The 57,671-nt window shown below is 53.8% G+C and carries 51 protein-coding genes and 4 pseudogenes (2 of these 55 only partly in view); 21 read left to right on the forward strand and 34 right to left on the reverse strand.

What is annotated here, in order from left to right; genetic code table 11:
* The 3 genes in view from GTU79_RS10785 to GTU79_RS10795 are tightly spaced (at most 14 nt apart) and all read left to right on the forward strand, a layout consistent with a single transcriptional unit that may run on beyond the window.
* Nucleotides 1–722, forward strand: partial view of an ABC transporter permease gene (locus GTU79_RS10785; RefSeq protein WP_203521925.1) — the 3' portion only. It extends 223 nt beyond the left edge of the window; the window shows 722 of its 945 coding nt (coding positions 224–945); the start codon falls outside the window, past its left edge; the stop codon is at nucleotides 720–722.
* Between the two features lies 1 nt (nucleotide 723).
* Nucleotides 724–1,602: an ABC transporter permease gene (locus GTU79_RS10790; RefSeq protein WP_214513914.1), complete on the forward strand. Its 879-nt coding sequence runs from the start codon at nucleotides 724–726 to the stop codon at nucleotides 1,600–1,602.
* Between the two features lie 14 nt (nucleotides 1,603–1,616).
* The gene (locus GTU79_RS10795; protein ID WP_203521923.1) at nucleotides 1,617–3,215 is read left to right on the forward strand and encodes a gamma-glutamyltransferase family protein; all 1,599 of its coding nucleotides are present in this window, start codon (nucleotides 1,617–1,619) and stop codon (nucleotides 3,213–3,215) included.
* A 113-nt stretch (nucleotides 3,216–3,328) separates the two neighbouring features.
* Here GTU79_RS10795 and GTU79_RS10800 read toward each other — a convergent pair whose 3' ends face one another.
* Nucleotides 3,329–4,138 carry an SDR family NAD(P)-dependent oxidoreductase gene (locus GTU79_RS10800; RefSeq protein ID WP_253073531.1) on the reverse strand — a complete coding sequence of 270 codons (810 nt, stop codon included), beginning with the start codon at nucleotides 4,136–4,138 and terminating at the stop codon, nucleotides 3,329–3,331.
* A gap of 57 nt (nucleotides 4,139–4,195) precedes the next feature.
* Nucleotides 4,196–4,507 carry a Rossmann-fold NAD(P)-binding domain-containing protein gene (locus tag GTU79_RS10805; protein ID WP_203521922.1) on the reverse strand — a complete coding sequence of 104 codons (312 nt, stop codon included), beginning with the start codon at nucleotides 4,505–4,507 and terminating at the stop codon, nucleotides 4,196–4,198.
* A 505-nt stretch (nucleotides 4,508–5,012) separates the two neighbouring features.
* Here GTU79_RS10805 and GTU79_RS10810 point away from each other — a divergent pair.
* On the forward strand, nucleotides 5,013–6,251 hold the full coding sequence (locus GTU79_RS10810) for a leucine-rich repeat domain-containing protein (RefSeq protein WP_214513915.1): 1,239 nt from the start codon (nucleotides 5,013–5,015) through the stop codon (nucleotides 6,249–6,251).
* Between the two features lie 104 nt (nucleotides 6,252–6,355).
* On the opposite strand, the gene GTU79_RS10815 is transcribed toward GTU79_RS10810, so the two are convergent.
* From GTU79_RS10815 to GTU79_RS10855, 9 genes are all read right to left on the reverse strand, one after another.
* On the reverse strand, nucleotides 6,356–6,547 hold the full coding sequence (locus GTU79_RS10815; RefSeq protein ID WP_214513916.1) for a hypothetical protein: 192 nt from the start codon (nucleotides 6,545–6,547) through the stop codon (nucleotides 6,356–6,358).
* Nucleotides 6,548–6,573: 26 nt separating this feature from the next.
* Complete coding sequence (locus GTU79_RS10820) at nucleotides 6,574–7,053, reverse strand: hypothetical protein (protein ID WP_214513917.1); 480 nt, start codon at nucleotides 7,051–7,053, stop codon at nucleotides 6,574–6,576.
* A 261-nt stretch (nucleotides 7,054–7,314) separates the two neighbouring features.
* Complete coding sequence (locus tag GTU79_RS10825; protein ID WP_214513918.1) at nucleotides 7,315–7,719, reverse strand: hypothetical protein; 405 nt, start codon at nucleotides 7,717–7,719, stop codon at nucleotides 7,315–7,317.
* A 1,285-nt stretch (nucleotides 7,720–9,004) separates the two neighbouring features.
* Complete coding sequence (locus GTU79_RS10830) at nucleotides 9,005–9,304, reverse strand: hypothetical protein (RefSeq protein WP_214513919.1); 300 nt, start codon at nucleotides 9,302–9,304, stop codon at nucleotides 9,005–9,007.
* A 354-nt stretch (nucleotides 9,305–9,658) separates the two neighbouring features.
* On the reverse strand, nucleotides 9,659–9,907 hold the full coding sequence (locus tag GTU79_RS10835; protein WP_214513920.1) for a hypothetical protein: 249 nt from the start codon (nucleotides 9,905–9,907) through the stop codon (nucleotides 9,659–9,661).
* The gene (locus GTU79_RS10840) at nucleotides 9,874–10,512 is read right to left on the reverse strand and encodes a hypothetical protein (protein WP_214513921.1); all 639 of its coding nucleotides are present in this window, start codon (nucleotides 10,510–10,512) and stop codon (nucleotides 9,874–9,876) included. The genes GTU79_RS10835 and GTU79_RS10840 overlap by 34 nt, the downstream gene beginning before the upstream one ends.
* A 540-nt stretch (nucleotides 10,513–11,052) precedes the next feature.
* Nucleotides 11,053–12,153: a hypothetical protein gene (locus GTU79_RS10845; RefSeq protein ID WP_214513922.1), complete on the reverse strand. Its 1,101-nt coding sequence runs from the start codon at nucleotides 12,151–12,153 to the stop codon at nucleotides 11,053–11,055.
* A 432-nt stretch (nucleotides 12,154–12,585) separates the two neighbouring features.
* Nucleotides 12,586–13,587 (reverse strand): type I glyceraldehyde-3-phosphate dehydrogenase, encoded by a 1,002-nt coding sequence (gap, locus tag GTU79_RS10850; RefSeq protein ID WP_203521915.1) that lies wholly within the window; start codon nucleotides 13,585–13,587, stop codon nucleotides 12,586–12,588.
* Between the two features lie 583 nt (nucleotides 13,588–14,170).
* Nucleotides 14,171–14,761, reverse strand: coding sequence for a hypothetical protein (locus GTU79_RS10855; RefSeq protein WP_214513923.1), 591 nt, complete (start codon nucleotides 14,759–14,761; stop codon nucleotides 14,171–14,173).
* A 458-nt stretch (nucleotides 14,762–15,219) separates the two neighbouring features.
* Between GTU79_RS10855 and GTU79_RS10860 the strand changes: the two are divergent.
* Both GTU79_RS10860 and GTU79_RS10865 read left to right on the forward strand, forming a co-directional pair.
* Nucleotides 15,220–15,354, forward strand: a pseudogene (locus tag GTU79_RS10860) (alpha-ketoglutarate-dependent dioxygenase AlkB); the annotation flags it as partial.
* Nucleotides 15,355–15,713: 359 nt separating this feature from the next.
* Complete coding sequence (locus GTU79_RS10865) at nucleotides 15,714–16,505, forward strand: deaminated glutathione amidase (protein ID WP_203523103.1); 792 nt, start codon at nucleotides 15,714–15,716, stop codon at nucleotides 16,503–16,505.
* 230 nt (nucleotides 16,506–16,735) lie between these two features.
* Here GTU79_RS10865 and GTU79_RS10870 read toward each other — a convergent pair whose 3' ends face one another.
* The 6 genes from GTU79_RS10870 to GTU79_RS10895 form a co-directional block, all read right to left on the reverse strand.
* A complete protein-coding gene (locus GTU79_RS10870; protein ID WP_203521913.1) occupies nucleotides 16,736–17,995 on the reverse strand; it encodes a Dyp-type peroxidase in 1,260 nt (419 codons plus the stop codon).
* Nucleotides 17,992–19,236 carry an iron uptake system protein EfeO gene (gene efeO, locus GTU79_RS10875; protein WP_203521912.1) on the reverse strand — a complete coding sequence of 415 codons (1,245 nt, stop codon included), beginning with the start codon at nucleotides 19,234–19,236 and terminating at the stop codon, nucleotides 17,992–17,994. The genes GTU79_RS10870 and efeO overlap by 4 nt, the downstream gene beginning before the upstream one ends.
* A 14-nt stretch (nucleotides 19,237–19,250) precedes the next feature.
* Nucleotides 19,251–20,858, reverse strand: a complete 1,608-nt coding sequence (efeU, locus tag GTU79_RS10880; RefSeq protein WP_203521911.1) for an iron uptake transporter permease EfeU — start codon at nucleotides 20,856–20,858, stop codon at nucleotides 19,251–19,253.
* A gap of 244 nt (nucleotides 20,859–21,102) precedes the next feature.
* The gene (pdxK, locus tag GTU79_RS10885; RefSeq protein WP_253073532.1) at nucleotides 21,103–21,924 is read right to left on the reverse strand and encodes a pyridoxine/pyridoxal/pyridoxamine kinase; all 822 of its coding nucleotides are present in this window, start codon (nucleotides 21,922–21,924) and stop codon (nucleotides 21,103–21,105) included.
* Between the two features lie 191 nt (nucleotides 21,925–22,115).
* Nucleotides 22,116–23,279: a mandelate racemase/muconate lactonizing enzyme family protein gene (locus GTU79_RS10890; protein ID WP_203521909.1), complete on the reverse strand. Its 1,164-nt coding sequence runs from the start codon at nucleotides 23,277–23,279 to the stop codon at nucleotides 22,116–22,118.
* Nucleotides 23,280–23,318: 39 nt separating this feature from the next.
* Complete coding sequence (locus GTU79_RS10895; protein ID WP_165934130.1) at nucleotides 23,319–24,686, reverse strand: MFS transporter; 1,368 nt, start codon at nucleotides 24,684–24,686, stop codon at nucleotides 23,319–23,321.
* 214 nt (nucleotides 24,687–24,900) lie between these two features.
* Between GTU79_RS10895 and GTU79_RS10900 the strand changes: the two genes are divergently transcribed.
* Both GTU79_RS10900 and GTU79_RS10905 read left to right on the forward strand, forming a co-directional pair.
* On the forward strand, nucleotides 24,901–25,029 hold the full coding sequence (locus GTU79_RS10900; protein ID WP_214513924.1) for a LacI family DNA-binding transcriptional regulator: 129 nt from the start codon (nucleotides 24,901–24,903) through the stop codon (nucleotides 25,027–25,029).
* On the forward strand, nucleotides 25,026–25,955 hold the full coding sequence (locus GTU79_RS10905) for a LacI family DNA-binding transcriptional regulator (RefSeq protein ID WP_214514135.1): 930 nt from the start codon (nucleotides 25,026–25,028) through the stop codon (nucleotides 25,953–25,955). The genes GTU79_RS10900 and GTU79_RS10905 overlap by 4 nt, the downstream gene beginning before the upstream one ends.
* Before the next feature lie 47 nt (nucleotides 25,956–26,002).
* Here GTU79_RS10905 and GTU79_RS10910 read toward each other — a convergent pair whose 3' ends face one another.
* Both GTU79_RS10910 and GTU79_RS10915 read right to left on the reverse strand, forming a co-directional pair.
* Nucleotides 26,003–27,328, reverse strand: a complete 1,326-nt coding sequence (locus GTU79_RS10910) for an NTP/NDP exchange transporter (protein WP_253073533.1) — start codon at nucleotides 27,326–27,328, stop codon at nucleotides 26,003–26,005.
* A 30-nt stretch (nucleotides 27,329–27,358) separates the two neighbouring features.
* Nucleotides 27,359–28,249 (reverse strand): aldo/keto reductase, encoded by an 891-nt coding sequence (locus GTU79_RS10915; protein WP_253073534.1) that lies wholly within the window; start codon nucleotides 28,247–28,249, stop codon nucleotides 27,359–27,361.
* 205 nt (nucleotides 28,250–28,454) lie between these two features.
* On the opposite strand from GTU79_RS10915, the gene GTU79_RS10920 reads away from it, so the two are divergent.
* The gene (locus tag GTU79_RS10920) at nucleotides 28,455–29,543 is read left to right on the forward strand and encodes a serine hydrolase domain-containing protein (protein WP_253073535.1); all 1,089 of its coding nucleotides are present in this window, start codon (nucleotides 28,455–28,457) and stop codon (nucleotides 29,541–29,543) included.
* Nucleotides 29,544–29,740: 197 nt separating this feature from the next.
* Here the strand turns inward: GTU79_RS10920 and GTU79_RS10925 are convergent, their stop codons facing one another.
* The 3 genes from GTU79_RS10925 to GTU79_RS10935 form a co-directional block, all read right to left on the reverse strand.
* A complete protein-coding gene (locus tag GTU79_RS10925; protein ID WP_203521907.1) occupies nucleotides 29,741–30,310 on the reverse strand; it encodes a DJ-1/PfpI family protein in 570 nt (189 codons plus the stop codon).
* A gap of 191 nt (nucleotides 30,311–30,501) precedes the next feature.
* Nucleotides 30,502–31,338 (reverse strand): S8 family serine peptidase, encoded by an 837-nt coding sequence (locus GTU79_RS10930; RefSeq protein WP_214513925.1) that lies wholly within the window; start codon nucleotides 31,336–31,338, stop codon nucleotides 30,502–30,504.
* Between the two features lie 500 nt (nucleotides 31,339–31,838).
* Nucleotides 31,839–32,063 (reverse strand): hypothetical protein, encoded by a 225-nt coding sequence (locus GTU79_RS10935; RefSeq protein ID WP_214513926.1) that lies wholly within the window; start codon nucleotides 32,061–32,063, stop codon nucleotides 31,839–31,841.
* A gap of 786 nt (nucleotides 32,064–32,849) precedes the next feature.
* On the opposite strand from GTU79_RS10935, the gene GTU79_RS10940 reads away from it, so the two are divergent.
* From GTU79_RS10940 to tcuC, 5 genes are all read left to right on the forward strand, one after another.
* Complete coding sequence (locus GTU79_RS10940; protein ID WP_132922216.1) at nucleotides 32,850–33,425, forward strand: DedA family protein; 576 nt, start codon at nucleotides 32,850–32,852, stop codon at nucleotides 33,423–33,425.
* A 4-nt stretch (nucleotides 33,426–33,429) separates the two neighbouring features.
* Nucleotides 33,430–34,644 carry a glycosyltransferase gene (locus GTU79_RS10945; protein ID WP_203521904.1) on the forward strand — a complete coding sequence of 405 codons (1,215 nt, stop codon included), beginning with the start codon at nucleotides 33,430–33,432 and terminating at the stop codon, nucleotides 34,642–34,644.
* 2 nt (nucleotides 34,645–34,646) lie between these two features.
* Nucleotides 34,647–35,372 carry a glycosyltransferase family 2 protein gene (locus GTU79_RS10950; protein WP_214513927.1) on the forward strand — a complete coding sequence of 242 codons (726 nt, stop codon included), beginning with the start codon at nucleotides 34,647–34,649 and terminating at the stop codon, nucleotides 35,370–35,372.
* 82 nt (nucleotides 35,373–35,454) lie between these two features.
* On the forward strand, nucleotides 35,455–35,643 hold the full coding sequence (locus GTU79_RS10955) for a hypothetical protein (RefSeq protein ID WP_203521903.1): 189 nt from the start codon (nucleotides 35,455–35,457) through the stop codon (nucleotides 35,641–35,643).
* Nucleotides 35,644–35,884: 241 nt separating this feature from the next.
* Nucleotides 35,885–37,222: an MFS transporter gene (gene tcuC / locus GTU79_RS10960; protein ID WP_203521902.1), complete on the forward strand. Its 1,338-nt coding sequence runs from the start codon at nucleotides 35,885–35,887 to the stop codon at nucleotides 37,220–37,222.
* A 311-nt stretch (nucleotides 37,223–37,533) separates the two neighbouring features.
* On the opposite strand, the gene uxuA is transcribed toward tcuC, so the two are convergent.
* From uxuA to GTU79_RS11000, 8 genes are all read right to left on the reverse strand, one after another.
* Nucleotides 37,534–38,601, reverse strand: coding sequence for a mannonate dehydratase (gene uxuA / locus GTU79_RS10965; protein ID WP_132922211.1), 1,068 nt, complete (start codon nucleotides 38,599–38,601; stop codon nucleotides 37,534–37,536).
* Between the two features lie 311 nt (nucleotides 38,602–38,912).
* Nucleotides 38,913–40,472, reverse strand: a complete 1,560-nt coding sequence (locus GTU79_RS10970) for an FGGY-family carbohydrate kinase (protein WP_203521901.1) — start codon at nucleotides 40,470–40,472, stop codon at nucleotides 38,913–38,915.
* Between the two features lie 46 nt (nucleotides 40,473–40,518).
* On the reverse strand, nucleotides 40,519–41,616 hold the full coding sequence (locus GTU79_RS10975) for an ABC transporter ATP-binding protein (RefSeq protein ID WP_203521900.1): 1,098 nt from the start codon (nucleotides 41,614–41,616) through the stop codon (nucleotides 40,519–40,521).
* Nucleotides 41,617–41,676: 60 nt separating this feature from the next.
* A complete protein-coding gene (locus GTU79_RS10980; RefSeq protein ID WP_203521899.1) occupies nucleotides 41,677–43,158 on the reverse strand; it encodes a glycoside hydrolase family 32 protein in 1,482 nt (493 codons plus the stop codon).
* Between the two features lie 16 nt (nucleotides 43,159–43,174).
* On the reverse strand, nucleotides 43,175–43,822 hold the full coding sequence (locus GTU79_RS10985; RefSeq protein WP_214513928.1) for a carbohydrate ABC transporter permease: 648 nt from the start codon (nucleotides 43,820–43,822) through the stop codon (nucleotides 43,175–43,177).
* Nucleotides 43,816–44,043 (reverse strand): hypothetical protein, encoded by a 228-nt coding sequence (locus GTU79_RS10990; protein ID WP_214513929.1) that lies wholly within the window; start codon nucleotides 44,041–44,043, stop codon nucleotides 43,816–43,818. The genes GTU79_RS10985 and GTU79_RS10990 overlap by 7 nt, the downstream gene beginning before the upstream one ends.
* A gap of 3 nt (nucleotides 44,044–44,046) precedes the next feature.
* On the reverse strand, nucleotides 44,047–44,991 hold the full coding sequence (locus tag GTU79_RS10995) for a carbohydrate ABC transporter permease (RefSeq protein WP_203521897.1): 945 nt from the start codon (nucleotides 44,989–44,991) through the stop codon (nucleotides 44,047–44,049).
* A gap of 75 nt (nucleotides 44,992–45,066) precedes the next feature.
* Nucleotides 45,067–46,383, reverse strand: coding sequence for an ABC transporter substrate-binding protein (locus GTU79_RS11000; protein ID WP_203521896.1), 1,317 nt, complete (start codon nucleotides 46,381–46,383; stop codon nucleotides 45,067–45,069).
* 352 nt (nucleotides 46,384–46,735) lie between these two features.
* Here GTU79_RS11000 and GTU79_RS11005 point away from each other — a divergent pair, with 352 nt between their 5' ends.
* On the forward strand, nucleotides 46,736–47,956 hold the full coding sequence (locus GTU79_RS11005; RefSeq protein WP_132922205.1) for an ROK family transcriptional regulator: 1,221 nt from the start codon (nucleotides 46,736–46,738) through the stop codon (nucleotides 47,954–47,956).
* 35 nt (nucleotides 47,957–47,991) lie between these two features.
* On the opposite strand, the gene dcuR is transcribed toward GTU79_RS11005, so the two are convergent.
* The 3 genes from dcuR to GTU79_RS11020 form a co-directional block, all read right to left on the reverse strand.
* Complete coding sequence (gene dcuR, locus GTU79_RS11010; protein WP_132922204.1) at nucleotides 47,992–48,711, reverse strand: two-component system response regulator DcuR; 720 nt, start codon at nucleotides 48,709–48,711, stop codon at nucleotides 47,992–47,994.
* On the reverse strand, nucleotides 48,708–50,339 hold the full coding sequence (locus GTU79_RS11015) for a sensor histidine kinase (protein ID WP_203521895.1): 1,632 nt from the start codon (nucleotides 50,337–50,339) through the stop codon (nucleotides 48,708–48,710). The genes dcuR and GTU79_RS11015 overlap by 4 nt, the downstream gene beginning before the upstream one ends.
* Before the next feature lie 125 nt (nucleotides 50,340–50,464).
* Complete coding sequence (locus GTU79_RS11020; RefSeq protein WP_214513930.1) at nucleotides 50,465–52,150, reverse strand: NAD-dependent malic enzyme; 1,686 nt, start codon at nucleotides 52,148–52,150, stop codon at nucleotides 50,465–50,467.
* Nucleotides 52,151–52,538: 388 nt separating this feature from the next.
* Here GTU79_RS11020 and GTU79_RS11025 point away from each other — a divergent pair, with 388 nt between their 5' ends.
* The 3 genes and pseudogenes from GTU79_RS11025 to GTU79_RS11035 all read left to right on the forward strand — a co-directional run.
* Nucleotides 52,539–53,483 (forward strand): AEC family transporter, encoded by a 945-nt coding sequence (locus tag GTU79_RS11025; RefSeq protein WP_132922201.1) that lies wholly within the window; start codon nucleotides 52,539–52,541, stop codon nucleotides 53,481–53,483.
* Nucleotides 53,484–53,613: 130 nt separating this feature from the next.
* On the forward strand, nucleotides 53,614–54,027 hold the full coding sequence (locus GTU79_RS11030; RefSeq protein ID WP_253073536.1) for an RcnB family protein: 414 nt from the start codon (nucleotides 53,614–53,616) through the stop codon (nucleotides 54,025–54,027).
* A gap of 186 nt (nucleotides 54,028–54,213) precedes the next feature.
* Nucleotides 54,214–54,384, forward strand: a pseudogene (locus GTU79_RS11035) (arabinose operon transcriptional regulator AraC); the annotation flags it as partial.
* A gap of 50 nt (nucleotides 54,385–54,434) precedes the next feature.
* Here the strand turns inward: GTU79_RS11035 and GTU79_RS11040 are convergent.
* Nucleotides 54,435–55,010, reverse strand: coding sequence for a beta-galactosidase (locus tag GTU79_RS11040; RefSeq protein WP_203521893.1), 576 nt, complete (start codon nucleotides 55,008–55,010; stop codon nucleotides 54,435–54,437).
* Nucleotides 55,011–55,794: 784 nt separating this feature from the next.
* Between GTU79_RS11040 and GTU79_RS30205 the strand changes: the two genes are divergently transcribed.
* The 3 genes and pseudogenes from GTU79_RS30205 to GTU79_RS11050 all read left to right on the forward strand — a co-directional run.
* Nucleotides 55,795–56,133, forward strand: a complete 339-nt coding sequence (locus GTU79_RS30205) for a helix-turn-helix domain-containing protein (protein WP_253073537.1) — start codon at nucleotides 55,795–55,797, stop codon at nucleotides 56,131–56,133.
* A gap of 72 nt (nucleotides 56,134–56,205) precedes the next feature.
* A pseudogene (locus tag GTU79_RS30210) lies at nucleotides 56,206–56,558 on the forward strand (IclR family transcriptional regulator domain-containing protein).
* Nucleotides 56,559–56,793: 235 nt separating this feature from the next.
* Nucleotides 56,794–57,671 (forward strand): annotated as a pseudogene (locus GTU79_RS11050) (dihydrodipicolinate synthase family protein) (it continues 9 nt past the right edge of the window).

Below are 57,671 nucleotides of genomic sequence, written 5' to 3' on the forward strand. Positions count from 1 at the left end.
GAGATTTGGGCAGTTCTCTGCGTAATCAGGAGCCGGTGCTGAGCCTGATTGCCAGCAAATTGCCCGTCACGTTGGAGTTATCGGTGTTATCGCTGCTGATCGCGATGATTATCGGCATTTCCACCGGCATTTTGGCCGCGGTGCGCAAGGGGAGCTGGCTGGATCATGGGATGAACGCGCTCTCTCTCACCGGCATTTCCATTCCGCATTTCTGGCTGGGTATGCTGATGATCCTGCTGTTTGCCGTGAAGCTACGCTGGCTGCCCGCCTCAGGCTATGTCCCGCCGTCGGTGGATCTTGCGCAGAATCTCAGGACCCTGTTGATGCCCTCGCTGGTATTGGGTTCCGGACTGGGGGCGATTTTGATGCGCCACACCCGCGGGGCAATGCTTGGCGTGCTAAGGGCGGATTATATCCGCACCGCGAAAGCCAAGGGATTGCTGCCGCTGCGGATCGTACTGAAACATGCCTTGCGCAATGCATTGGTTCCCATCATCACCCTTTGTACCCTGCTGTTCGGGGAAATTCTGGGGGGCGCGGTACTGGCCGAACAGGTCTTTACTATTCCAGGATTCGGCAAACTCATCGTTGATGCGGTATTTAACCGGGATTACGCGGTCGTGCAGGGCGTGGTCATCGTGGTGGCGGTGGGCTTTATCCTGCTTAATTTATTGGCCGACCTGCTCAATATCGTCATCAATCCGCGCATGAGGAGGGCCTGACGTGAGCCAATTGACGACGGCCGTGGCTATTGGACTGGGCAAGAAAAGGCGCCGTGGGCGGGTAGTTGATAAATTTTTTGCCAACAAAGGAGCCATCGTTGGGGCGGTAATCATCATGTGTTTCGTGCTGATGGCATTACTGGCGCCGCTGATTGCCCCTTTCGATCCGGTGAAAGCCGATTTCATGGCGATACGCAAGGCGCCGTCCCTTATCCACTGGCTCGGTACCGACGAACTGGGCCGGGATATTCTCTCCAGGGTAATCTGGGGGGCGCGATCCTCCCTGCTTGCCGGCTGTCTCTCCATAGCCCTGGCAATTGCCATCGGCGTGCCGCTGGGATTGATAGCCGGCTATTGGCAGGGATTTTATGACAGCGTGATCTCAAGGATTATTGATGCCCTGATGTCATGCCCCTTTTTGGTATTGGCCATTGCCCTGGGCGCATTTCTCGGACCCAGCCTGGGAAATGTCATGATTGCCATCGGCGTGGCGGCAATGCCCATATTTGCCCGGCTGACACGCTCCCAGGTCATGGCTATCCGTAATGAGAAATATATCGAAGGCGCGAGGGCGATTGGCTTGCCGGATCGCTGGATCCTGGCGCGTTACGTTTTGCCGAACGTGTTGTCCCCCATACTGGTCCAGACCGCTCTGTCCATAGCCCACGCCATTATTACCGAAGCCAGCCTGTCGTTCCTGGGGCTGGGGCAACAACCGCCGCAGCCGTCCTGGGGCGCGATGCTCAATTCGTCAAAAAGCTTTCTTGAACAGGCGCCATGGATGTCCATCGTACCGGGGGTGGCTATTTTCCTCGCGGTACAGGGCTTTAATTTACTGGGCGAGGGGCTGCGCGATGCTCTCGATCCCCGATCTGAATAAATCAGGATAATACGATGAAAGAAATTGATTTCAATATTGCCTATCCCTCTTACCGGCCGGCCATGATGGGCCGTAACGCCGTGGCGACATCTCAGCCGTTGGCCGCGCAGGCCGGGATGAGAATGCTGATGCAGGGGGGGAACGCCGTGGATGCGGCCATTGCCACCGCCATGGCGTTAACGGTGGTGGAGCCTACCGGCTGCGGTATCGGCAGCGACGCATTCGCCATGGTCTGGGACGGTAAGCAGCTGCACGCCCTGAATGCCTCGGGACGCTCACCGGCGGCCTGGAACGAAGCCTATTTCGCCGGCCGAAGCGAGATGCCGATGCGGGGCTACGATTCGATAACCGTACCCGGCGTGGTGTCCGCCTGGGTGGAACTGGCGCGGCGCTTTGGTTCCCTGCCGCTGACCACGCTGGCCCAGCCGGCAATAGATTATGCGCAACAGGGGTTTCCCGTCTCGCCGCTGGTGAGTTTTCTATGGCACAAAAATCTGGCGGTGCTCAAAGACCAACCGGGATTCAGCGCCTGCTTCGCCCCTGATGGCCGTGCTCCCCGCGTCGGAGAATGCTTTAAAAATCCCGATCAGGCACGCTCGCTGTCGCTGATTGCCGAAAGTCAGGGTGAGGCCTTCTATCGTGGTGAACTGGCTGAAAAAACCGTCTCTTTTATCCGTCAGTACGGCGGGGCCATGACGCTCGAGGACCTGAACAGCCACCGGACCGATTGGGTCAAGCCGTTGTCCCGGGCCTTTGCCGGCGGTTCGGTACACGAACTGCCTCCCAACGGCCAGGGCATTGCCACGCTTATCGCCCTGGGTATCCTGGAGCAGTTGGATATCGGCCGGTACTCTCCCGATTCCATTGAGGTATTGCACCTCTCCATTGAAGCCATGAAGCTGGCGTTGGCGGATCTGGATAACCATATCGCCGATATCGACCATATGCGCTTTCCCGCCGACTTGCTATTGAGCGATGAATATCTCAGACAGCGGGCGGCGTTGATCGATCCCCATCAGGCGGGGGATTTCAGCTATGGCACCCCGCGCGAGGGCGGCACGGTATATCTTGCCAGCGCCGACAGCAAAGGCATGATGGTGTCCTATATTCAATCCAACTACAAAGGGTTCGGCTCGGGCCTGGTGGTGCCGGGAACCGGCATCAGCCTGCAGAACCGGGGCGCCGGGTTTGTGCTAAAACCCGGACATCCCAATTGCGTGGCGCCGGGCAAACGTCCGCTGCATACCATTATTCCGGCGTTTGCCCTGGACGGAAACGGCCAACCGCTGATGTCTTTCGGCCTGATGGGCGGACCGATGCAGGCGCAGGGCCATCTGCAGGTAGCCTTGAGGGTGATGCAATACAAACAGAATCCCCAGGCCGCCATCGACGCGCCTCGCTGGAGGATTATCGGCGGCCGCCGGGTGATGGTGGAGCATACCCTGGGCCGTAACCTGCTTACCGCGTTGCGCGCCCTCGGCCACCAGGTTGAAGTTGAGGACGCGCAGCTTAACCATCTGTTCGGCGGTTCGCAAATAATACAGCGACATCCCCAGGGGCATTACATCGCCGCCAGCGAATCCCGCAAGGACGGCCAGGCGCTGGTGTTCTGAACCGCGCTGGCCGAGGCCGCATCATAACCGGCCTAAGCTCCGGCCGATTGCCGCGCTGATACTGCGCCCTCGGGCATGACGGCTGTTCCAAGGCCCGATGTTACGGAAACGGATCACATAAAGCGATCCGCCCCGCCGGACGCTTCCACCGTGTGCCCGGTGACGAAATTATTGCGGGCCGACAGCAAAAAGGCGGCAATGTCGGCAATATCCTCCGGCTGGCCAAAATGGCCAACCGGGGTTCTCTCCCGGCCCAGCCGCGCTATGATTTCCTCATCGCTGCTCCCTTTGAGCTCCGGCCTGCGCGCCCGGACGCCGGGCAGCATATTATGCGCCCAGTTCTCGGTGGCCACCGCGCCCACGCCGATGGCATTCACCAGAATACCGTCGGCGGCGACATCCAGCGCCAGGCTGCGCGTCAGGTTATTGATGGCGGCGCTCAGCGCGTGAGACACCGTCAGCGGCGGATTGGGAAAAATGCCGCCGATGGAGGAAATATTCACGATACGGCCCCACCGGCGCTGCTGCATGCCGGGGATAACCTCGCGGCAAAATCGTCGCATCGCCGAAAATTTCACTTCCGTCATGCTGTGCCAATCCTCCTCCGAGGTGGTAAGCAAGGTGCCGGTGTGCGCACGCCCGGCATTGTTGACCAGTAAATCGATGCCGGCGAAATGGCGCAGTGCCTCGCTGACGACCGCGCGGGGAAATGCCGGCTCGGCCACGTCGCCGGCAATGGCCAAGGTTTTCACCCCATATTTATTTTCCAGCGTTTGGGCGGCGGACAGCAATCGCTGTGCGTTTCTCGCCACCATGACGAGATGCACGCCATTATCAGCCAGCTCGGCACAGATACTAAAACCGATACCGGTACTGGCGCCGCTCACCAAAGCCACCTTGCCCGCAATCTTCAAATCCATCATTTTTCCTTATTAAAATCCGTCCGCGGGCAGTAGCGCAGGCGATGCCAATCATCGCCTTTACCAGGGCCAGCGGTTGCCGAGATAGTCCAGATAATGGTGCCGCCCCGAATCGCGATAGCGTTCAATTACCCTGGCCATGCCGTTCACGCTGGCAGCAACGTCGATTTCCGCGTCAACAGCGCCGTCCAGGGTGCCCATTGTGGTGGCGACCCAGCCCGGATGAATGGACAAAACGCTATGGCTCAGTTCCCTGATATGGGCATAAATACCTCTTGCCGGAATTTTGAGAGCGGCTTTACTGGTCCTGTATAACTCCAGACCGAGCCCTGCTTCAACATTTTTTTCAATGCTGCCGCGATGTGAGGACATAAACGCCATGGCGCCCCGGGGTTTCAGGTAGGGCAATGAGGTGGGGATTCCCATTAATGGTATGGAAATCACTCCGATTTTTAAAGCGATAAATGTTTATTATCTCTTTCACTATAATGACTTAACTACTCCATAAATTTCTATCTACGCTTTGTGTGTTTAGCGACGCCTATGGCCGGAGAATGAGTCCCGAGGCCGGGTCGACAGACGGTGCAATATATATCCCCGCTGAATGGCTTCGGGTGAATCGCTAAATACAAACAGAGCTGAGAGTTCTTCAGTGCCAAACATTCGATGGACTTAAAAGAGGAAATATATGGATATCTCCCCAACCTCAACCTTTTCTCCAAACACAGTAAATACAATTGACCACGACAATAGACAAAATATAGACATTTTCAACCAGTGGGACACTTGGGCTAAGCAGGCTCCAGAAGGCGGCTCGGAACAGCGCGACACAGCGGTAAAACGCCTGCGCGATTGTAAGGAACGGGGCGCCACCTATTTGAATTTGAACTGTCTGCATCTTTCAAGCCTGCCGGATGAACTGCCCCCGAGCGTGCTGAATCTAAAAGCCAGCGGTAACGCTTTCACCTCCCTGCCGAAAGCACTGCCGCCGGGTCTCGAGGAATTGGATGTTGATAATACACCCTTGGAGGAACTGTCGGGCAATCTGCCGCCGACGTTGCATCACCTCCATTTAAGCGGTACCAAGCTGCAAACCATTCCTGGCGGCCTGCCGCCGGAATTGAAGTCGCTGCATCTGGATAACACCCCTATGGATAGCCTGCCCGCCATGCCGGATGGCCTGCAAGCGCTATTTGCCGGCGGGACCAAACTGACCGGCCTGACAGGCCCGCTGCCCCCCGGGCTGAAGGCGTTGCGCCTAGACGGTACCCAGATATCCAGCCTGTCGCCGAACGCTCTGCCTGCAGGATTGGAAGTTCTCAGCATGAGCGGCTCGCCATTGACCAGCCTGCCCACGCTGCCTTCATCATTAACAAACCTGAATGTGAACAACACTCAAGTGAGCGAACTACCGATGCCTTTGCCCGCGGGTCTTCAGATTTTGCAAGCCAACAATACCCAACTGGCGGCTTTGCCCGCCAATTTATCAGCCACGTTGAAGCTGTACATTGCCAATACTCCGCTGGCAGGCTTGATTGAGAAGCTGTACCCCGGCGTTTTGCAGGCCGGGGGAGCCTTGTCCTTGAGTATGCTACCGGGGGGCGTGCTGGCAATAGGGATTATCGGCGGGTTCATCGGCAACGGAACGGCGGGTGGAACAGCCGGCAGTACGATCATCGGCGCAGCTACCGGCGGCGCGCTGGCCGGGGCAGTACCCGGCAATCCGATCATCGGCGGAGTGGTTGACGGCGCGCTGGCCGGGGCAGTGCCCGGCAATCCGATCATCGGCGGAGTGGTTGACGGCGTGATGGCCGGGGCAGTACCCGGCAATCCGATCATCGGCGGAGTGGTTGACGGCGCGCTGGCCGGGGCAGTGCCCGGTAATCCGATAATCAGCAGAGTTGCTGACGACACGATACCAGCCGGCTTGCCGGAGGCTGTGGCGCCCGGCGGCGAGACCGGGGAGGGCGCCATTGATGGTGCAATAGACGGCGGCGTGCCGGCCGGCGTGGTAACCGGCAACGCAATGGGGGAGAGCTCTCCCGCAGACACAATAGTTAATGGCGCGGCAGAGGAGACTGTTCCCGAGGCCGAGGCGACCAGCGAGGTCGCGTAAAGCGCATATCCGTTGCTGCGAAAGTGTCGGGGGGCTTGCGCCCCCTTTTCCCATCTCAGCTGTCCTATACGCCAGGGTAAAAGAGGCGAGCCGGCTTGGGCCGGTCAGTCAGTGGTAAACCTTTGCCAGACGTTGCCGATATCTCTGAAGCGTTCAATGGTAAAAATGATATCAAAATAAACCTGGAAAAAAACGTCATCCGTTCTCTCTTCATCGAATTGGTATTCGGTTAACAATTCTCGCAGGGCCGATTCCGTTTCCCGGCCGATGTCAAAATCAATAATGAATTCATGCAAAGGCCGTTCCCCTAGGATCAATTTGGCTAAATCGGTCTGTATGCTGGGTATATAGGGTAAGCTAGCGGACGGCGGATCGCCTGCGCGTGAGCGTTTTTGCCGGAGAGCCCGGAATTTTCTTCGTAAGTGCGCCAAATAAGCGATAAAGTCATGGAGATGGGTGTGCATGGTGATAATGCTTTGCAACTGAGTATTGTGCCGGGCGTAAACGTAACGGTTTTATTGTCGGCGTCGTCGGCGCCCATAGGCCGGTAGGTGGTAAACCAGGAAGGATGCCTTCGTTCGATGGTTTGACTGATATAATAGGGATAGGCTTTAATTTGAACCTGCAGTTCATTCGCCAGAACTTGCGCCATGGAATACTTGCCGCCAAATCCGCTAAAACAAGAGTAAAGATCGATATGTTTTAATTGAGACAGATTATACACCTCAGGCTTGCCCAACATCAGGCCGCGGACTACATGGGAGAACTCGGTGGCGTCCATGTAGTTAACATTGAACGGCATGCCGTGTACCTTGATTTGAATATGGCTTTTAGCCCGCCCATGGGGATAATTTCCCAATGTTCACCCAGTAATGACTCTTCCCTTGACATAGGGATCCGTTTTTCAACCGGTTCCGGGTCATCGCCTTTACGGCCAGAATTTTTTCTTCATAAGGGCGATGCGATCGTTGAGGATGTTTCCTCAACCCTTTTACATTACCGGTTATAACGCTCAATTCCATATCATCATGCCTGAGCTTTAAGTTTACGCCTCGAAATATGCCTAGTTCCTCAGCCACCAGAATGGCCGGATGATCGGGTAACCGGGGATCAAAAAGTATTGTCCGCGCTGGCGAAACGCCCATTGCCGATACTGACCTGGGAATGCATCAGTAGTCCCTTTGATCATAATACAGTACCAATTTGCCCGGATTAATGCGGGTGAGGATGTCAGGTTCGGCACCAGCAAGCCAGAGTCCAGAATAGTGCCGGCCGGGAGTATGCTGGATTTGGAAACAGTCAAATGATTTAAAAGCGCTTCCGCCTGTTCAGCATCAATATGGTTTGCCTCTGCTAAAATCTTGGGCGGAAGGGCTTCAAAGGGCGTTTTTCCATAAAGCCTTCTGATAGCCTTCCGGCAAATAACACGAAATGAAGGCGTATCCACGGAGAAAATAGGATATTTCATTTTAGTGCGTATTGACTATTTTGAAGTACCGTACTTTGATACCACGCCGGCTCTCTGATCAAATAACTATCCTCGGTTATCGCGGATGGCGATAAGTCTTTATTTTGTGAAAACTGCAAGGCATCTTTAATACCGCTGTAATCTTTGTATTTTATCAAAGCAAACTCTGATGGTACGTCGTTTTTGTATTTTCGTAACCATTCTTGTTCTGAATATACCTGGGAGTTACTGTTATTTAAATTCTTTGGTGGTCTGATTGCCTGCAGGTCAATAATATAAGCATTCTTACCGATGATATATTTTATTAAAAATGATTTATAGGATTGTTATCCCATTTGTCGACCCAGAAATTGATTGCCCGAAAACTGATAGCGGTCTCGAATTTGGCAGGAGACTGTAAAATTCATGAATCATGAGATCTTGTAGCGTGGTATAGCCTCCTCGCGAAAAACATCGTCTTTGGGACGTTACCCGTTAGACGGTCGGCCAGTGCCAAGAGAATATCATCTTTGCTGAAATGCGAAGATAACATATCATTCAGGAAGTATTCATTTTCAGTCATAAAAAGGTCAGTATCTTTTGGCACTGTTCCGAATGAAAATCTTCGTCTGCTGACGGCATTTGCAAGGAGACCGCGCTTTCAAATTGAATATCCGGTATGACGTTTTGAGCCGCCAGGGTGGAGAACTGGTCTAAAATCATAGGGATTCGATGCCTACGTCTATCGGGCTGATTTCCCAATTATCTTTACCGTGCGGCACAACCGCTATGGCAGTGCCCATAATATCGTCGTTGTTGGGATCCAGTACTCGCCAAACTTCTTTTATCTCATCGCGCTGTACTTGGAATATGTCATCTCTATCCTTTATATAATGCCGGGTATTTTAATTAATGCACTGTCCGTATAGATGCCATCCCAAAGGGGTTTTAATTTATCGGGGCCGATCTTCATACTCCATTCTTTTCGCAAATTTTGCTGAAAAATTTTGTGCCTTGGTACGGGAGTTGACGAATTGTATGTTTTTCTTTATACCATTATAACATAGCGTTGGTAAATTAACCACGCCTCTTACGGTTAAAGGCAATGGATTGATAAATTTCAAGAGATCTCCTGAAATTGTCTTTGCTGATGAAAAGACATCTGTGGTGCCAATTTTATGAATTCACCAATAAAAACTGTTTTAACATGTGCTTGGCGATATTTTGATTTTTGCCGATTTCAGTATCATTGCTATATAATTTTGCGGAATTCTGCTCAATGAAATTCCCGTGGGAATAAGAGCTATTATGAGATCAAATATATCAAAACGACGTCTTCGAATTTCAACGTCATATCGTTGTCCTGCCAATAACGCTCGATAGTCCGATAAAATGGAATATGCATTGTAATAAAATCAATCCACGTCGGCCTCAATAAAGAGGTTTTCAATCCCATACTAACTTCCAACAATGTTTTAAAATTCAGGGTATCAATGAAACTTCGCAGGTTTTGTTCAAGATCGATTTCCTTAAAAGCCGCAAAGGTGATTTCAGGCGTTGGGTTGGCGTAATCATTTTCTTCCGGCGTAACCAGTAACATATCCAAGGGTTATCACGGTCGTCTGGCTGGTTTAAAAACAGCAGCTGCAACTCGCTCATACTAACTGAAAATTTGGCGCGGCTTCTCGCTTGCAGCCCATCAGGAGCGCTCTTCCATTGAGACATAAGCCTTGAGATCAACTCAGTACTATAAAGCTCGTCGATGATGGAAATAAAGGTGAAATCCGCTAAGGTAGAAATAAGGACTAGCCTGTTAGTCTTTGTTTTAACGATAGACAGGAAACCCAGGTTAGTCACTGGTATCGATACGCTAGGGCATTAGCCAAGGTGTTTTGTATATATTTTCGAGAATAAACCTTGAAAGTATAGGCCTCTTGGGGGTAAAGGAGATCATAATAGCCTATAAGGGAATTCTTAATGGCGAAAAACTTTTGAACTTTGATTCTTTATTAATCGTAAGTATTTTATAATAAATGAATTGATCATAATAATCACGCTTATCATCAAACTCACTGGAAGGTTTTAACGTATACAGGCTGGAAAAGGTTGCCTTGCCGGCCATGTTGAGCTCTGCGGCAATATTGTTCTCTTGCTCAATAAATTGACGGGCGACGTTCAGAGCATGAACATCACGCAGTCGATGAGACACTTTTCTGCTTTAATCTTTGATATATACCAATAAGCTGATGCCCATAGCAACAAAATGATATACCCTTGGTCAATCATGTTCTTGTAATATATCAGGCGCGAATCATAATCGTCATCCTCAAAATCTATTGGCGCAAACTGAGCTACCGCGGCGAACTTTGCTTCGGTTATTCGCTGTTCTTCAGTTTCCACCACAATGAACCTGTTTTCTTGTAATATATTCTTTACGATTTTATTAAAGTCCATTTGAAAAGATATTAAAATATCAGAATAAATAAAAGACATTTTGTCTTTTATTAATTGTGAAGTGTAGTCATTATTCCATGTTGCCGGCATATGTGTGTATATATTTCTATTTAAGCTGAGATGTATAATGTCTTGAAATAATTTCTTAGCCTGGTAAAATGGCTTGATATTTATCTCATGCCACTGATGCTGCTCCATTTCTGGATCGTCAGTTATTCTGAGCAGTTCGATAACTTTTAGCGTTATACCTAAAACGGAACCATGTTCGGTGCGTAGGCTCAAATAATTGGTAATTTCGCTTGTAAACGTGTTTGAAAATTCAATTTCATCAATTTCATGCTCCGGTACATCAAATAGCACATTGAATTTTGATAATTCGCCAGGGATGAGAAGGTTTTCGCCTTGTAAACTAACGCCATTTTCTCTGGTAAAATCATATAATTTGTAGAAATATCTTTTTGATTAAATTGTCAATTCTTTCATTGTTTTCCTGCAATAACGACTTCAGTAATTGCATGTCGTTCTTGTAAAGGATTCGCTCCAGGACGGTAAACCCTGGAACGGCATAAAGCTCATTGCAATAATCAAGCTTTGCGTGTTCCATCAATAGCAACGTTTTATAATGCTTTACATATTTTTCTTTTGCTCATAAATAGCATTTTTATATAACATATGTATATTGTTTTTCGCATCAGAAAATGTGACGCCTTTTTATACTCTATTGTTTCATAAATTCTCTCCTTGTCTGGATCATCATGTAAAACATTAATTGATCAATATCAAGCTTGAGAAAATTGCTTATTTTAATCTGACTTTTTCATACTTATTTATCGCATCGCGGGTAGCTACGCTGGCTTGTTGTCTTTCCTTGCATTCATTAATGATTTTTCAATTTTCCTTTTAGCAAGATAAGATGAACACATTTAGTCTCTTTTGCGAATATATTACCTTTATCAAAAATATCTTGGACTTTTTCCCTACATATTTATCAAAAGACAATAGCATGTCGAGAGAGTCGGAAGCGGAGCCGGTGCTTAGTTGAAACACGGACAACATATGCTCTAATTCCCGCTGAGCTTCATGATGGGGCATGGAGATCCGGGTTTTGATTTCATCGATAACCACGGTCAACGTTTTATGGACAAAAAAGTACTGTTCGTCGTAAGGCTCGCCCGGGGATGGATGGCATCCGTTGAGCATGGGGACAGGCGTAATTTCATCATTGATGAGATCTTTAATGTCATTGGGCCACTCCTCTTCAAAAACATCATTCTGGTCTACCGGCGTCTCCTGCGCAGCCGCCCCGGGCAGGGTAAAGGCCTTGAGCAGGTTATCGAGGGGCCGCGCAAGTATATTTTTCCAAACCGTCAATAAAGGGATCCAAGACCGGCCGGCGAGCTGTAGCGTGGCGAACAATGACGTGGTTTCTGTCTGGCGGCCAGGATAACCTCCCGGACGACCGTCGGTCTCGCGCAAAGGTGAACCGTATTGTAGCGCAGGCTGGCAATACGCCGTGCTTAAGCCGGCCCAGGCCAGCATCAATGAACAGCCTAAGTTGTAATGATTGACGCTGCTTGGCGGCAAATGATAGATCTCGCCGTCGGAAATTATCATCTTGCCTGAAAAATTCCCCACGTATATTTCCCGGCCGCTGGGTAGGGCAACGATTTTGGTGAATACCGAACGTCTTTTTTCTTCAAAATGCAGCGTGATATATTTGCTTCCGTGCGTTCTTAGCAGGCTATCGGGATGGCGATTTAACTCTTCTACACAGGAAAATAATCTATCCGCTTTTATCTCTTCCGCATCGAGATGTTGAGAGACATTATTTGGGGAGCAGGATGCTATGTTATGAAACGCCTTTTTTTTGCCGTATGCTACATAAGCGTTGCCGACGCTGCTTTTTGCTATGGATGGCTGTGTTAACCGAGTCTCGGCGAGTTGCTGCAGGGGGACAGCGGTGGTTGGGTAAGCACTGTTGGCGCATGAGAGGCTTTTCATTTTCCTGACTCCTATAAATATATGATTAATACATTTTTTATTTCCAACTCTTAATGGTAGATATTTGCTTGAAGTGATATATTTCTTCGGCAAAGTTTATTCTTTTATAAGGAAAAATAGTTTTTACATTATTATTTTGCGGAAAATTTAATTTTTCTCTAAAGAGTGTATTCGGTATTTAATTGTTAATTTTCAAATAATATACCGAATGGAATCAATTATTTCTGGAGCAGTATTTAATTTTCGTATCTTAGGAAAGCTGGTTATAAACATTACCCGTTGAGAGTAATTTTGTCTGCTTAATTAAGGTATGCTGGGGTTAACAACATGATGAATCCGCTTCATCGTACGGCCTTCTCCACGCAGAGAAGGCCATGCAGACCGCGCGGCGTTTTTACCGGCCGCCGCGATTTACCGCAAGGCGGCCAACATTCAATAGGCCGCGACTTTATTTAATACGCGCACCAGCTGAGTAACGAAGCCGTATTCGTTATCGTACCAGGCGACGGTCTTCACCAACTGCAGATCGCCTACCTCTGAGACTTCGGTTTGGGTGGCATCAAAAACCGACCCGAAATGAGTGCCGACAATATCGGAAGAGACGATTTCTTCTTCGGTATAGCCGAATGATTCATTGCCTTCGGCGGCTTTTTTCATCGCTGCATTCACTTCATCGACGGTGACCTTTTTATCCAGTACCGAAACCAGCTCGGTGACGGAACCGGTGAGGTTCGGCACGCGCTGGGCATGCCCTTTCAGCTTGCCCTGGAGTTCAGGGATAACCAGGCCGATGGCTTTAGCCGCCCCGGTGGTATGGGGGATAATGTTTTGCGCCGCCGCGCGCGAGGCACGCAAATCCTTGCCACGCGGTCCGTCAACCAGCGACTGGGTGCCGGTGTAAGCATGAATGGTGGTCATGGTGCCGATTTTGACGCCGAAACTGTCATTGAGGACTTTAGCCATCGGCGCCAGGCAGTTTGTGGTGCAGGATGCGACGGAAAGGAAGGTGTCTTCAGGGGTGATGGTATCGCAGTTCACGTTGAAAACAATGGTTTTCATATTGCCTGCCGGGGCGGAAATCAGCACTTTTTTCGCGCCGGCGTCCAAATGGGCCTGCGCTTTTTCACCGGAAGCATAAAAGCCGGTGGACTCAATCACAATCTCGACGCCAAGCGTGCCCCATGGGATATTTTTTGCCTCTTTTTCGGCATAGACGGCGATTTTCTTGTCATTGACGATGATGGCATCGTCGCTGTAATCCACCGTGCCGTGGAAGTCACGGTAGCTCGAGTCGTGCTTTAATAAATAGGCCAGCACCTTGGGCGAGGTGAGGTCGTTAATGGCAACGATCTCCACGTCGCTGTTGGTTTCCAGAATCCGGCGCAACACCAAACGTCCTATACGACCAAAACCATTGATACCAATCTTCTTCATACCTTACTCCTCATAAACAAATTACGTCAGTAATAGATAACCGCTTTTCATGAGCAAGCCTGCACACTGATATGTAAGACATTACTAAGATAGCTAAGGATTAGCCAGAGGGGGCAGACATAATGCGCAATAAAGGTGCGTTGCGATATGTTATATTACTGAATTATATTGTATTTTATAATCGAAAAATTATGTTTCGCTAGATTAGCCTACGCGTTTTCGCCAAGGGCAATGGCATCTGAAGAAACGAGCGCTACCTCAGGATGTAATCATTGTCCGGGTGAACGATAGAATATTAGGATTACGAGTGTATTAATGCGTTGCGGCGTAAAATCCCGCCCTGGGTCAAACAGGGCAGGAAGCGCGGGTAGCGCCGTATTTCTGAGGAATAACCCACGTCTAATGACGGCGTTTGTGCCTCGACGTTATTTATCACTGTTTGTCCGCAGTTATAAATAATGCCTTGCTAAATCATTGCACAAATTGATCAGTTCGGGGAATTCTTGGGAAACAGTGTCAATTGTCTCGGGGGGGAGCGAGGGGAAATTTTCCTTTTTCAAGCATTCAAGCAAACGATGGATACTTATGGCGTATAAAAATCTGGCGTTGCCGACCAGGGTGTAATAGCTTTATCCGCGCCATTCAGGATACCACGCAGGGATTCACTAGCCGTGCCCTGCTCACCGAATAAGCTTTCCGGAAAAATAATTTTGCGTATGCATCTAAACCTTTTATGCGGAGGCGGGCCCATGCTGAATATAATATACTTTCGAGGCGTTATGGCACAAAGGCCTTCGTTTATTCTGTTAGAAAGTTCGACCAAATCAGGTAAATTTTCTTTTTTTCCAAAGGACGGGTAAGTTATCATGATTTGTTTTGAGCCTCTTTGCTCAAAAAAGAGATTTGAGGAAAACTTCCCCACCATCAAATTCCTCTTGATCTTGGTAGCATGACAATTTTTTAACAAAATTTCATATAATGGCTGTTCACTTTTCCTAAGGCTATTGATATTATAATTTCCTTTCATCAATACACGTATAAGCTTGCCGAAGGGGCGCACAGGTGGTTGAACCCCCGCTTCTAAAAGTGATGCAAAAACTTCGATAATCCTTCGATTCCAGGTTAGAGAATACACCTTTGACGAAAAAGGCGCCGTTCGCGTCAGTTGACACATGCTATTTTCAACGCGGATAACGCCGCTAACCGCATTTTTGCCCCTTGCTATGATTGTTAAAAGTGGTTTGGGGTACGGCGTTGGTCGCTGGGATATTTAGATTCAAAATAATCACCTCTTTATATAAACGTGAATTACCATGATACACAATTCTTATTTAATTTTTTAAAAAAGCTCAATGCTGTCTATACTTTTATAATGATTGAACAACAAAACCGGGTGAAAATGACTTACTGGTAATTAATGTTTCTGCTAACCTTGGTTAATATTCAAATGCTTTAATGTTGCAATATTAATAGACAATGGCCCGTACGGCGGATAAGTCGTTATACCGCTTAATGGCTTATGTCAATGGACAACCGATGGCAAATCGCTAAACTCGGTAATACCAATAACTCGCTGTGTATCCATACAGGGTTGTCCATGGCAATCAATCTGTTTGAAGACGAGCCGCCGCCCTGGCCCAGGGCGATGCCGTGGTGTGGGGCGGCCCGTCGCGTCTGGGCTTCCACGGCAGCCTGCCGGTGAAGGAGGGCTATCATTCTCTGGTGGGATCGCACTGTATCAATATTACCTTTCGCAAGACGTTATAACAGCGAGAACTGATGCGGGCGGCTTACATCGGATTCGATATCCGACAGACGCCACGACTCAATATCCGTTGCCTGAACGTCGTCATTTACCGGCAAATCTCTATCATGAATCGGCCCCCGTACCAGGGTATTTAATCAGCGCCGCCATGCGGCCTAAGAAATTGGCAGCAAAAGGTTTTTTTTCATTGAAAATAATTATTGCGCATTTAGTCTTTATAGTTAATTAATAGCGGGATTAATGTGCTTTTCTCGGACGTTTATTTTTCCGCGCTGCGCTGTCAATTGCGAGACAGGGACATCATCGGTCGTTGTCTTTCTCAGGCGGCGCTGTTTCCGTCCATCGCCACAGGAGCCTGATGATGAAAGTCGCCATGGGTCAGTTTATGGTCGCCCGCGAGTGGCAGGCCAATGCCGACAGCTGTATTGCCCTGATGCAAGAGGCGCGGCAGGGCGGCGCCGATTTGCTGGTGTTGCCGGAAGGCGTGCTGGCGCGGGATAACGCCGATCCTGATTTTGTGCTCAAGGCGGCGCAGCCGCTGGACGGCCCGTTCGTCGCGCTGTTGCTGGCCGCCAGCCGCGGCAACAGCCTTACCACCATGATGAACGTGCATGTCCCCGCGCCGCTGGATAAAGCGTGGAACGTGCTGATCGCCATACGTAACGGCGACATCATCGCTAACTACCGCAAGCTGCATCTCTATGACGCCTTTTCCGTGCAGGAGTCCCGTAACGTCACTGCCGGCGACGAAGTCCCCCCGCTGGTGGAGGTGGCCGGGATGCGCGTGGGGCTGATGACCTGTTACGACGTGCGCTTTCCCGAGCTGGCCCGGCGGTTGGCGTTGGACGGCGCGGATGTGCTGGTGCTGCCCTCCGCCTGGGTTAAAGGGCCGCTAAAAGAGATGCATTGGGAAGTACTGGTGACCGCCCGGGCGCTGGAGAACACCTGTTATGTGGTGGCGGTGGGGGAATGCGGCCCGCGCAATATCGGCTGCAGCCTGACGGTGGATCCGCTGGGCGTCGCCATCGCCCGTGGGGCGGAAGCGCCGGCGCTGGTGTTTGCCAGTCTCAGCGCCGAGCGCATCGCTTACGCGCGCCGGCAACTGCCGGTGCTGGAAAACCGCCGTTTTTCTTCTCCTCGGCTCAGCGTTTGAATTGCAGGGAATCCGTCCGCGCCAGGGGCCGATACGCCGGGAGCGTATTGGAACAACGCCGTCAGGCGTTGGGCCGAAGGGCGGCTGCCAGGGAGGGTAGCCGTAGCCGCGCGGATCGAGCCCACAGGGAGGTGTTTACGGCAGATTTGCCTTTTAGCTACGATCTGGCAGCCTGTCCCGACCGGGCAATTTGTCAACACACTCAGGCGGCCCAATCGGGCCGCCTGCCGTTATACAAACAGATTGCCGCCGATATAGGACCCCACGGGCGGGGCGGGCGGGACGAAAAAAATCCCCGACCCGATATGGGAAATATATTCATTAAGGCCATCGGAAGCGCCAAGCTTGGTTTGCAGCGTCTCGAATGCCGCCGGGTCATTCTGGTAGCTGATAAACAGCAGGCCCGCATCCAGCAGCCCGACGTTATTGATGCCGTCAGTGTAATTGTACGAACGCCGCAGGATTTTCAAGCCGTTGTTATTCTCATGGGCAGCCAGCGCAATATGCGCGGTGGCGGGGATCACCAGGTTGCCGTCGGCGCCGGTCTTTTGAAAATCCGGCGTATCGAACTCCTTGACGCCGGAGAGCGGGGCGCCGGAAACCTTGTGGCGGCCGAAGACGTCATTCTGGTTGCTGACCCGGTCGGTATCCCAGTTCTCGATGTGCATCTGAATCTTGCGCACCACCTGATAACTGCCATAGCGCTGCCAGGCCGGTCCATCCTTAATCCAGACAAATTTTTCAAAGTCGGCGGTTTCCATAATGTTGCGCGTCCCGTCTTTATATCCCAGCAGGTTGCGCGGGGTGGACTGGCCTTTACCGGCGGAGGCGCGGCCGAATCCCATCACCGTCCAGCGGGTTGACGCGGCGCCGGTATCCTTGGCGATACGGGCCAGATCGCGGATGGCATGATAAGCCACCTGGGGGTCGTCGGCGCAGGCCTGCAATGAGAGGTCGCCGCCGGTGAGTTCCGGCTTCATGGCATCGCTGGGCAATTGCTTGAGCTCGCGCAGGAGCGGGGGTTTATGCTGCGCCAGACCATAGGTATCGGTGAAGACCTTGAGCCCGAGGCCCACCGTCACCGTCAGGGAGGCGGGTCCGAGATCCAGGGCCTCGCCGGTATCGAAACCGACGCCATAATCCCGCACCGGTTCCACCTGTCCGATGGTTTGTCCTTTCGTCAACTGGGCGATGGCCGCCGACCAGCGCGCCAGCAGCACCTGCAGCTCGGTGCGCTGCGTGGTGGTCAAATCAAATGTCATAAAGAAGGTGTAGCGCTGGGGGGGCGTACGGATGCCCGCCTGTTCGGCGTTGCCGTAAAAGGCGTGGGACCGGGACAGGTCCACGCTGTCCTCCGAAGAGGACGGCACCGCTTGCGCGGCGCCTGCGTAGCTGGATATGCCCAGGGCGCCGACGACGGCGCCGCGGATCACATCGCGGCGTGAAAACTCCCCGGCCGGCTTATCGGCCGGGGCGTCTTTTTCACTCATAGCTTATGCTCCTTGCCTGCGGTGGCGACTTTTTCGGAAATTTTGGACAAGGGTTCCTGCAGGGCCTGGATGCTCTTGCTGAGTTTGGTGGCATCGGAGGCTTTCAATTGGTCGGTATAGAGTTTATAACCGCCGGGTACGCTCGGGTCGCGATAGGTTTCCAGCAAAGTATGCACGGCGGCAAACTGGGCGTTGACCTGTTTAGTCAGGTCGGGGTCAATTTTTTCCATACCGGGTTGCAGAAAAGCGAAGGCCTGCTGCGCCCCTTCGACGTTACCGGCGAAGTCCACCAGGTCGTAATGGCTGAAGGCTTCCTCCTCGCCGTTGATTTTGGTGGATTGTACCTCTTCAAGCAGGTCGGCGGCGCCGTTGGCGAGATCTTCGGGCTTGTAGTTCAGGGACTTTACTACATTGTCGAGCTTGATGACATTGGCTTGCAATTCGGCCGCCAGCTGTTTGGTCTCGTCGGTTATCTTACCATTCTGGAACAGGTCACGTTCGATGGCGTGGAAGCCGTGCCAGCCTACCTTGGGATCCAGGTTGGAGGCGCGCATATCGATGAGGTAATCGAGATTACCCGCATTGTCGGTGGCTTTGAAGCCGGGCAGAACGAAACCGTCCACGTCCGATTCAACGCGTTCATAGAACGGACGGGCCTGCGGATAATCCGTTTTGGCCTTGTCGAGGTCGCCGGCGTCAATGTCGGTTTTCAGCCGGTCCACCGCCGTCTTCATATCATCCACCACGCCGTTTACGTAGGTTGCATAGCCTTTGGTGCCGACGGCGAGAATCGATGCCGTGCTGCCGGTAGGCCGCGCGGCGCTCTTGCCGGTGACTTTGAAGTTCACCATTTCCTGTTTGGCGCCGGGGCAATAAATCTGATAAGCGCCGCCGTCAAGGGTGAGCGTAAAGCTGACGGTGGGCAGCCCGGGGGCGAGATTCTCTTTCTCTCCCAGTATGCGGTTGTTGCTTTGCAGTTCAACCTCGGTGATGGAAGTGGCGGTCTTGTTGGTGACCGAGAAGGTCACCGGACCGGCCTTGGCGACGCTATGGTCGAGAACACAGGTGCCGTCATTGTCCCCGGTCATGGTGATCTTCACCTGGGAGACGCCGTTTTTTACCGGCGCCGGGGAAGTATCCGCTAAGGCATCAATGGAATAGATGCCGCTGGAAAACAGGATAAGCGTCGTAAGACCGGCAGTGGCGATGAACGGACGTGACGGAAGATGGGTACGCGGCATGTGTTGCTCCTTTATTAATCGAGATTATCGGCATTAAGACTGCACGGTGGTTTTGAATCGGCGGTGTCGGCTTTGGCGGCGCGGCACAGCCGGATTAGAATACGGCCGGCGGAAACAATAAGGAGGATCGCGGCGATAGCCAGCGCGACCGGCACGGCGACCGCCCAGAACTGCCGCTCATCCCGCGCGGAGGCAAGAAGATTCAGCGCGGCGACGGCCTGGTCCCGGTAGGCCTCATCCACCTGCCAGTGACAGGCGGAGGAGGGGGCGTCGGTATCGTTGATCATCAGCGTACGAGGCGTCTGAAGACCGCTGCCGGACAGCGTGAGTACGTTACTGGCGCTGGTGTTCGCGTCCAGCAACACGCCATCGGCAATCCAGACCCGCGTGGAGCAGTTCATCGACAGATCCGCGCGGTAAGGCCCCGGATGCTGCTGAGGATTGAGACCGATGGGGATCCGTCCGCCATTAAGGGCGACGACGTCATCGAGACTTACCGAGGAGGGCGAATCCGGCATCCGGCTGGCGTCGCTGAGGGTCCATACGGAGGCCTCGATGCCTTCATAGTTCTCCTGCTGGCGTTGGTCTGACCGTAAGATCAGCGTTTTCTTTTGCCCGTCGCGGGTAGCGATTTCGAGGGTAGCCGGTGAATCTGCGGATGCCGCGTCCAGGCGAAGGGTGCCGATGGGCTGGGGATCGGCGTCCGCCACGGCGACTATCGTGGCCTGGTCGGCTATAGCGGGACGGGGTTCCGGATAAAGCAGGAACATAGCCAGCGCCACGACGGCGAGCGCGGCGGCGGCGGTGATCCGGAGCCGGGCGGATAAACGCGGCCCCGGACGCAGGGACAACGGCCAATAGACAAACAGAGCGACGGCGATGAGATAAATCAGCCAGCCCGCTACCTCAATCTGTCTGGGGTCAGCCGGTATACCGAGTACGCCGGTAATCAGCGCCGACTGTATGGTGCCGGGGGCAACGAGCCATGACAGGTTCAGCGCCGTCTGCTGGCCGACATTCAGCCAGCCGGCTTCATGTGCCGTGCGCAGGGAAGAGATCACCAGCCCGGCGGCCACCAGAATCAGGAAGGCGCCGGTAAGGCTGAAAAAGCGTGAAAGATTGATTTTCACGCCGCCGATATAGATGCCCCAGCCGATAATAACGGCCATCAGTAGTCCGATCACGGCGCCCACGACGGCCATTTGCGCCGATTGCGCCACCGAGAACGTCGCCAGCAGAAATACGCTGGTTTCGAAACCCTCTTTCAACACCGCCAGGAACGCCATGCTGGCCAGGGCATAGGCACTGGCCTGGCTTAAGGCGTTCGCCGCTTCCGCCTCCAACCGCTGTCGCATGTTGTGCGCGTGGGCGTTCATCCAGGCTATCATGCCGGTGACGAAAAAGACCGCGATGCCGCCGATAACCGACTCCATACCTTCCTGGCGGGCCTGGGGCAAAGACTGCTCGGCCAGGTCCAGGGCGACGCCGACGATGATGGAAAGTATCACCGCTAAAACAACGCCAATCCACATGGCCGTCAGGCGTTTCCCGTTCTTGCGCAGAAACGCCGCTATAATGCCGACTATCAGCGCGGCTTCCAGGCCTTCACGCAGGCCTATCACGAGGGTGGCTAACGTTTTGGACCTCTTTCAATTATTTTTAGGGGTAAAATACGAATGAATATTAATACCATTAACATTCAGAATGAGGAAGGGGAGATAACATGAAGAGTAATGAAACACATCGTAAAGTGTAAAGAAATGTGTATAAGCCATTCCAGCGGACGAACTGCGCTCGCAACGTGGCCGCCGGGTTATCTTATCTGGACGCATGAATGTATTTGACCGGCATGCCGGCCGGTAAATATCAGCGATCGTGCAGCAACAGCTCGCCGTAGCCATACCTGCGGGTGCGCTCAAGGGTGGCCATGACGTCACCATAAGAGCCTTCGATTGCCGCCGGCAGGGTTTGATTTTTCAGCAGATAGCCCGTCAGCGCCGCGCTGAACAAATCTCCGGTCCCTTTCGGGTAAATGGCGATGCGCGGGTGCGAAAAGACCTGCTCCTTTTGCCGGGTCACCATAATGACGCGCAGTTCATTTTCACTGCCGCCGCTGCTCCCCGGCGCGGCGCTGGTGACCACGACCCACTGCGTCCTGCCGGTAAGCAGCGTCCGGGCGGCGGCAATCACGCTGTTTATATTGGTGATTTGCCGTCCGGTTAACAATTCAAGCTCAAAACAATTGGGCGTCATCCCCCGGGCCAGGGGCAGCAGACGGTCAAGGTAGGCCGCCGTCATCAGAGGATTGACGTAGATGCCGGTATCGTAATCGCCGATAACCGGATCAATGATGACCTGTATATCGGGACGGACGGCGATAAGGCGGGTTAACCATTCGGCCAGAATCCCGGCCTGGGAGGGGCCGCCCATGTATCCCACCAGGATGGCTTTGGCCTGCTCGGTGACGCCGCGATCGTGCAGTCCCTGCAAATAGCCGCTGAACCAGTCATCCGACAGCGCGCCGCCGTAGAGGGTGGGATAATGCGGAGTATTGCTGAACATAACCGTGGGAACGGGGACAACGTTCAACCCCATTTTCTGCAGCGTCGGGACGGCAACGCTGTTACCCACGCATCCGTAGACGACCTGCGACTGGATGGATATCACATCAACAGGCAGGGTTTTCAAAGGCTCGGTCATAATAAAAATAAAGGGCTCCGACAACAGGGTGTCTTATTGTAATGCCGTTAGCGCAAAACCAATAATTTTTATATTGTTATCCCTGTTCAAAGGGTAGCCGCCGCGGATCGGTGTCATGTCTCCCAAGATCCGCGGCCCGTCCAGGATAATTTCCCGGACGATCTTGCCTTTGTCACGCCTTATTGATCCACGATAAACCCATCCAGATGAGGGCGCATGGAGATGGGTTTGCTCAAAGGCGGACGAATACGCTGCGCGTCCGGCAGCAAGGCCATGCCCAGTCCGGGCCCGTCTGGGATATCCACGAAACCGTCCAGCGGCAGAGGAACCTTGTCCACGATATTGCTTCCCAAATGCTCGGGACGGGATTCGAAAATGCCCGCTTCAAAGCCGGTGGCGTATTCCTGGATGGCGAAATTGGGGATCGCGGCCGCTAGCTGCAGACAGGCGGCCAAGCCAATAGGGGAAAGGGGATTGTGAGGAACCACCTGGACATGATGCGCTTCAGCCATCGCGGCGACTTTTTTACCGCCGGTAATGCCGCCGCATAAGCACAAATCCACCCGGGCAAACTCCATTGCATTGCGGCTCAGCAGCGCCTGGAATTCATAAATAGTGGAAAAACGCTCGCCGGTGGCAATGGGAACAGGGATTTTTTCCGCCACACGGGCCATGGCATCAGCGCCTTCAGGCCGGATGGGGTCCTCTACGAACATCGGATAATAGTCCTCAATGCCGCGGGTGAACGTTACCGCTTCCGGCGGCGTCAGGCGGCGATGCAGCTCAATTAACAAATCGACACGATCGCCCACCGTTTCACGCATGCGCCTGACATTATCAATGGCATCACGCATTTTCCGAATGTGTGTTTTAAAGTAAATCTGATCATTGCCTTCATCAAGAAAAGGGTTGAGATGGCCGAATGCCGTAAATCCCGCCTCCATTTTGGCCTGGCACTCTTCCAGGATTTTCTCGATCGTCCGTTCGTAAATATGGCCATAGATGCGGGCCTTTTTGCGAACCGGTCCTCCCAGCAATTGGTAAATGGGCACCTTCAGCGCCTGGCCTTTAATATCCCAAAGCGCGATATCAATGGCCGAAATCGCGGCATTGATGGCCAGCCCCTGGAAATAACTGAAGCGATGCATCACATTCCAGTGATGTTCGATATCGAACGCCGGTTTACCTTCAAGATATTCGGCAAAACGACATATAGCCGCGCCAGATGCCTCAATATGCCCCCAAGCGCCCGATTCTCCATAGCCAACCAGTCCGCTATCGGTTTCCACACGGGCAAACATGAACTGACCGACGTGCAATGGCTCAACCCGGATTATTTTCATATGCTCCTCACTTACTGTTTATGTCTCAAATACCGCTGGTTACCGGCTCAGCGTTGATGAAAATTTACTGGACGCTCCCGCTTTTTCATTCTCATTGATCTCGGCATCGCGTAGATCGCGGCCACGGGTTTCCGGTCCCAAAAAGACTGACAGCGCGGTCAAAACCGATAACACAATGACGTAGACGGAGACCAGATTGGGATCCCCTCCGCCCACGGCTAATAAACTCAGGGCGATGATAGGGGCAATTCCTCCGGAAATCGGCGATGTGACTTCTCTTGCCAGTGAAAATCCGGTATAGCGGACGCGGGAAGGAAACATTTCCGCCAGCCACGGGCTTTGCGCCGACGTCATCATGGTTTTGGCAACGGAAGAAACCAGGAATAAGCCGCTGTAAATCCATATCAGTTCGCGGGTTTGCAAGAGATGGAAAAAAGGAATAATCGCGAGGCCGGAAAGAATTGCGCCCCCCATATAAACGGGTTTTCGTCCCACGATATCGGAGACCCAGCCAAATAAAGGCACCGTGATAAATTGCAATGCGGTACTGAACATCAGCGCGGTCACTATAGTATCTCTGGCGATGTGCAGTTGCTGGGTGACATAGACGATAACAAAGGATTCATAGATATAGGCGAGTGAGTTATCTCCCAGCCTGGCGCCCCAAGCACAGAACAACTGGCGTTTTGACGTCCTGAAAACCTCGCGCACCGGATTTTTGATGACGGCGTTCCTGCGTTTGAGTTCTTCAAAGATAGGCGACTCTTTCAGCTTCATTCGCAGTACGACGCCAACGACGATCACCACAGCGCTTAATAAAAAGGGGATGCGCCAACCCCACACCTCGAATGCCTCTTTGGATAAGTGTGACGAGAAGCTAAAGGTGGCCAGGGATAACAGTAAGCCCAGGGCCACGCCCATATAGGGCATGGCGCCGTAAAGGCCGCGCCGCCTGACCGGCGCATTTTCCACCACCATTAATACCGCCCCGGCATATTCAGCTCCCGAGCCGAGTCCCTGCAGGGCGCGGAGCAGGGTTAACAACACCGGCGCCGCGATACCGGCCTGGGCATAGGTGGGCAGCAGGCCCATCAAGGTGGTGGAGCCGCCCATTAATAGCAGGGTGATCACCAGGACCTTTTTACGGCCGATACGGTCGCCCAGGTAGCCGAACAGCACGCTGCCGAACGGACGGACGAAAAAACCGATGCTAAAGCTGCCGAAGGCCAAAATGGTGCCGATCAGGTGGTCGAACGAAGGGAAAAACAATCTGTTGAATAACGTTGCCGCAGCGGTAGCATAAAGATAATAATCATACCATTCAACGGTGGTGCCGATGATGGCGCTGAGTATGGTATTACGGATTGCCTGCCGGCTTTCCGGCGTTTCAGCGATTGCATGTTCCACGACGAGCCCCTTTTGTAGGTGTACAGGTTTTGGCCAACGTTGGAATGAAAACAGCTCAGGACAATTTATTGCTACACTCTCAGTCAGCGTGAAATGGTGCTTATAAAACGGGATATGCGCAGTGCCAGATAAATTGGAAACGTTTCCGGAAACGTTTCCATAATTTAAATTCCATTATCAAATACTGTCAAGTTTCTACGGCCAGAGGAGGCATATGAGTTCAAAAAATGAGATACCGGTCAATGAACGCGCCGGGATCCGTCAAGTTGCTGAACTGGCAGGGGTGGGTATTGCCTCCGTTTCCAGGGTGCTTTCCGGGCAACCGGGGTCAGTAAAAAAATGACAGAACGGGTTTTGCAGGCGGCGGAACAATTAAACTATACGCCGAATGTCCTGGCGCAAAGCCTGCGGCGCCGTTCGACCAAGTCGATTGGATTTGTCTGCTCGGACATTACCAATCCGCTGCTGGCGTCCATCGTTAGCGGCGCGGAAAGCGTGCTGGCGGCTGCGGGGTACTCGCTGTTGCTGACCAACTCCGGCGGTATGCCGGAAATGGACGCGGAGCATATAGACGTATTGCAGCAGCGGCAGGTGGACGGCCTGATTTTGCTGCCGTCGCTGGAAAATGATGCGGCAACGCTGCATGCCCTGCGCAAAAGCGCCATGCCGTTGGTGGTAATTGACCGCACGCTACCGGATGACGTTAACGCGAACAGGGTGCTCTCGGATCATTATCTTGGCGTGGGGGCTGCCGCCAGGGCGTTGCTGCAGCAGGGTCACCGGCGTATCGGGCTTATCGTCGGACGGGATGTCCGGCCGACACGGGAACGTATCCGCGCCGTGCGCGATGCGTACCTGGCGTGCGACGCGGCCCCCGATTACCTGATTGAAACCGGCATTCTGTCCATTGGCCACGGCGAGCGGGCCATGGCGCGATTATTGGCATTACCGTGGCCGCCCACGGCGGTGATTTTAGGCGGCAACCAACTGCTGGAAGGCGCGTTAAAGATCATTTCGCAACGCAAGCTGACCCTTGGCCGTGACTTTTCATTGGTTTGCTGCGATGACGTTGCGCTCAGCCGCCTGTTTTCCCCGCCCATCGCCACGGTCATGCGGGACAATATTTTATTGGGCAAACGCGCGGCTCAGCTCTTATTGGGGCAATTGGACAGCCCCCATGAATCTGAAGAAGTCCTGTTACCCACCTGGTTTGAAAACCGGGGCAGCTGCGGCCCGGTGGCGCCTGCGCGCAATACCCCGGACGAGTAAAGGCCCGGCGCGATAAAGCGGATCGCTGATGGCGCGTTTGAATTCCTCTAACTGATTTCCCCGCTGCGGACGCGCTCCAAATCTTCCTGCCTGCGGCCCAGCCAGAAACTCAACGCCAGCCACAGGGCGGAAAGGGGTATGGCCAGGATGGCAATGCCGGTGATGCTGAGTCCCAGGGCAAGCAGCCCGGCATAGGACCAGCCGGCCAGCTGATCGCCGCTGCGATAGACAACGGTATCGATAAAGTTTTTTGTCTTGTAGCGATCTTCCTTGGGCACGGAAGTGAACAGAACTTCCCTGGCCGGGCGGGCCAGGGCAAAGTTGCTCACCCGCCGCGCCACCTGTACCGCCACGAATACGCCGACGGCGGGGGAGGCCGATAGCACGGTAAATCCCGCCACGCTGAAAAGCGGCAGCGCGCACAGTGTCACCGCAACCCCGGCCCATTTCATCAATCGTCCGGTAATAAAAAGCTGAAATACCAGCGTGACCACGTTCACCCAGAAATCGATATCGGCAAAGAAGGCCGTACGCGCCCCGCGATCGGCAAAATGCGCTGCGGCGATGGCCGCCTGCTGAAAATACAGGATGGTAGAGGTGGTGGAGTAAAAAAGAATGAAAAAAGCGATACCCAGTAGATAGGGCGAACGGAAAGTGTGCGTCATCCCCGTAAAGATGCCGCCGCCCACGGGTTTGCCGGAATCGTCGCCGGGCAGCGGCCGCCTGAAGGCATCGTTTAGCCGCGACAAACGCCTTGAGGCGAATACCGCCACCTCGAGAAGCACCAGCGAGGCGAACAGCAGGGCGCTTTGTCCCAGCTTCTCCACAAAGCCGGACGTCAGGGCCGAGCCCGCGATGCCCCCGAGCGTGGCCCCCCCGGCCAGGAAACCGAACAGCCGCTTGCCTTGCTCCGCGTCAAACACATCCACGATGAAGGACCAAAACACCGACACCACAAACAGGTTGAATACGGATACCCAGATGAAGAATATCCGTCCGATCCAGACATGTTGCGCCGGCGTGGCCAGGGCCAGCAACAGCATGAAAACCACGAGATTCAGCATAAAGAAGCGGTAGGTCATGGCGATGAATTTCTCGCGCGGCCAGCGCCGGACCGCGAAGGCGAAGGCGGGGTTCGTCACCAGCATGGCCAGCAGCGTGCCGGTGAAAAGCCAGGGCAGATTCCGCACGCCGCCGGCAACGCCGAGTTCATCCCGGATTGGACGCAGCACATAGTAGGCCAGGAACAGGGCGAAAATATAGAGCCAGGACCAGGCCAGCATGCGCATCTCCGCCGGGCGGACGTTGATCAAGCGCCGTGGTTGCGAAACGAGCCGATTCAACAGGCCGGATACCCTGGTTTTAAAAGGCATTATGCTATTTACCCTCTGTTTAGCCTTTGGTCAAAAAGCCTGTGCCAGTTCGTTAACATCCTGTTCCGTCAGCCGCAGCGACAGCGCCAAGGCATTTTCTTTCACATGATCCGGCGAACCGGATTCAGGAATTGGAATGACATGCCCGCTGCGCATCGTCCAGGCGAGGGCCACCGCGCCCGGGCCTACCTGGTGCCTGGCGGCGACCTGCCTGAGGGTGGTATTGCCCAGGAGTCCGCCGGTCATGCCGAGGGGCGAATAGGCCATAATCGGCATTTTGTGCTGTACGCACCAGGGAAGCAGATCCTCTTCGATGCCTTTTTGCGTAAGGTTATAAAGCACCTGGTTGGTGGCGCAGGCATTGCCGCCGGGAACGCGGAACAGGTCTTCCATATCCCCAACGTCAAAGTTCGACACCCCCCAGTGCCGGATGCGTCCCTCCGAGCGCAGGCTTTCGAAGGTATTGACCACCACGCCGAGATCCGACACGCCGCCGCGCCAATGGAGCAGGTAAAGGTCCAGATAATGCGTGCCCAGCCGGGCGAGACTTGCCTGGCAAGCCTGTCGGATCCCGTCGGCGGTCGTGGCGTGGTAGGGCAGGACTTTGGATACCAGAAATACCTTGTCGCGCTGCCCGGCGATGACGCGTCCGATCAGCCGCTCGGCGCTGCCGTTACCATACATCTCGGCGGTATCAAGGAGCGTCATACCCAGTGCGATGCCGGTTCGCAGGGCATTCTCCTCCTCTTCGGCCGGGTGGCGGCCCTGGGCCAGATGCCAGGAGCCCTGGCCCAGGGCCGGCGCTTTACTGCCGTCCGGCAGCGGCACGCCGGACCTCTCCGGCTGCGCCATCGCCCGCCCGCCCAGCAGGCTTATGGCCGCGCCCGCCAGGCAGAATTGCCGTCTTGTGAGACTTACCATCCCATCACCCCCTGCGTTAAACGTTAACCGGGATTCGCCTTAATGAGAGGGATATTATCCCCGGCAGGCATCTCTTACCACTATAGGAAAACGTCGGCGCATGTGCTGCCGTTTTTACCGAAGCAGGCTATGGGGCCATTGAAACAGCGCCGGCAAAGGATACAATTCATACAAATCGTACCGACGCGGACAGTAAAAAAATTGTATGAATGAACGGATAGCGGACGATATAAACGCCGGACATAGGCAATCCCGCGGCAATATTGCCGCCGCCAGCGGGCGGTTAGGCATCAGGCGGGGGCTGGTTTTATGCATCATGCTGCTTTTTTTGCCAACGCCGGTTTGCGTCGCAAAGCCGGTGCCGGCGTTAGCGCCGCTGCTCGATGAGGCGCAAGGCCTCCGGCCGCTTGAGACCGTGCTTGTCGCCTGGCAAGGTGATGTTGTTGCCGAGCGCGGCTATCGCGGCCATTCAACCACCGCGCCCACCGATATCAAGTCAGCATCGAAATCGGTGATATCGGCCCTGGTGGGTATTGCCATCGATAAAGATTTTCTCACCGGCCCCAATCAGGTGGCGGCGCCGCTTCTGGCGGACCAGCTTCCCGCCAGACCCGACCCCCGCCTGCGCCGGATAACCATCGGCAATCTACTGTCCATGCAGGCCGGGCTGGCCTCCACCTCCGGTCCCGGCTACGGAGCCTGGGCCCACAGCCGGAACTGGGTCCGGGCGGCGCTGGCCCGGCCTTTCGCAGACTCCCCCGGCGCAGGCATGATCTATTCCACCGGCTCCACCCATTTGCTGTCGGCTATCCTTACCCGGCGAACCGGCCGCCCTACGCTGCAATTGGCGCGCGAGTGGCTCGGGCCGCAGGACGGTTTCGCCATTGCCGGCTGGAAACGCGATCCGCAGGGAATATATCTGGGGGGCAACGAAATGGCGATGAGCCCGCGTTCGCTGCTGGCTTTTGGCGAGCTTTACCGTAACGGCGGAGTAGCGGCTTCAGGCAAGCGGCTGATATCACAGGCATGGATTGACGCGTCTTGGCACTCCCGCACCCAATCGCCTCATACCGGCGATGGCTACGGTTACGGCTGGTTCCAGACACAGATTGGCGGCGAGGAGGTGCATTACGCCTGGGGGTATGGCGGCCAGATGCTGTATATCGTGCCGCGCCTGGCTCTGACCGTGGTGATGACCTCTGACGACACAGCCCCCGCCGCCCGTACCGGGCATCGGGACAGCCTCACTCAGCTGTTAAGCGGGATTATCGGCGCCGTGCGGCAGGCCGGATAACAGTGCGGCTTAGCGTATCGGCCTACAGGGAGGTATTCACGGCAGGGTTGTCATAGCCCTACTATCCGGCAGTCTGTCCCCACCGGGCACTTTGTCAACAATCTCAAGCGTTCCCACCGACGCTTTTATGAATGACGCGGCCGGGCGTGCAAACCCGTGCCCGGCCGCCGGGCCGGTGCTGTCGCTGCGGCCACCGGTCAAGCATTCAGGAGTTCATTGAACTTTGCCAGCCACTGCGGATGGGCCGGCCAGGCCGGCGCCGTGACCAGATTATCGTCCACATAGGCCTGGTCGATGCCGATATCGGCAAACTGGCCGCCGCTCAAGCGAACTTCGGGCGCGCAGGCGGGATAGGCGCTGCAGGTTCGTCCTTTTAATACACCGGCCGCCGCCAGTATTTGCGGTCCATGGCATACGGCGGCGATGGGTTTACCGGCGGCATCAAAATCCTGCACCAGCTTTATCACATCCGGATTCAAACGCAAATATTCCGGCGCGCGTCCGCCGGGGATAACCAGGGCGTCATAGTCCTGCGCCCGCGCTTGGGCAAAATCAGCGTTAAGCACAAAACGATGGCCGGGCTTTTCGCTATAGGTCTGCGCGCCGTCAAAATCATGAATGGCCGTTAAAACATAATCGCCTTTACGTTTATCGGGACAGACGGCATCCACGCGATGGCCGACCATCTGCAGCGCCTGGAAAGGCACCATGGTTTCATAATCTTCGACGTAATCGCCGATCAGCATTAAAATTTTTTTCGTTGTCATGATGAGAGCTCTCTGGATAGGCACAGGAAGGGCATTGCCGTACAGACCATGCCAGACAGGCTGCCAACGACGTAATCAGACTCGGTTATGGAATAGGCAGTCTTTGCTAAAAATAGCCTATGGGCGGTTAAAATACCACGCGCCGCCTTCTGATTCCGGGCAGCATTACCGGGTGGTCAGGCCGCTAGGTCTCATCTTTCTAATAATCGGTCGACAAAGGCTATTGCCGCCTCTGCATTCGGCCTGGTGCCGATCATATCCACCACGCCTTCACGATAACCGGTTTGTTCGATAATGCTCAGCATTTGCCAATTATTAAATATGGTCTGGTAGACCCTTCTGGCATGGGACTGAATCAAGGCCAACACGCCGGCAACAAGCGGAGTTGCGGCTGAGGTGCCGCTATAAGCATTGGTGTAGGTACGATTGACATTACCGGCGCCGAAGAGATCCCCATAACCGCAGGTGGCAACATTTGTCCCCCAGGAATTGACAAAATTTCTAAGATTAAAATTGGAAAACGGCACCCTTCTGCCGGTGGCGGGATGACATGCGCCTGCGAGGATGACGCCGTTGTTACCGTAATCCTGGAATGAAGAATTGCGTAAATCCACCCCGCCGTTTCCGGCGCCAATCACCACCACCACGCCGGCGCTGACCAATCTTCCAAGCTGGTCCCATCGGTGCCGATCGTGGAGCATGGGTAAACTGATATTTGCCGAAGCGGAGCCTAAAGACATCGTGAGGACACTCCCCGGATGCGCATCCATGATGACTTGAGACATGCCGACCTCGAAATTGTTATAGCTGCGGGCGTTAACATTGAAGGCCACTCCCAGCATACCTATGCCATTATTGCGCGCCATAACGATACCCGCCGACGCCGTGCCGTGGTCGGGACCCAGTCCGCTGGATCTCTCGTGTATCTGTCCTAGATCCTCATGATTTGGGAACAGGCCGGAGTCTCTGATAAGGACGTTAATGCCCTGGCCGTTGATGCCGCGGTTCCAGACTGCTCTTACATTCATGCCGCGCCCTGCTTCGATATAACCTTGGAGAGGTAAAAATTGGGCGTGGATGTATTGGCGGATACCGGCAGGCGAGGCTCAATCATCCGTTGCTCCAGCTCCAGAGGGCTATCCCCGATTGACCCAACAAATCGCAGTATTCCACGTAATCCAATCGTTGCAATTCATTGGCTAATTCGAGCAACAGCTTATTTGATATGCTGGGTTCGACTCTATACACATAGCGTAGGCTTATCAGCTCCGGGCTGTATTTTGCAATTTTATCAATAGTACTTTTATCAAAACTTGAAATAAAACGTATTACATGGCGAAGGTTATAGTAAACAGGCACTAAAGCTGACGATTCATTTTAAGTTTTTAGGCCGCCCTTGATGAACTTGACCATCAGATAATTATCTTGACCCGCCGCTAACGTGAGTGGGCCCTTTAATGGCTTGATGTCTATTTTGGGGGCGGCAGTTGATCATGCGGAACAGGGTTTATATCCTCGGAATATAAATTTAATTTTTACTATGCTCAAAAAACGTCGGCACAAATTTTATAAGTAGCCGGTGAGGAGTATAAAAGGCAATAAATTCATTACCATGTGATTCTTTTCTTTGCACAGGCTCACCGTCAAGAAATAAATGATACTCTATTTTGCAATCATATGGCGCGCCTACGCATCGCACATAAATTTTTCCTGTAGGACCATAAGTATTATAATAATCTAATAATATATTCATGGTTTATTTCCTTATGATTTACGTATGTGAAAATATTATGTATTATTAAATTCCGCCCAGTTAGATTTAACATTCGATTTATAATAAATGACACCGGCATAACGCCTTAAGCAGCATGTTATGCCGCCGTTAAATCACAATATGGTTAAAGAAAAACGTGGTAAAAAGCGGCTCAGTAATTAATCAATATCCCCAATATAGTACTATCATTACTGTCATTATCAGGCAATGTCCTTTTTGGCCTGGTATGTGCGCTTCCCTGGCAGACGGGGGGTGAGTCGACGGCAAAGGCAGTCGGTTTTGCCAGGCATCGGCGGAAATAGTATGGGCAGGAGTGTTTCTGGCGCCTATACTGAAGGCAACCGAAGGCTGTGCGACGTCTTGAAGAAACGGAAGCATATTCCGTTCCACTATCCGCCGGTGCGGTTTGACATTAAATAGCCATGCGCTTGCAAAGAGAAGCCCACCAGCGCACGGGAGATTCGGGTCATTGATTGAATCAATATCTTTAAACAAATTATTTATCATAATGTTACACATATTTCCTTTTGATTTTAGACACAAGTCGTATATACCAAATATTCAAATTCAGATTTTCAGTAAGATTCTAGTCACATCCCGAACGTATGATTTCAGCATCTATATCGCGGAGCAGGTTCCGTGACCAGGGAGTTTGAGGATGCCAGTAAAAGGTTGGATCCGGGGAATGTCGGCCGCCTGAGCGAATAACCCCAGCCTTTAACGCATCTTTCGCAACCTGCGTATAACAAGGATATTGGAGGGATTATGCCGGAATGGATGTTGTCCGCCATTTCCAACTATGGATACGCAGCACTGTTCGTGGCCGCTCTGATTGAAGGCCCGATGGCGACGCTCTTTGGCGCGATTCTGGCGTCCCAAGGGCTGCTGCATCTCGGCGGCGTCTACGCTATCGCCGTGGCGGGGGATCTGGCCGGGGATCTGATTCTCTATGGGCTTGGCATGAGCGGCCGCATCGCGATTTTGCCGTGGCGCCGCCGTATCGACTTTGGCCGCTGGCAGCCGGCGCCGCTTCTGGAGCGGTTTCGCGCCCACCCCGGACGTATCCTGGTGACGGCAAAGCTGACCCACGCGGCGGGATTTGTCGTGCTGGTGAGCGCGGGCGCGGCGAGAATTCCGCTCTGGCGTTTCCTGGGGTTTAACCTGCTGGCGACCTTACCCAAGAGCGGTTTGTTTGTATTGCTGGGGTTCTTTGCCGGCGCCGCTTGGCAGCGTATCGATTTATGGCTGTGGATCTTTTCCTGTTCGTTCCTGGCTGTGTTCTGCATCACTCTTGTCGTTTATCTGCGTAGGATCACCGGTTCGGTGCTGCCAGGAGGGTAATTGCATGCGTATCGCTGTATTTACAGACAGTTTTTATCCTGAGCTGGGAGGGATCCAGGACTCGGTGTTGTCCGGATGCCGGGAGCTCGGCAAACGCGGCCATCAGGTAGTTATTTTCGCTCCCCGCGCCACCCGCCATGATTTTAGCGTAGCAGGCGTCCCTGAGCGGGAAGTGGACGCCGGGGGCAATGTCGAGATCCGGCGGCTGTTTTCTCTGCCGGTGCCCAGCTCCACCGGGCAGTCCCGTCTGCTGGTGCCTACCGGGCGGCGCTGGCGCCAGCTATTGTCTTTCTCGCCGGATATCATCCACACCCATACCTTTCTGGGGGCCGGCCTTGAGGCGCTCAGCGCCGCTCGCCGCCTTGATGTTCCGGTGGTAGGGACCAATCACTGGGCTATCGGGGAATTCAGCGGATACACTCCTTTTTCAGCCAATTTTTTCCGCGAAATCAGCGTCCGGGGGGTCACCCGGTATTACAACCGCTGCGATATGGTGACAGGCCCTTCACATTCCGTCATCGACGAAATGTGCGCGTTCGGGCTGCGCCGTCCGCACTGTGTCATATCCAACCCGGTGGATACGGCTCGGTTTTGTCCGATGCCGGATGCCCATCGCGAGGCCCTCAAGCGTTCATACGGTTTCAGTCATTCAACCATCGTTTACGCCGGCCGCCTGGCGGACGAAAAAAAAATCGATGTGCTGATTCGCGCTCTGCCCCTTATCGCAATAGAGATGCCCGATGTGATGCTGGTGCTGGCGGGGCACGGTTCCGCGCGCCATCACCTTGAACAGCTGGCGCGGGATTTGGGGGTGCGGGAACGGATCAGATTTCCGGGCACCCTGGATAAAGCGACATTGGCCGACGTTTTTCATGCGGCGGATATCTTCGCCATCGCCAGCACGTCTGAAACACAAAGTATGGTATTGATTCAGGCAATGAGCGCCGGTTTGCCTGTGGTGGGGGCGCGCTGGCGTGCTTTGCCGGAATACATTGACGCGCAGTCGGGTTTTCTGGCGCAGCCGGGAGACAGTGAAGATTTTGCCCGCAGGCTGACCCACCTGCTGCGTTCGCCGTCGTTGCGCAAACAAATGGGCGAGCATGCCGCCCAAAAGACTAAACAATTTTCCATCACTACCGTGACAAGCCGCTGGGAAGAGATTTATGCCCGGATCAGTCTGGCAGTACCCGAGGAAATGTCGCGTATCTCAGGAGCGTAATCGTGAAACTCAGTCTGATAATACCTGCTTATAACGAAGAGCTGTATCTTGCGACCTGCCTGCAATGCGCGATGAAGGAGCTGACGGCGCACGCAACACCCGGTGAGTTTGAAATTATCGTCGTCAATAATGCCAGCACTGACCGGACTTCGGCCGTTGCGGCCGGATTTGACAATGTACGCGTGGTATACGAGCCCATTAAAGGATTGACCCGCGCCCGGCAGAAGGGGCTGGAGTCGGCCTCGGGGGATATCCTGGCCTTTATCGACGCCGATACGCGTATGCCGTCCGGCTGGCTGGGTAAAGTGCTGGATGCTTATGAGAAAAGGAGCGATCTGGTCTGTATCAGCGGCCCGTATCGCTATTTCGATCTGCCGGGCGTGAAAGGCTTATTGGTGAAGCTCTACTGGCTGCTGCTGGCCAAACCTACCTACTGGTTCACCGGCTATATGGCGGTGGGCGGTAATTTCGCCGCCAGTAAACAGGCCCTGCTGCGTATCGGCGGATTCGATACGTCCATTCCCTTTTACGGGGAAGATACCAATATCGCCCGGCGGCTGTCCGTCGAGTGCAGGGTGCAATTCGATTTGGAAATGGTCATGGAAACCTCGGCGCGCCGCTTGAAAGAAGAAGGCTTCGTCACTACCGCCATTCGTTATGTCATCAATTTTATGTCCGAGGCAATCCGCAATAAACCCGCCACATCGGAATATCGCGATATTCGTTAGCAAACAGTTGTCTTTGCCCGCGATGGACGTTCTGTTAGTGGTTGCGCCCGGCCTCGCGGATAGCAACACGATGGTGAATCGGATGATGCCTTCTTATGACGTGCTTTTTGACGTAATGGTGATGCCGATGGGCAACCACTACCCGTTCATTATGTATGTTTTGGGCGAAGCTCGCCGTGGCGACCGGCAGCGTAGCCAACATGATAGCCAGACACAGCATGACTTTTTTCATTTTGAACCTTTTATCAATAAATCTCGGGATGTTAATTGATTATAAGCGGTAATGGATTAGGCATGTGGGGCAATGTTTTTTTATTTCAGTATTGCAGCCAGACATCAGGCATAGCGCTCCATCGGCGCGTCGACATAAAAATGTGCGCCAGCTCTCAGCCCGTAACAACAAAGGCAATATGCTGTTGCCTTTGTCAGGGATTTGTAAACTACACTGAAAAACGTGCCACATTTTATCTGATGATTCGGTCTACGAGGTCGCGCCTTCCAAGGAAACCACCATGAATTCAATGTCTGCATCGGCCAAGTTGCCTCAACGCGGGGCCAAAACGATTTTCAGCGTCACCAGCGGCAATTTTCTAGAAATGTATGACTTTATGGTGTTTGGCTATTACGCCACCGCCATCGCCAAGACTTTTTTTCCCGGGACAAATCCCTTCGCCTCCCTGATGCTCACCTTGATGACCTTTGGCGCCGGCTTTCTGATGCGGCCGCTGGGGGCTATCGTGCTTGGAGCCTATATTGACCATCACGGGCGTCGCAAGGGCCTGCTCCTGACGCTGGGACTGATGGCCCTGGGCACCCTGACCATCGCCTGCATTCCCGGTTACGCCACCCTGGGCATCGCCGCGCCGATTCTGATTCTGCTCGGCCGTTTGCTGCAGGGCTTTTCAGCGGGGGTGGAACTGGGGGGCGTGTCGGTTTATCTGGCCGAGGTCGCGCCAAAAAACCGCAAGGGATTTTATGTCAGCTGGCAGTCCGGCAGCCAGCAGGTAGCGGTGATTTTCGCCGCCCTGCTGGGGTTGATGCTTAATCACCTGCTGAGCAGGGATCAGGTAACGGAATGGGGCTGGCGCATTCCCTTCGTGGTGGGCTGCCTTATCGTGCCGTTTCTGTTCTGGATCCGGCGCATGCTGGAGGAAACGGAGGCGTTCAGCAAACGCACCCATCACCCCTCCATGAAAGAGATTATGCGTTCGGTGGCGGGTCACTGGGCGCTGGTGCTGGCGGGCATGCTGATTGTGGTCACCACCACGGTAATGTTTTATATGATTACCGCTTTTACCCCCACCTTCGGCAAGACCGTGCTCATGATGAGCGACCGGCAGAGCTTTCTGGTCACCATGGCGGTGGGCATTTCCAATCTTTTCTGGCTGCCGGTGATGGGCGCTTTCTCCGATCGGGTCGGCCGGCGGCCATTGCTGCTTTTCTTTACCCTGCTGATGGTGTTTACCGCCTGGCCGTCGCTGCGCTGGCTGGTAAAGGATGCCTCGTTTGGTCATCTGCTGGAAGTGGAGCTGTGGCTGTCGTTTATGTATGCCGGCTATAACGGCGCCATGGTGGTTTATCTGACCGAGGTGATGCCGGTACAGCTGCGCGCCAGTGGATTTTCCATGGCTTACAGCCTGGCGACGGCCCTGTTCGGCGGATTTACGCCGGCGGTTTGCAGCTATCTTATTCACATCACCGGGGATAAATCCATGCCGGGGGTATGGCTAACCCTCTCGGCCCTGTGCGGATTGGCCGGCGCGCTGATGATTCCCCGCCTGCTGAAACAGTACCAGGCGGAGCAGGCCGCCCCGGCGGTGAATGCGCTGCATAGCGGGAGCGGCGGCTGATTTTATCCGCTGCCTCGCCACGGAGCGCCCCGCAAGGGCATGACATGGCGATTAATATCAACAGTCCCCATACGGGGGGCTCAGACTACTGTCAAACATACTCGGAGTCGATAAGGCGGGACAGGCTGCCAGAAGAGTAAACCGTCCGCGCCAGGGACGGCGCGGATCGAGCCCCCAGGGAAGGGTTCACGGCGTGTTTACGATCTGGCAGCCTGTCCCGACTGCGTACTTTGCCAACAAGCTGAGCCCCCATCCGGGGGGTGATTATTTCCGGCAAACCGGTGAAACACCCGCAGGATGTTTATCGCCAATCAGGCATTGTTCTCAAGGGCTTCCCACATGCCGAGCAAATAGCTCAGGCCTATGGCGCGGTCATATAAACCGTAACCGGGACGGCCGGTTTCACCCCAGATAAAGCGCCCGTGATCGGGACGGATATAACCATCAAACCCGTTGTCATGCAGGACTTTCATGATTTTGAACATATCCAGCGAACCATAGCGGGATAAATGGGCCGACTCATAAAAGTCTTTATCCTTGATTCGCTTGATATTGCGGACATGGGCGAAATGAATACGTTTGCGGCGCGTGAATTCTTCCAGAATCTGGTAGACGTCATTGGTCGGGTCTTCGGCAATGGAGCCGGTACAGAGCGTAATACCGTTGGCTTCTGAATCGACGGCGTTGCAAATCCAGTCCAGGTCGTCGCGGTTTTTGACCACGCGGGGCAGCCCGAAAATGGAATAGGGCGGATCGTCGGGATGAATGGCCATCTTCACGCCGACTTCTTCACAGACGGGGATGATTTCTTTTAAGAAATAGGCCAGGTTTTCACGCAGCTTGCTATCATCCACATCTTTATATTTGGCAAACAGCGTTTGCACCTGGGCCAGACGTTCCGGTTCCCAGCCCGGCAGGGCAAAGCCGTTTGAGTTGTCCAGAACCTCTTTAACCACTTCTTCCAGCGACTTATCGATGCCCTTTTTCTCAAAGGCCATGGTTAGGGAACCATCGGGCAGCACATAGTTCATATCGGTCTTCATCCAGTCAAAGACCGGCATAAAGTTATAGCAGATAACCTTGACGCCGTACTCGGCCAAATGACGGATGGTTTGTTTATAATTTGCAATATATCCGTCACGGCTCGGTAATCCGATTTTGATATCGTCATGGATGTTGACGCTTTCGATGACTTCCATCGTCAGATTGGCCTGATGCGCCAGTGAAACCAATTTTTCAATCTTATCCTTTGGCCAGACCTCGCCTACCGGCACGTCGTACAACGCACCTACCACGCCTTCTACTCCGGGCACCTGGCGTATATAATCCAGGGTGACTTTATCTTCATCCGGCCCAAACCAGCGCATTGTCATTTGCATGTTTACGCCCACCTTTTATCGCTAAACGGGTAATGATCTTTTGCCATAGTACCATACTAGTATATGGTTTTAATAGTCCGTTTTTTGCCTGAGATAATATGATCGTAGCTGATTATGTGAACCGCGATGGCCATAGCGGCCAATGGGCAGGTTTCGGTGTCATGGATCCTGAAAAAAAGCCGGTCATACATAAGATGACCGGTGGGAATTGCTGATGAAACTCTGGTGCCGCTGGCTCGGTGAAACCGCTTATTGAGCCGTTGAGGTGGTGGTTGATGGCGATGAGGATGAACTCCCGCGTTGCTATTAAGCTAAACGTCGGCGGAACGCAAGCTGTGCATAGCCCGGCGGACGTCGGTGGAAGCGGCCATATTCCGGTAAATCCGGTAAAGCGGCGCATAGGCCGCCGCCTGGGTCTTATCGGGCTTGTACTGTCGGTAGCCGCGGGCACCGAAGCGAGCGGCGCCTTCGTGATAGTCGGCCACCACCCCGCCGGCGACCGCGCCGTGAATGGCCGCGCCTACCGCCGTTGGATTGTCCAGCGCCGGCACGTCGATGGGCCGGTCCATAACGTCCGCCATGATCTGCACCAGCAGGGGATTATTCTGCGCCAGCCCGCTGGTCATCAACACTCTGTCGATTTCGATTCTTCCCGCTTCAAACAATTCGACGATTGACCGCGCGCCAAAGCAGAGGGATTCCATGAGGGTGCGATAGATAGCTGTTGCCGTCGTGTCCATGCCGATGCCCACCAGCATGCCTCTGAGGCGGGAATCCGCCAGCGGAACACGATTGCCGTTCCACCAGTCCAGCGCCACCAGTGGGTTTTTATCCGGATAATAGGATGCCGCCTCGTGATTATAGAGCCGAAAGCTTTCACTGGGCGTGTCCGCGCGGGGAAACTGTTTAACAAACCAGCTCAGCGTGTCGCCGAAGCTGGCCTGACCTGCCTCGTAGCACCATAAATCACGAATCGATCCATCCCTGGCCACTCCCTCGATGCCCTCCGGCAGCGGCTGATACTGCTCGCTCAGCAACAGATAGGCCGCCGAGGTGCCCAGCGCCCCCACCAGGCTTCCGGTCTTCACCGCCCCGATAGCGGGCAGGACGACGTGAGAATCGATAACGGCCACGGCCACCACGGCATTACCCTCTATGCCGGTTTTCTTGCGCCAGGCCTCGGTCAGGCTACCCGCGGGCGAGCCGATACGCTTCGGGGCCGTTAGCCGGGAGCCGAGATCGGGCAGGATCCCCTCGGGATACCCTTCACCGTCGAGGTACTGAGCTTTATATGCCGCGAAACCAAGGCTTCTTACCTCGTTGCCGGTGAGTTGCCAGACCAGCCAGTCGCCGGATTCGATAAACTTATCGGTCGCCTTCCACGTAGCGGGGGATTCTGTGGCTATCTGGACCGCCTTTGCCAGCAGCCACTCCCCGGAAAGCCGGCCGCCAAAATGCGCCAGAAAGGCCCCGCCGCGCGCATTAATCGCGTCGGCGTATTGCTGCGCCGCCCCGTGTTTCCAGAGTTTTACATAGGCATGGGGGTTACCGGGCTGAAGTCGGGAAAGGGCAATGCCCGTCCTGGTCGCCGGCAGCGGCGAACTGGCGGTGAATCCCACGCCGATTGACGCAACCCGGCGACCGCGCCCCAGTTTCCCCAGGATAATCTCGGCCGCTTCCAGATAATCCGCCGCATTTTGCAGCGCCCAGCCGTGGGGCAGCAGGGTGCCGCCGGCCAATTGCCGGGTCATGATGCCGTGGCGGTAGGCATGGGTGTGGCTGGCGATCTGGCGCCCGCTGACGGTGTCGATCAGCACTCCGCGCGCCGATTCTGACCCGTAGTCGAGTCCGATAAGATAATTGTCACTCATATAGGTTCACCGTAGGCGTAGGACGCTGTCTGTGGCAAGGCCGCTCTCAAAAGGTGTACCCGGCTTTGCCGGCGGCGGTGGTTTCGATGCGCCGGCCACTGGCGGCATCAAACAGATGGACCGCCTCCACGTTGGGCAGCAGCCGGACGGCGGCGCCGGGATCCAGATTCAGCCGCTCGCGGAAGGTGGCAACGATCTGGCTCTCCCCCGATCTCAGCGTCACCAGGGTTTCGGAGCCTGTGGGTTCGATAACCTCAACATGGCAGATGAATCCACCCCGTTCGGCTATCGCAAAATGTTCGGGCCTGACGCCATAAACCACCAACTGCCCCGCGGCGACGCGAAGGTTAGCCGGGATGGGCAATTCCAGACCCTGTTCGGTGCGCACGCAGGCTGCGTCGCCACAGACGTTCCCCTCAAACAGGTTCATGGCGGGAGAACCGATAAATCCCGCGACAAACAGATTATCCGGTCGGTCGTAAAGCGCGAGGGGCGATCCCACCTGCTCGATATTGCCCATGTTCATCACCACGATTTTGTCCGCCATGGTCATCGCTTCGATCTGGTCGTGGGTAACGTAAACCGTGGTGGTCCTTAATCGCTGGTGCAGCGCCCGGATCTCCGTTCGCATCTGCACGCGCAGTTTCGCATCGAGGTTGGACAGCGGCTCGTCGAAGAGAAACACTTTCGGATCCCGCACGATGGCGCGCCCCATGGCGACCCGCTGGCGCTGGCCGCCGGACAGCTCGCGGGGATAACGCGCCAGCAGTTGTGTCAATCCCAGGATGTCCGCGGCACGGCCGACACGCTCGGTTATTTCCGCCTTGGGCCGCTTCATCAGCTTCAGGGCGAAACTCATGTTTTCGGCCACCGTCATATGGGGATAAAGCGCATAGTTCTGGAATACCATGGCGATATCGCGTTCTTTCGCCGGCGCGTCATTAATGACGTCGCCGTCAATGGCGATTTCGCCGGCGGTGATATCTTCCAGGCCGGCTATCATGCGCAGCAGCGTGGATTTACCACAGCCGGACGGCCCTACCAGAACCACGAATTGCCCATCCTCGATATCAACCGACAGCTGTGGAATGATCTCAACGTTCCCGTATGCCTTGCGTACATTCCTGATAGATACATTTGCCATACCGGCCTCTTTTTGCTCCGATTTGCCGTCCGGTTCGGCACCGGACCGGCATCAACCCGCTCACCCTTGGAAACGGGTGAAAAGATCCTCTGCCTGCAACTGCCAGACGCTGCCATGTGCGGATGTCACCTCGCCCCCGTTGCTATAGAGAGCAATTTCTACCGCGCCCCTCACCAGGGGAATGACCCGCGCCGCACAGGCGGCGTTGTCGATAAAGATTTCCAGCACGGTGCGATCGATGAATAACTGCAGCTTCGTCTTGTTTTCCCGGCGCGCCAGCGGAGCGGTGAAGCCGCCCAGCCGAAACGAGTCTGGTGAGAGTTCAATGTCCAGCCTGCCGTCCTGGTGGATAATGCTCAGCCCGAAGGACGCTGTTGCCGTATGGTCAAATTCAGCCTCGAATTCAAGACACTGGCCTTGCGCCAAGCGGCCGATGACAACGGGGCCCTTGGCCGTGGAATGATGGATATCAAGGCGGGGGCCACGCAGCGCCCGCAGTTCCGCGGCCGGGCTTTGAAGCAGCGCGCCGTCGGCGCTCAGGGAGAATTCACGGGGCAGCGATACACAGCAGTTCCAGCCCTTTGTCTCTTTGAAACCCACCAGCGCCCCCCAGGCCAGGGCGCGTCCCCGATCGTCGAACAGCACGTTGGTGGCGTAGAAATTGCGGCTGTAATCAACAATCCCGGAGTTCTCTATGGTGAAGGTGCAACGGTCCGGATCCAGTTCGCCGACGTAATATTCCACCTCGGCATGAGGGGATACCAGCAGTACCCATTTGTTGCCGAGCTTGAACAGGTTAGGACATTCGGCGCTTGGCACGCCGCCGCGGGGATGGGTGAAGATAATGCCGCGATAGGTCCAGGCGGTGAAGCCGGGGTTGGTGGCTTCATACAGCGCCACCACGGGTTTACCGTCGCAACGTCCGCCAAGCACCATAAAGGTTCGGCCGGCGTCCTTGAACAGGAAGGGATCGCGCCACTCGCCAATCACCCGATCGCCGTGCACCGCGCCGGTCAACAGCGGATTGGACGGCAGCGGCCGCCAGGTCATCAGGTCCGGGCTGCCGAGGACGGCCCATTGCTCGGCGGTGTCTTCCGGACGCATGTCGGGACCGATGGCGGTATAGACCGCCATCGGCACGCCTTCGTCATTGATTACCGTGCAGCCGAACCAGACGAAATGTTCGCCTTTGTCGATGGAGGGGTAGACCGCGATGGGCAGATGTTCCCAATGCACCAGGTCTTTACTGCGCGCGTGCCCCCAAACGGTAATGCCGCCGGTCCAGTCTTCGCTGTTGACATCCCATACCCGCACCGCCGTCTTGTAGACCATGCCGGCGCGGTGCTCGGCGCTGTGCGGATTCAGGCTGTACATCATGTGGTACATGCCGTCATGGAATATGATCCCATTCGGATCGTCCATCCACTGCGAAGGCGCCCTGAAGTGATAGAGCGGGCGGCTGGCATCCTGTTCGGCAACCACGGCCGCGGCGCGGATAGATGCCTCGGCGGTATCGACAAGCTTTTGCAGATCTTCAGACACAGGTATTCTCCGGACGTTATTTCAGGCCGGTCAGGGCAACGCCCTTGACAAACAGATCCTGAAGGCAAAGGAACATGATGACCACCGGCAGCAGGCTTAGACCCACCGTGGCCATCAACACGGGCCAGTTGGTGGCGAACAGGCCCTGCGCGGTATAAATCCCAAGCGTCAGCGTCTGGTTTTCGTTGCTGCTGAGGAAAATCAGCGGGCGCAGAAAATCATTCCAGGTGCCGACAAAGGTAAAGATGGCAAGCGTAGTCAGCGACGGCTTGGAAAGCGGCAGGAAGATCTTCCAGAAGATACCCCAGGGCGAGCAGCCGTCCAGGGTAGCGGCTTCGGCAAGTTCTTTGGGTATGCCGATGTAGAACTGCCGCATCAGGAAGATGCCGAACGGCGACACCATGGTGGACAAAATGATCGCCCAGGGAGAATCCAGCAGGCCCATGGTCCGCAACAAGGCAAAGGTAGGCACCAGCAGCACATGGTAAGGGATCATGATGGACACCAGCACGATCACAAACAGCGCGTCCTTGCCGCGAAAACGAAATACCCAGGAGAAGGCAAAGCCCGCCATGGCGCTGGTGACCAGCGTTCCAATCAGCGTCACCACCGAGATGAACACGGTGTTCCACAGCTGGGAGAGAAACGGCGAACCGCTCAGCACCGTCCGGTAGTTGTTCCAGTTGACGGCACTGCCGAAAAGGTCGGCGGATACTGGAACACTTCGCCCGCCGGTTTTAACGATGTGGCTATCATCCAGACAAACGGCAGCAGCATCACGACGGCGCCGATGCTGAGCACCACCAGCGATACGGCGTTACCGATACGCCGGCTGCGTTTTTTACTGGAGTAGCGGCGGCGGAGCGATGTATCTATCGTGGTCATCAATCAATCCCCTTGAGACTTGTTGAGACGAAACTGCACCAGGGTCAATATCAGAACAAAAATCGTCAGCGCCCAGCCCAGCGCGCTGGCATAACCCATGCGATAAAACTGGAAACCATTCTGATAGATATAGTGCACCAGCACCGAGGAGCTTCTGTTGGGACCGCCGCCGGTCATGACCATTACCTGGTCGAATACCTGGAACGAATTGATGATGGTGATAACGGTCACGAACAGCGTGGTGGGACGCAGCGACGGCAGCGTAATGTTCCAGAACTTCTGGAAGGCGTTCGCGCCGTCGATCTCAGCCGCCTCGTAATAGGACGACGAGATGCCCTGCAGGCCGGCGAGAAACAGCATCATGTTAAAACCGATACTCTTCCAGATACTGGTGATCATCACCGCCGGCATTGCCCAGCGTTCATCGGTCATCCACTTGGGGCCGTTAATGCCCACCAGATCGAGGCAGTAGTTGATAAGGCCGAAGTCGGCGTTGTACATCCACTGCCAGACCATGGACATGGCCACCATCGAGGAGATCACCGGCAGGAAATAGGCGGCGCGAAAGAAACGGACTCCGGCAATCTTTTGATTCAACGCGATGGCGAGCAGCAGCGGAATGACCAACAGCACCGGGACCGTGACCACGGTGAAATAAACCGTGTTCCAGAACACCTTGATGGCGGTGGGATCGCTAACCATTTTGACGTAGTTGTCCAGGCCTATCCACTTGGGCAGGGTATTAAGGTTCCAACTGGTGAAACTCAGCGCCAGCGAGGCAACGGCCGGGAACAGGGTAAAGGCGCAAAAGCCCACCAGCGCCGGGGCCAGAAAAACCGCCGGCCAGAACCATTGCCGCCGGGTGATGCTTTTGCTTCGCCGTGCGCCGATACGGGAGGGGAGCACGGTCGGCGCGCCCCTTGGTAATGCTTTGGCTGCTTTGTGCATTTTTTTTTCCTCCGGTTACGGGGACTGGTCATGGACCGGACGATGGGTATCCTGCCGCAGATGAAGACCCGGGGATTACTGCTGCTGCATCGCCTCGTTGACCCTTGATTGCATGGCCGGCAGCACGTCATCCAGCTTCGCGTCCGAATAAAGGTAGGATTGCAGCGAATCGGAGATGATGTTGTAGACTTCGTCGGTATGCCTTATCTGATCGAACCAGCGGAGATCGCTATGGGTCCACAGGCTCTGCATATCAATCCAGCCTTTCGGATAAACCGCCGGGTCATACCAGCTTTTGAGATTATCCGGCTGATACATGGAAAGCCGGTTCGGCATCCAGAGGCCGGCCTTGTAAAGCGGGATGGCGAATTTCATCGACGTCAGGAAAGTCACTAGTTTGATGGCTTCCTCCGGATGCTTGGTGCCGGACCATACGGCATCCATATTGCAGGAACTCATCGGGGTAAAGGTCCCGGACATTTTCGGCGGCAGGCCTGCGCCCAGTTCTATGTGGGAAGCGGCCAGTTCCTGCAATCCATAGGAGCCCATAAACAGCGTCGCTACCCGGCCGGTCAGCAATAGCTGGGTCGGGGAGTTGGTGGTATCAAGGCCGATGGATGCGGGATTGGGCGCCAGGCCGTCGGTACGCAGGGCCTTGATTTTTTCCAGCGTATTCTTGGTTTGCGGGGAATCCATTCCCTCGGCTTTGCTGAAATCGGCGTTAAACCATGTGGCGCCGTTGGACGCCAGCATCTCCTGGGTGGTGTAAAGGTTCATCCCCTCTTCGAAATTTGCCGTGCCGTACTGCAGCGTCTTGCCATTCTGGACCTTGGTCAGTTTTCGCATATAGCCGACGAATTGATCCCAGCTCCACTGATCCGCAAGCTTGGTGGGCGGGTAGGGCACGCCGGCTTCGTCAAACAGCTTTTTGTTGTAGAAGAGAACCGGGCCGACATTACAGACATCCACGCCGTATATGTGTTTCTTTCCGTCTACCTCAAGCTGGATCTTTTTCTGCGAACCCGGCGTGAAATCTTTGAGGTCCCAATATTTCGGGAAGGCATCGGTTAAATCGAGCAGTTGACCATTGGCGACGAAATCCCTTTGGTAGTCGGGATTGAGATAGAAGACATCCGGAGCCGTACCCGCCGCCATCATTGTTCGCAGCTTGGAATGGTGCTGGGCAAAGGGCGAGGTCACATATTTCACCCGCACATCGGGATTGGCCTGCTCGAAATCCTTCAAGCCGGCGCGAATACTGGCCGATTCAAGGGGACTTGCCTCCCAGCTCATAAAGGTCAGTTCAATTTTATCCTGGCTTATGGCCTGTAGTGGCGCCATCAGGGAGGGCACCATAACGCACGCTGCGGCTATCAATCTTAAATTCGGCATAAATCACTCCCGTGGAATCGTTGAGCAGCCAAAATAAACCTTGCTGCCGCACGGTTAACGGCTTCGGCCTGCATTATGATGCATCGTCACATTGATACTCTGGAGATTTATAATATTTATATTTATCTTAAAGGATCAATATATATGTATAAAATTATCCTTAATATGTGCCAGCGATCACACTTAACCCGGCAGCTAATCATCGGGCTTAGAGCGCCATATTGCCTGCTATATGAGCAAAAATTCGCGCTGCGGCGACATCTGTGTTCTTGGCTGTAAAAGTTGATAGGCTGCTTAATTTTGTATAAAATTAAACATAAATATGAATACCTCCCAAAGGCCGACTGAAAACATGAAAAAAGCAGGAAATACCGAGGGGGCGACGCTGGTCAATTCCGCAGAAATCCTGCTGCTGATTGCCCACGGCAAGGCATCATCCCGCGCGGCGCTGCTTGAAGCCTCGGGGCTATCCCGCGTTACCGTCACCCATCGCCTGAATGCGCTGCTTGCCGCCGGACTGGTTGAAGAGTCGCAAAAGACATTACCCAGCGGCGGGCGTCCGACACGGGTGCTTACGGTGAACGATGCCGCCGGAATTATCCTCGTCGCCAATATCGGCGAGGCCTTTATCCATCTTGCCGTCATGGATCTGCGGCCTGAGATTCTGGCGCAAACCACGCTGCCATTTACCGCCAAGAGCAGTCCCGGCGGCGCCCTTGATCAGATTCATGACGCCTTCAGGCAATTGCTGGAGGCCAACCGGTTGGCCCACCGGCTGCTGTTCGGCGTCAGTCTCAGTATGCCGACCCCGGTGGATTTCAATCGCGGCTGCGTTGTCGGCCCCTCAGTGCTGCCCGGCTGGGACGAGTTTGATATAAAAAGCTATTTGGGGAAGTTTTATGATGCCCCCATTTACGTGGAAAACGATGTCAACCTCATGACTATCTACGAACATCGCCATAATTTCCCGCATGTGAAAGACATGTTCTATATCAAAATGGGTACGGGCATCGGCAGCGGCATCATCACCGATGGCCGGATTTTCCGGGGTGCGCAGGGGGCGGCGGGAGATGTGGGCCATATCCAGTTCACCATGGAGACGCCGCCGCTATGCCGCTGCGGCAAGTTCGGCTGCGTGGAGGCGCGGGCCGGCGGCTGGGCCATTGCCCGCGACCTGTCGGCGATGGGTTACACCGCCGGCAACGCTCTGGACGTGGTTGAACTGGTGGAAAACAACCGTCCTGAAGCGATTATGCTGGTGCGGCGGGCGGGGCAGATCATCGGCGAAGTCATCGCCGATGTCGTCAGTATTCTTAACCCGGCCCTGATCGTGGTTGGCGGGACGCTGGCCACGGCCGGTGAATTTCTTCTTTCAGGGGTGCGCGAGCTTGTCTACCAGCGATGCCTGCCCCTGGCCACCAGGGAACTGCAAATCCTGCCCGCGAAACCCAACGGCGACAGCGCGCTGTACGGCGCGGCGCATTTGGTTCTGGATGACACCTTCCGGCAAGACCTCATCGAGGGGTTGCTGATTCGCTATGGACACAATCAGTCGGTGAGCGACCCCGTTTGATTTACCGTTGCCGCGGCGTTCGCCATCGCGGGCGGCTATCCGCAATATTTTTTAAGGCGCGTGTGCTGGTCAGGGCGGAGCTGGTAGAGATACACCGGCCTGCCGGTGGCGCCATAAAGAATATTGGTGGCGAGGATGCCGATGCCGGCCAGGTAAATCAGGTATTTCCGGCACGATACGCGGGATATGCCGATGGCGTTGGCCAGATTATCCGTGGAAAATTCACTCTCATGATGGCGGCTTATCCATTCGCACACCATTCTCAGGGTCTGGACGGTAAGGCCCTTCGGCAGTTTTTTTATCTCCGCGACAGGCTGGGCGCCACGGCGAATCAGCATATCAACGTCAGCCTGTTCATAGTCATCGAGTTTGTTGAGCAGGTCTTTCTTCTGACGGTAAGCAGACAGCGCTTCTTCAAATCGTGAAAACTGAAAAGGCTTGATCAGATAATCCACCACACCGTACTGCAACGCTTTCTTGATGTTATTCACATCACTTGCCGAGGAAATGATGATCACATCCGTCTGTTCGCTGAACTCATGCAGTACGGGCAACAGATCCAGACCGTTATCCTGCTGCATAAAAACGTCCAGCAGCACCAAATCTATTGCGGCTCCGTGCTGAATCACCATATTTCTGGCCTGTTGCAGGGTAGGTACGCAGGCATAGCAGGTAAAACCGGGCACCTGGGCCAGATAACAGCGATTGAGCTCGGCCACCATGGCATCATCATCGACAATCAGTACATTAATCATGGAATCGCCACCGTGCTTTTATAGGGAAGCTGGATAAAGAATTGCGTGAACACGCCGGGTTCCGATTCCAGTTCAACGGCGCCGCCCGCGGCATCGAGACTCTGTTTGACCAGGCTCAGGCCCAGTCCACGGTCTTCACCCTTGGTGGAAAAGCCCAGTTCGAAAATGCGGGTCACCAGGCTCGCCTGAATGCCGGGGCCATCGTCGCTGACCACACAGTGCAACTGCTCATCCTGATGATGGAAACTGACGATGATCTCGTGATTCTCCTCATTGCCGATGGCCTCCATGGCGTTCTCAATTACATTACCCAGCACGGTAACCAGGGTCATGGTGGTTTGCTCATTCTGGGCGTCCGGCAGTAGGCTGTCTTCACTGACGGAAAGCGTAATGTTCATATCGCGGGCGCGATTGATTTTACCCAGCATAAAGCCTGCCATGACCGGTGATTTTATCTTGCGCATTAATGATCCTATCTCGGTCTGATAGGTATTCGCCGTTTGCAGTATGTAGTTTTCCAACTGCGGATAATTCTTCATGTGGAGCATGCCGAGAATGACGTGCAATTTATTCTTGAACTCATGGGATTGCGTCCGCAGGGCGTCGGCATAGTTCGAGATGCCCGATAACCGTTGCAGCAACTGGCTGATTTCGGTTTTATCGCGGAAAGTGGCTACCGCGCCGATGATGTGTTTGCCAACGACAATGGGTACGGTGTTGGTCAGCAGCAGGCTGCCGTTGAAATTGATTTCTTCATCACGCCGAGCCAGCCCGGTCTTGAGCACGGTCTGTAAATTGAGCAGCGAGACCCAGGTTTCGCCGGTATTGTTTCCGCCAAGCAAGGTCTCGAGCGGGGCGCTTTGTTTGAACAGGCGTTTGGCTTCCGGATTAATCAGCGTGATACGCGCCTGCGCATCCACGGCGATGACGCCTTCCTTGATGGAGTGAAGCATCGCGTTGCGCTGCTCAAAAAGGGCCGAGATTTCATAAGGCTCAAACCCCAGCATAATACGTTTGATAACGCTGACCAGGCACCAGATCCCCAGTGCGCCCACCAGGACGCCGAACAGCAGGGCCCAGGGAATAGTCCAGCGGTTCTCATTGATCACCGCATGCACCTTGTCCAGTGAAATACCCAGGGCAATGACGCCGATAGGCTGATGCCTGTCGTTATAAACCGGCGTGAAAATGCGTAACGCCTCGGCAAGCACACCGTGATTTACCGCGTGATACTCCTTGCCCTCCAGCGCGGGCTGTAAATCATCGCCGATGAAATGTTTCCCGATCAGCGCGGGTTCCGGATGCGAATAGCGAATGCCGTGCATATCGGTGACCACGACAAACAGCAGATTGTTGCTTTGCCGGACCCGCTCCGCATAAGGCTGAATAGCCGCCGCCTGCCCGGGATCCTGCAGCCCGCCGATGATTTGGGGTGAATCCGCCAGGGTGCGCGCGATGGCGAAGGTTTTCTCCTCAAGGCCATTGAGGGCAACCTGACCCAGCTGTATAAAAAACAGCGTATAGACTACCAGCAATACCGAGGTTAGTACGCCGCAGACCATCAGCGTTAAGGAGGTGCTTAGCCTGAACGGTTTTCCGGACCGGAGCAGGGGGTTGACATATGACATCTTTTCTCCGGGAAAGGGACTCAGGCCGGGGGCATAAGACACTCTACTCAATTCTTGGCGGCATCGCTTTTGCCGGCTGGCGAATAAGGAAACAGCCGGTACTATTGTACCGGCTGGGAGAAATATTAAAACGAGGAACGTTTATATAACAGGTAGTCGGCCTGCCAGAATTCGGCCTCCAGCCTGTTTTGCAATACCTCTTCCGACACCGCCGGCGCAACGCCTTCGCGCTGTGCCGCACGGGCCACTTCAGCGGCTATGGTTTTCGATACCCGCTGTATATCGGCAATGGCCGGTAAGAGTGGGCCCTGCCCCGTGGTCGACAGCGGTGAAAGGCCGGCCAGCGCCTGACTGGCCGCCAGCAGCATGCCGTCGGTCACCCGGCGGGCTTTCGCCGCCAGAATGCCTAGACCCAGGCCGGGGAAAATATAGGCATTATTACACTGCGGGATCTCATAGCAGCGATCCTGGTAATAAACCGGCGCAAACGGGCTGCCGGTGGCCATAAGCGCCGCGCCTTCGGTCCAGGCTATCACATCCTGCGGCCGGGCTTCCGCGCGGGAGGTGGGATTGGACAGCGGCATGATAATCGGATGATGACAATGGTGGTGCATCTCGCGGACGATCTCTTCGCTAAACAGCCCCGGTTGCCCGGAAACGCCAATCAGAATAGTCGGTTTAGCGTGGCGGACCACGTCCTGCAGAGAAATATGCTGAGCATCCACCGCCCAGTGGCCGATATTTTTCTTATGGGCGGCCAGCTTGCGCTGGAAATCCAGTAGATTAGGCATGTCATCCGTCAGCAAGCCGAAGCGGTCCACCATAAAGACCCGGCTTCGCGCGTCTTCCTCCGTTGCCCCTTCGGCGATCATCTGTACGATGATTTGTTCGGCAATGCCGCAACCGGCGGAGCCGGCGCCAAGGAAGGCAACGCGCTGCTCGCGTAATGCTGTCCCCGCCGCGTGGCTGGCGGCAATCAGGCAGCCCAGCGTGACCGCCGCCGTACCCTGGACGTCATCGTTAAAGCAGCACAGCTCATCGCGGTAACGTTTCAGTAGCGGCATCGCATTGGTTTGGGCGAAATCCTCGAACTGCAGCAGCACATCCGGCCAGCGCGCTTTTACCCCCTGGATAAAGAGATCGATAAAGTCGTAGTACTCGTCGCCGATGATCCTCGGATGGCGCCAGCCCATGTAAAGCGGGTCATCCAGACGCTGCGTATTGTTGGTGCCCACATCAAGCATGATCGGCAGGATATTGGCGGGGTGACTCCCGCCGCAGGCGGTGTAGAGGGAAAGCTTGCCGATGGGGATCCCCATGCCGCCAATCCCCTGATCCCCCAGCCCCAGGATACGTTCGCCGTCGGTGACCACGATCACCCGAATATCGTTCTTGGCGAAGTTTTGCAGCATGTCATCGATACGGTCGCGATCCGGATAGGAAATAAACAAACCCCGCGCACGGCGATAAATAGCGGAAAAGTGCTCGCAGGCTTCACCCACCGTAGGGGTATAAATGATCGGCAGCATCTCTTCCAAATGGGCATTTACCAGGCTATAGAACAGCGTCTCATTGGTATCCTGAATATTTCGCAGATAAACATGCTTGGATATATCGCTTTTGAAATCACAATATTGCGAATAAGCGCGATCGGTTTGTTCACTGATGGTTTCAACCTGGTTGGGTAACAAACCGTTCAGATTAAACGCCAGACGTTCCTCGCGGGTGAACGCAGAGCCTTTGTTCAACAACGGATTTTCCAGCAACAGCGAACCCGTGTAATGCGTGTAAAGTGGGCGTGTTTTTAACATCAGGTAAACCTCAATAAATGTGGACAGCAAAAAACACCAATTGTCTGTTGAATGGGATTAAACAGGGCCGTTGGTCCATAGCGGGCTGGGTTTAATAAAATTTCTGGTTTGCGTTTTTATAGCATGGGAGTCAAGTGATTTCTGATTACTTAAATTACAAAATTATTTTTATACTTACTTAGTAATAAAATTATTCAATCGCCTTTAATATCTGGCAACTCTACGAATTATGTTGGGTATATGTTATTTATGGGCGGGAATTCATTCCGGCGACTTTAGTAACTATTGTTATTGCTATATAAAGAACGGCTGTGATGATTATCACAATCACTCTTTATTTAAAATAATATAACCTTTTCCCATTCTATCAAATATAAAAGGTCAGGTTATGCCAATATTACTCTTATCCTCATTATTTCCCTTGGTGTTTGTCATGGCGTTGGGTTGGCTGAGTGGAAAACTCAGTTATATGAAACGTGATGATGCCACGGTCTTGGCCACCGTAGTGATTCGTTTTGCTTTGCCGCTGAGCCTGTTTCTCGGCGCATTGCATACCGATCCTGCTAAAATACAGAATCTGTCGTTTATGGCCGTCCTGGTGATAGGACTGATGGGGTCTTATCTCCTTACGCTGTGCATTGCCCGCTTTGTCTTTCGTCACGACATCAAAACCAGTGCTATTCAGTCCCTGATCTGCGCATTCCCCGATATGGCTTATTTTGGCGCGCCGGTGCTGGCCGTGCTTATCGGTCCGGAAGGCTTTCTGGGCGTGCTGATCGGCAATCTCATCACCAGCGTGCTGATGATCCCTCTCACCATCGTATTGATCCGCATGGGGGACAATAACAACGGATCGGCGGAGCAGGGGAGCCTTCGCGGCATGATCCTGCAAAATCTGCTCAAAGCGGTGCGCAACCCTATCGTCTGGATCCCGATACTCGGCGTGGTAATGAGCCTGGCAGGCATCAAGCTGCCGGAACTGCTCTCTTCCTCCGTAGAAATGATGGGGAAAACCGCCGGCGGAATCTCTTTGTTCGCACTGGGCCTGCTGTTCTTTGGTGAAAGCCCGACGCTGAATGTGCATACGTTTACCAATATCAGCCTGAAGAACGTCATACAGCCCGCCATTATGGCCGCGGCGGGGCTGGCTTTTGGACTGAGCCATACGCTGATGCAGCAGGTGGTGATTATCGGCGCCACCCCTTCGGCCATCGCGGCGGGAATGTTCGCGGTTCGCAGCGATACCTACGTGGAATCGGCCTCTTCATCCATCCTGCTGGGCACGGCGGTGGGGATTGTAACCGAAGGGGTGATTATATTTATGCTGTCATAAAAAGGCTTGCCCTTGGCAAAAATATTCGTCAGGAACGCATCTTTGAGACAATTAGCTATAGGGGGTTGGCGGAGAGTAGGCGATATTAAGGAAAACGGACTTGCTTACGCCGTTATCCATTAAGGAAGGCATGATGAAAAAGACAACGTTGATGCTGGTGCTCACCCTCTTTGCATCCGGCAGCGTGTTTTCAACCGGGTCCTACGCCGACGGACGTCGGGATCACGATGGTCACGGACCGCGATGGGACCGGGGCCATGGCGGGCCAGGCTGGCACCACGATCGCGGCGATTTCAGAGGCCACGGCTATCGGGACGGCTATCATGACAGGTTTGCCTGGCGCGGGCGTGAGTTCAGAAGAGGTTATCCGCTGCCGCCGCCTTATCGGGGAGATTATTACCGCGTGCACGACTGGCGCCACCGCGGTCTTCAGTCGCCGCCGCGCGGGCATTACTGGGCTTATATTGATGGACGCTATGTCATGGTCGCCGCCGCCACCGGCGTGATCACCGCGATTATCATGGGCAATGCACTTGGCTATTGAGGGAATACAGGCCGGATTGCCGCCGGCCTTTAACTTACCATCAGATTTTATCCGCTATGTTTATGGATAAAATGCCCTGATAAAGCAATTTGTGACGACATTCAAATATTCGTTTGGGTAACACATCTTCAATTAATAGATATGGATAAATTGTTTCTTTGAATCGGTGCGGGAGCAATTCACACCATGTCAGAAATGCAAAATGAAAGCCTGTTGCCAAGATACTCGTTTAACGCCCGCCTGGTGGCCGGGCTGACCCCCATCGATGAGCAGGGGCTGCGGGATTATTTCATCGATCGCCCGGCAGGTATGAAAGGGTATGTGCTTAATTTCACCCTGCGCGGCGAAGGAGTTGTCTTGGCCGCCGTACGATCCGGCGGAAAACCCCAGGGCGTACAGCGAGGAAATCATGCCCCGGTGTACACCAGTCCCCATGCCTTGTTCAGGTTTTCAACAGAGTGATATTTGTGGCGCAGACGGTCTTTAAAGCCTTCGAATAAATCATCGGAGTAATTAAACACTAATCCCGGTTCGTTATAAACCTGCCAACCGATGACGGCGGGATGGTCACGATACCGTTCCGTGATTTTTCTCATTACCCGGCTGGCGAAATAGCGGAACACCGGGTGCGAGTAATTATGTTCTTCACGAAAGCCAAAATTTGTTTTGTGCCCGCTGGCGTCGGTGATACTGACTTTCGGGTATTTACGCGCCAGCCATCGAGGTACGGAAAACGTCGGCATGCCGATTACAACCGCGATATGATGCCGATGGGCTTCATCGAGAACGGGCTCCAGCCAATCCAGACGAAAATGCTCCTCTTCAGGTTCCCATTGACTCCAAGAACCCTCTCCAACGCGCACGACGTTAAAACCGGCTTTCTCCATCAGGTCGAAATCATATTCGAGGTGTGAGGAGGGTTGGTATTCATCGTAATAAGCGGCCCCAAACAGTATCTGGTTTCTAGGCTTTATTTCTGCCATGCGAACGACTCCAATCAATTTAATTTATTGCGCTGCGATTTTTGACAAAAATAGACTTTATATAAAGGCAAGGACACCCTGTAATATCTTCATAAAATAACGAATGGATGTGATTGAAAGATAGGTCATGGAATAAAGTAAAGTAATTAAGGATAGGGTGTAGTTATGGATGATAGTGCTAATGGCGATTTTGTGTGAATTGGTTCACATATTGTGGCACGTCTGACATGATCCACCGCACGCGTGCGAATGATTATGTCAGCCTAATGAATATAGGGTTGCATCGGCTAAAATTATTTTTTCTTGATATTCACTTTTATTTTCCCATCGAACCAGCTTCATTTTTATTATTCAGGATGTGAGTGACAGCCGATGCGCGACACCTTGCTAACCGGTTATGCCACGGATGTGATGGCGGCCGGTGTCGCCAGGATGAACAGGCCACAGGCTTCGGATATGCCGGCCTTTTTGCCTGCGGCGCCAGGTTTCAGTGATATGGAAAGATGATCGCTATCCTGACTCATCTTGGTCCGCGGTCGACCAGGGGATCCCCACTTGTCGGCTGTGTCAGCCAGATCCTCCGGCCGGCGGCCGAGCCGGGCGCGCAATGCTAGCCCTATGACAAGATGGGGATGGCGGCAGCAATGCCAGTGAACCAGGTATCTGTGTCGCCATGGGCGGTAGTGACAAAACAGGTAGAGATTCGTTTTCAGATATAGTTTAATGGGCACAAACCGGCCTTTAACGATTCCGAATCCAGTTGTCCCTAAAAATTGAGACAGAAATGAAGACCTTACATAAGCCTACCGAGCGTGTTTTGCTTATTTTGGAAACCTTATCGAACGATGATGGCATGACGCTTTCCGGCCTGTCATTAAAAACAGAGATTTCTAAAAGCACGATTTTCCCTATTTTAAAATCTTTATTACATCGCAAATACATCAGCTATGATGAAAAAAGCGGCAAATATACGCTTGGTATATCGTGTGCCGTTTTGGCCAGCTCGACATTTGAGAAAGAATACTGGCTTAAAATGATAAACGCTGAAATGAGGAAGATTGTTGCTGATTGCAATGAAGTTTGCCAGATGGGGTGTTGGATGACTCCACGTTCTTTATATTGATAAAGTACAATCTGACCAAACGGTTCAACTTATGTCAAAATAGGCACTCGCCTGCCCGCTATCCATTCCGCGCTGGGAAAGGCATTACTTTATCAGTATAGCGATAAGCAAATAATGGAACTTTATCCTGATGGCTTCAAGCCGTTAACCGCCCATAGCGTTGGCCAACTGGACTATTTGCGTCGCCAGTTAAATGATGTCGCGTTGAAAGGGTACGCGGTTGATGACAGGAAATCAATGAAGACACTGTCTGTTTCGCCGTCCCGCTAAAGCAAAGAGATAAAATACTGGCGGCCATCAGCGTTTCTATGCCCTATTTCCGCGCGACCGAAGAAAAGAGTAAACATATCATCGAATTACTTATCAACGCCCGTGCGAAAATAGAACATAATCTCAATAACCTACATGATATAAACAATTACTAATAAACGTACACTATAAATACAAACTTGTAACAAGATGTCCTGCAAAATTTGTGATATGCCCCACGGTATAGAAATTTAATTGCCGCGGGTTGTTCCTCCCGCCATCATGATCTCTACTAATTCATTGATTAATCGCCTTAAAATTCCTAAATCCGCATATTTGACTTTAAAACATGGAGTGATTACCTTGTGTTGTTCGTAAAAAATACTGTTCGTATATACGAAAGGAAAAATCATGAAAAGTCGTTATATCACCCCTGTGTGACCGTATTTGACAAAAGGCCGGCTTGATCCAGAGCAGATGTTGCAATTATTTAATTTTATTAAATATTCTGTCTCAGGATTCGTTGTGATGGGAAGCACCGGGGAGTTTTTCCCTGGATATGAAAACCTCCAGACAGCTTATACAGCTGACCTCTGAGTTTCCGAAAGACAGCATGAAGGTCTATGCCGGCGCAAGCCGTATGGATATCCAGGAGTCCGTGGAGCTGGCTAACTATGCCTATGAATGCGGCCTGGATGGCGTCATGATCATCAGTCCCTATTATTTCCGGCTGACAGATGAGAGCATCTATTATTTTACAGTGAAATTGCCCGGCAAACCAACGCGAAAATATTTATCTACAACTTTCCCGAAAGAACAGGATATTCGGTATCTCCCGAAGTCTGCCTAAAACTTGCAGAGAATTTTCCGAATATTATTGGCCTGAAGGATACTATTCCGGATACGATGCATACTTCTCAAGTGATTAAACTGGTTAAGCAAGAAATCCCTCACTTTGAAGTTTACGCTGGTTATGATAACAATTTTTCCCATAATATTCTTTCGGGCGGCAATGGCTGTATCGGTGGATTGTCAAATATTGTCCCTGAGTTTTCAAATCCTGGATGGACGCTTTCGCAGAGGATAATTTAGCCGCGGTTACAGCGCATCAACAAACAGTTGACCGGCTAATGGATATTTATAACGTTAACGATCTCTTTATACCTGCTTTTAAGAAGGCGCTTCAGCTGCGCGGCGTGATCAACTCCGATCAATGTACCGGTCCCTTTAAAGGCGTCACGGAAAGACAATCAGAAAAAATTAAACAGATACTGATGTCGGCTGGTTTT

The organism is Sodalis ligni, from assembly GCF_016865525.2.
Lineage (GTDB): Bacteria > Pseudomonadota > Gammaproteobacteria > Enterobacterales > Enterobacteriaceae > Acerihabitans > Acerihabitans ligni.

What these genes read in the sequence shown, in the direction of transcription:
- GTU79_RS10845 (WP_214513922.1), bottom strand. Translation starts at nt 12,153, where the DNA reads ATGAAAAGCCTCTCATGCGCCAACAGTGCTTACCCAACCACCGCTGTC.
- GTU79_RS10925 (WP_203521907.1), bottom strand. Translation starts at nt 30,310, where the DNA reads ATGACAACGAAAAAAATTTTAATGCTGATCGGCGATTACGTCGAAGAT.
- GTU79_RS10955 (WP_203521903.1), top strand. Translation starts at nt 35,455, where the DNA reads ATGATGCCTTCTTATGACGTGCTTTTTGACGTAATGGTGATGCCGATG.
- GTU79_RS10905 (WP_214514135.1), top strand. Translation starts at nt 25,026, where the DNA reads ATGACAGAACGGGTTTTGCAGGCGGCGGAACAATTAAACTATACGCCG.
- GTU79_RS10890 (WP_203521909.1), bottom strand. Translation starts at nt 23,279, where the DNA reads ATGAAAATAATCCGGGTTGAGCCATTGCACGTCGGTCAGTTCATGTTT.
- GTU79_RS10990 (WP_214513929.1), bottom strand. Translation starts at nt 44,043, where the DNA reads ATGACCACGATAGATACATCGCTCCGCCGCCGCTACTCCAGTAAAAAA.
- GTU79_RS11025 (WP_132922201.1), top strand. Translation starts at nt 52,539, where the DNA reads ATGCCAATATTACTCTTATCCTCATTATTTCCCTTGGTGTTTGTCATG.
- GTU79_RS11020 (WP_214513930.1), bottom strand. Translation starts at nt 52,150, where the DNA reads ATGTTAAAAACACGCCCACTTTACACGCATTACACGGGTTCGCTGTTG.
- GTU79_RS10915 (WP_253073534.1), bottom strand. Translation starts at nt 28,249, where the DNA reads ATGGTAAGTCTCACAAGACGGCAATTCTGCCTGGCGGGCGCGGCCATA.
- GTU79_RS10945 (WP_203521904.1), top strand. Translation starts at nt 33,430, where the DNA reads ATGCGTATCGCTGTATTTACAGACAGTTTTTATCCTGAGCTGGGAGGG.
- GTU79_RS10930 (WP_214513925.1), bottom strand. Translation starts at nt 31,338, where the DNA reads ATGAATGTAAGAGCAGTCTGGAACCGCGGCATCAACGGCCAGGGCATT.
- GTU79_RS10800 (WP_253073531.1), bottom strand. Translation starts at nt 4,138, where the DNA reads ATGATGGATTTGAAGATTGCGGGCAAGGTGGCTTTGGTGAGCGGCGCC.
- GTU79_RS11015 (WP_203521895.1), bottom strand. Translation starts at nt 50,339, where the DNA reads ATGTCATATGTCAACCCCCTGCTCCGGTCCGGAAAACCGTTCAGGCTA.
- uxuA (WP_132922211.1), bottom strand. Translation starts at nt 38,601, where the DNA reads ATGCAAATGACAATGCGCTGGTTTGGGCCGGATGAAGATAAAGTCACC.
- GTU79_RS10995 (WP_203521897.1), bottom strand. Translation starts at nt 44,991, where the DNA reads ATGCACAAAGCAGCCAAAGCATTACCAAGGGGCGCGCCGACCGTGCTC.
- GTU79_RS11030 (WP_253073536.1), top strand. Translation starts at nt 53,614, where the DNA reads ATGATGAAAAAGACAACGTTGATGCTGGTGCTCACCCTCTTTGCATCC.
- GTU79_RS30205 (WP_253073537.1), top strand. Translation starts at nt 55,795, where the DNA reads ATGAAGACCTTACATAAGCCTACCGAGCGTGTTTTGCTTATTTTGGAA.
- GTU79_RS10940 (WP_132922216.1), top strand. Translation starts at nt 32,850, where the DNA reads ATGCCGGAATGGATGTTGTCCGCCATTTCCAACTATGGATACGCAGCA.
- GTU79_RS10865 (WP_203523103.1), top strand. Translation starts at nt 15,714, where the DNA reads ATGAAAGTCGCCATGGGTCAGTTTATGGTCGCCCGCGAGTGGCAGGCC.
- GTU79_RS10975 (WP_203521900.1), bottom strand. Translation starts at nt 41,616, where the DNA reads ATGGCAAATGTATCTATCAGGAATGTACGCAAGGCATACGGGAACGTT.
- gap (WP_203521915.1), bottom strand. Translation starts at nt 13,587, where the DNA reads ATGAAGAAGATTGGTATCAATGGTTTTGGTCGTATAGGACGTTTGGTG.
- dcuR (WP_132922204.1), bottom strand. Translation starts at nt 48,711, where the DNA reads ATGATTAATGTACTGATTGTCGATGATGATGCCATGGTGGCCGAGCTC.
- GTU79_RS10870 (WP_203521913.1), bottom strand. Translation starts at nt 17,995, where the DNA reads ATGAGTGAAAAAGACGCCCCGGCCGATAAGCCGGCCGGGGAGTTTTCA.
- GTU79_RS11005 (WP_132922205.1), top strand. Translation starts at nt 46,736, where the DNA reads ATGAAAAAAGCAGGAAATACCGAGGGGGCGACGCTGGTCAATTCCGCA.
- GTU79_RS10820 (WP_214513917.1), bottom strand. Translation starts at nt 7,053, where the DNA reads ATGCCGTTCAATGTTAACTACATGGACGCCACCGAGTTCTCCCATGTA.
- GTU79_RS10970 (WP_203521901.1), bottom strand. Translation starts at nt 40,472, where the DNA reads ATGAGTGACAATTATCTTATCGGACTCGACTACGGGTCAGAATCGGCG.
- GTU79_RS10910 (WP_253073533.1), bottom strand. Translation starts at nt 27,328, where the DNA reads ATGCCTTTTAAAACCAGGGTATCCGGCCTGTTGAATCGGCTCGTTTCG.
- GTU79_RS10795 (WP_203521923.1), top strand. Translation starts at nt 1,617, where the DNA reads ATGAAAGAAATTGATTTCAATATTGCCTATCCCTCTTACCGGCCGGCC.
- GTU79_RS10855 (WP_214513923.1), bottom strand. Translation starts at nt 14,761, where the DNA reads ATGTGTCAACTGACGCGAACGGCGCCTTTTTCGTCAAAGGTGTATTCT.
- tcuC (WP_203521902.1), top strand. Translation starts at nt 35,885, where the DNA reads ATGAATTCAATGTCTGCATCGGCCAAGTTGCCTCAACGCGGGGCCAAA.
- GTU79_RS10900 (WP_214513924.1), top strand. Translation starts at nt 24,901, where the DNA reads ATGAGTTCAAAAAATGAGATACCGGTCAATGAACGCGCCGGGATCCGT.
- efeO (WP_203521912.1), bottom strand. Translation starts at nt 19,236, where the DNA reads ATGCCGCGTACCCATCTTCCGTCACGTCCGTTCATCGCCACTGCCGGT.
- GTU79_RS10935 (WP_214513926.1), bottom strand. Translation starts at nt 32,063, where the DNA reads ATGAATATATTATTAGATTATTATAATACTTATGGTCCTACAGGAAAA.
- GTU79_RS11000 (WP_203521896.1), bottom strand. Translation starts at nt 46,383, where the DNA reads ATGCCGAATTTAAGATTGATAGCCGCAGCGTGCGTTATGGTGCCCTCC.
- GTU79_RS10920 (WP_253073535.1), top strand. Translation starts at nt 28,455, where the DNA reads ATGAATGAACGGATAGCGGACGATATAAACGCCGGACATAGGCAATCC.
- GTU79_RS10825 (WP_214513918.1), bottom strand. Translation starts at nt 7,719, where the DNA reads ATGAAATATCCTATTTTCTCCGTGGATACGCCTTCATTTCGTGTTATT.
- GTU79_RS11040 (WP_203521893.1), bottom strand. Translation starts at nt 55,010, where the DNA reads ATGGCAGAAATAAAGCCTAGAAACCAGATACTGTTTGGGGCCGCTTAT.
- GTU79_RS10805 (WP_203521922.1), bottom strand. Translation starts at nt 4,507, where the DNA reads ATGTCCTCACATCGCGGCAGCATTGAAAAAAATGTTGAAGCAGGGCTC.